Origin of the sequence: Mesorhizobium sp. B2-4-6 (genome assembly GCF_006442775.1) — a bacterium.
GTDB lineage: Bacteria > Pseudomonadota > Alphaproteobacteria > Rhizobiales > Rhizobiaceae > Mesorhizobium.
Window position 1 is genome coordinate 112,007 of record NZ_VFVI01000005.1, and the last position, 57,671, is coordinate 169,677.

Genomic DNA, 57,671 nt, shown 5'->3' on the forward strand with positions numbered 1-57,671 from the left:
GCGAACGGTTCGCCCCGCTCCACCATTTCGTTGGCGAAACGAATGGCCTGAACAAGCAGATCGCCATCGAAAGCCGCATCCACCAATCCGGTGGCCTTGGCTTCGTCGGCCGAAATCGGCGTTCCGGAAACGATCATGCCGAGCGCTTTCACAGCACCCACAAGGCGTGGCAGTCGCACGGTGCCGCCGCCGCCCGGCAAAAGGCCGAGCTTCACTTCGGGCAGGCCAAGTTTGGCGTCGCGATCGGCGACGCGGAAATGACAGCCCAATGCCAGCTCCAGCCCACCGCCGAGCGCGGTGCCGTGGATCGCGGCGACCGTTGGCTTGGCGATGGTTTCAAGCAAGGCGATGATGGCGCGCAGTTCCGGCTGCTGGATCGGCTTGCCGAATTCGGTGATGTCGGCGCCGGCGACAAAGGTACGCCCGGCGCAGGCGATGACGATCGCGCTTGCGGCGGGATCGTCGCGCAAAGCGGCGAGCGCCTCGTGGAGCGGCTTACGGACGTGAAAACTCAGCGCATTGACCGGCGGGTTGTCAATGGTGACCACCGCCACGCCGTTTTCGTTCGCGACGCTGACAAAACTGGACAAGCGGAACCTCCCGAGACCGGCTGCAATCGCGCAAGGGTTTACTCGGCAGCGACCCGAATGGGAACCCGATGCAGCGCTGGCCTAACGCTTGGCCGTTTAGCGTCGACTTGCTGCCTCGGCGGCCAGGTTCTCTGAAAACTCCGCCTCGGCGCCGCGGCCGCCGCGCCAGGAGGCGAAGGCGGCGCCCAGATAGAGGATCGCCGAGAAGGTGAAGGCGAAGACCAGCCCGTGCTTGAACGGCCCCGACATCAGCTCGGGGAAGAACTGATTGCCGGTCAGTGTCGCGGCGTTGGCCGGCGGCAAAGCGTGGAGCACGTCGGCCGGGATCAGTTCGCCCATCGGGTTGTAGCCGAGGAAGGCGGCGAACAGGCTGGCGACCGGCGGCATGTTGGCGACTTGGTGCGCGATCGCCTCCGGCACATGTTGCGCCAGAAGGCCGGCTTCCATCGTCGCCGGCAGGCTGGCGGCGAGGCCGACCAGCATCAGGCTGAAGAACAGGCCGATCGACAGCACCTGCCCGGCATTGGTGGTGGTGGCGCGCATGCCCGACGCCTGGCCGCGCTCGCGCGCCGGCACCGAATTCATGATCTGCGTCGAGTTCGGCGCCACGAACAGGCCGGAGCCGAGGCCGTTGAGGAAGAGCAGCCCGGCGAATGCCGTGTAGGAGAAGTCGGCCGGCAGCAGCATCAGCGCGACGAAGCTGGCCGCGCCCGCGACCATGCCGCCAACGGCGAAAGGCACGCCGCCGATGCGGTCGGAGAAATAGCCCGAGATCGGCCCGGCGATCAGGAAGCCGATTGTGAGCGGCAGCATGAAGATCGCCGACCAGAGCGGGGTCTGCTCGAAGGAATAGCCGTGCAGCGGCAGCCAGATGCCCTGCAGCCAGACGATCAGCATGAATTGCAGGCCGCCACGGGCGATGCCGGAGGCGAGGTTGGCGATGTTGCCATAGGCGAAGCCCGGAATGCGGAACAGCGACAGGTCGAGCATCGGCTTGGCGACACGGTTTTCGATGATCACGAAGGCGATCAGCGAGACGGTGCCGATGGCAAACAAGGTCAGCACTTTCGGGCTGGTCCAGGCCATCACCTGGTCGCCATAGGGCTGCAGGCCATAGGTGATGGCGGTGAGGATCATGACCAGGCCGAGGCCGAAGCTGATATTGCCCAGCCAATCGATGGTGTGGCTGGAGCGGTTCGGCGCGTCGTGCAGCTTGAGATAGGCCCAGATGGTGCCGACAAGCCCGAACGGCACGTTGATCCAGAACACAAGCCGCCAGTCGGTGTCGGCGAGCAGCCCGCCGATCAAAAGGCCGATGAACTGGCCACCGATCGCCGCCACGACATTGATGCCGAGCGCGAAGCCGCGTTCGTTCTCGGGGAAGGCGTCGGTGAGCAGCGCCGTGGAATTAGCCATGATCAGCGCGCCGCCGATGCCCTGGATGATGCGCACGCCGATCAGATACATGGCGGCGAAATCGCCTTGTCCCGGCAGAAGGCTGAGCGCGATGGAGGCGGCGGTGAAGATGGCGAAGCCCAGATTGTACATCTTCGCGCGGCCGAACTGATCGCCCAGCCGGCCGAAGGCAACGACCAGCACGGCGGTGGCGATCATGTAGCCGATGATCGCCCAGAGCAGGTAATTGATGTTGCCGGGGTCGAGCGCCTTGAGGCCGATGCCGCGAAACACCGCCGGCAGGCTTATCAAAAGGATCGAGCCATTGATGGCTGCGGCCAGCATGCCGAGCGTGGTGTTGCTCAGAACCATCCATTTGTGGCTCTTTGGGCGGTCCTGTCTTGCGGTGGTCATGGCGTTCAGATCCGGCGCCGCTGGCGCGTCGAGGGCCGGCAGGCTATATATGAGGATAGTTTCAGGTTTGGAATATGAGGATGGCCTCGGAAAAATCAAGCGCAACTGTGCCGCAGCCGCGTGCCCCACAGCAAAAAAGAGGCCGTGACCGCGTCGCCGCGCTGATGGCGGCGGCCTCGGAGCTGTTCGTCGAGAAGGGTTTCGACGCGACGACCATGACCGAGATCGCCGCCAAGGCGGGCGCCGCCATCGGCACGCTCTATCTCTTCTTCCCGACCAAGCAGGCGGTGGCGCAGGCAATCCTCGCCCAGAACGCGGAAGCGCTTTCGGCCGAGCTCGACGACCTGCGCGACCGGACGCAAGGGATGAGCGCGGCGGCGATCGCCGACCGGCTGTTCGCGCGGCTTGGGACCTTCATGGCCGGACATCCGGCCTACTCGGCGCTGCTCGACCTGCCGGGTGACGACGGCTGGCGGCGCGCCATGCGAGGGCACCGTCGCAGCCAGATCGCGACGCTGTTCGCCGCCGCCGATCCGCCGCTGCCGGTGGGACAGGCCGAAAGGCTGGCGGTGATCGTGCCGCAGCTGATGCGCATTCCGCTGACGCTGACCGGCGAGAAGCGGCTGCGCGACGGCGTGCTGGAGGACTTGCGGCTAATGCTTAGCCGGCATCTGGAGGCCGGCGAAGGCTGAGGAAGCCCGGTCGCGGTTAGTTGTCCACCCGGCCGAAAGCGGGCACGTCGCCGATCACTTCGCGCTTGTCCTTGCCGCAGGCGAAGGTCTTCGCCTTCTCATCGGCAAGCTTGCGCGCCTGGTCGTTGGCCTGCGGGTTGCCGGTAGCCAAAACCAGGCCGACGGTGCAGCCCCGATGCTCTTCCGGCTGCGCCACCTTGGCGACGACCAGCACGTCAGTCGATTTCTTCTCGTCCTGCGGGTCGCTGATCGAGCGGCGGTGGATGGCGGCGAAGGGAATGGCGACATCGCCATTGGTCTCGATGCGCCACTCGACCTTCGGGCCCGAGCCGTTGAAGGCGGTGAAGCTCTCCCAGACCGCGGTCATGTCCTCGGATGGGAAGCCATAATAGACGGATTCGCGCGCGTCGTCATAGCCGATCAGCACCGGGTAGCCGCGATAGCCGGAGCAGACGAGGCTCGCCCAGTCGCCGTCGCCTTCCGCGGCCTGCGCATAGGTGACGCAGTCCTTCTTCCAGTCGAGATCGGTGTAGGCGCTGGAGATCTCGCCGGCTTGGGCCGTCTGGCAGAGAGCGGCGAAAGCAAGCGGGATTGGAAGAACACGCATGGCTGACAACTCCGTTCGAGTTGCCGAAAGCGTAGCGTCAATTGCTATTTCTTCAAGCTGGCTTCGATCAGGAGGTCGGCGTTGCGCGCGACGGCGGCCGCCGGTCCGCCCAGGCCAAACAGCTGGCCGCTGATATAGGCGCCTTCGATGAGGAGCAGCAGGCCGTCGCCCAGCGTATCGGAATCGGCGGCGCCCATCGCGGCGGCCATGCCGCGCAGGCGCCGGCGCAGCTCCACTTTGTTGTTCTCGCTCACCACCCGCGCGGGATGCCCGCGCTCGGGATATTCCACCGCAGCGTTGGTCATGCCGCAACCGCGATAATCCGGTTTCTGCGTGCGTTTGCCGACCCGGGTCAGGAAAGCGATGATCTGCGCGCGCGGATTGCCCGGATGGGCATCGACGGCCTCGTCGAAGCGTTCCCAGAATTCGAGGTCGTATTTGCGCAGATAGGACGCGGCGAGCTCGTCCTTGGACGGGAAGCTGCGATAAAGGCTCGGCTTGGTGACGCCGGCGCGCTTGACGATCTCGTCGACGCCGATCGCCCGGATGCCCTCGCGATAAAAAAGGTCGCGCGCGACGTCCAGGATCTTGTCCGCAGCCTTCGGCGCCGGAGCTCCGCTCAATGACGCATCAATTTTATTGTCCGATGACATGCAAACAACTCGCTTGACAGTGTTACTGACCGGTACGTATGTAGGGCATCACCCCATTGCAACGTACCGGTCAGTAACATGATAGCCCAGTCCCGTCCGTTTGGCCAGCGCTACGCTTTCGTCGTCGTTGCCGTCATCTTCTTCTGCCTGTTGATCGCGGCCGGGCTTCGTTCCGCGCCCTCGGTGATGATGGTTCCGCTGGAAGAGAGCTTCGGCTGGCGTCGCGACGTGACCTCCTGGGCCGCCAGCGTCGGCATCCTGCTCTATGGCCTCACCGGTCCGTTCGCCGCGGCGCTGATGGAGCGCATCGGGCTGCGCCGCACGCTGCTCGGCGCGCTGCTGGTGATGTCGGGATCGACCGCGCTGAGCCTGTTGATGACTGAGCCCTGGCATCTCTTCCTCACCTGGGGCGTGTTTTCCGGCATCGGTTCGGGCGCGGTGGCGAGCGTGCTGGGCGCCACCATCGTCAACCGCTGGTTCAAGACCAATCGCGGCCTGATGATGGGGCTGATGTCGGCCTCCAGCGCCACGGGCATGCTCATCTTCCTGCCGGTGATCGCCTCGCTGGCGCAGAGCGGCGGCTGGAAGCCGGTGGCGATCGCCGTGGCGATCGCGACGGCGGCCCTGATCCCGTTCGTCCTGCTGCTGGTGCCCGAGCGCCCCGCCTCGATCGGCCAGGTGCGCTACGGCGCCGATGCCGACGACGTGCCGCCGGTGTCGCCCGCGTCGCAGGGCAATTTCCTGGCACATACGCTGAACACGCTGCGCCGGGCTGCCGGCACCCGGGTGTTCTGGTATCTGTTCGCCACCTTCTTCGTTTGCGGCTTCACCACCAACGGCCTCGTCGGCACGCATCTCATCGCCTTCTGCGGCGACATGGGCATCGGCGAGGTGCAGGCTGCCGGACTGCTGTCGATGATGGGCATCTTCGACCTGATCGGCACCACGCTGTCCGGCTGGCTCACCGACCGCTTCGATCCGCGCAAGCTCCTCGGCGTCTATTACGCGGTGCGCGGGCTGTCGCTGATCTACCTGCCTTATTCCGGCTTCTCGGCGACCAGCCTGGTCATCTTCGCCGTGCTCTACGGGCTCGACTGGATCGCCACCGTGCCGCCGACGCTGAGGCTTGCCAACGAGGCGTTCGGCGATCGCAGCGGACCGATCGTGTTCGGCTGGATCGTCGCCGGCCACCAGGTGGGCGCCGCGGCGGCCGCCGCCTTCGGCGGCACGATGCGCGAGCTGCAGGGCAATTACGAGCTGGCGTTCCTGATTGCCGGCATGACCGGTATTGCGGCGGCATGCATCTCGTTGCTGATCAACACCGACAGGCCGGCTTTCGAGCCGGAGGCGCAGGCGGCTTGAGGCATGTCAATATTCGGGTGAGGCCGGCCTGCAAACAGCAGTCTCCTGCGCTTCCGGTGCTCACGTACTTTAAGTACGCTCCGCTCCGGTTCTCGGAGACCGCCGTTTTCGGCTCGTCCCGACCCGAATCTCGACATGCCTCCCGGCGCAGTTTTTCCCTTCTCCGCGAGGGCAGAAGAGAAAGTCCAGACTGTTCACTGTTATCAAAACTTCATGGTTCCGAGACACGCCTGAAACATTGAGGCGAGAGCTTGGCGGTCCCGTTCAACGCCATCCGGAGACAGCCATGAACAAGCTTTCGTTGACTCGCCGCGCTTTCGTCACCTCGGCCAGCGCCTTCGGCCTTGTCGGCGCCTCCGGACTCGCGCTGCCATATTATTCCCGCGCCAGCCAGCGTCCGGCCTTCACGCATGGCGTCCAGTCGGGCGACGTGGATGCCACCTCCGGCATGGTGTGGACGCGCACCGACCGTCCGGCGCGCGTGATGTATGAAGTGTCGACCACCGAAAGCTTCGCCAATGCGACGCGGCTGGCGCCGCTCGATACCTCGCCGGCCAGCGACTACACGGTCAAGCGCCTGCTCACCGACCTCGCTTCCGATCAGGACATCTTCTACCGCATGGTGGCGGCCGACCTGTCCGACATCAACGCCGTCTCCGAGCCGATCGTCGGCCGCTTCCGCACCGCGCCATCTTCCAAGCGTGACGTGCGCTTCGCCTGGTCGGGCGACACCGCCGGCCAGGGCTGGGGCATCGACGAGACCGGCATGAAGACCTATTCCACTATCGCCAAGCACACGCCGGACTTCTTCCTGCATTCGGGCGACACCATCTATGCCGACGGCGCCTTGAAGGACGAGGTCGACCTGCCCGGCGGCGGCAAGTGGAAGAACGTCGTCATGCTCGACGGCAAGCGCAAGGTCGCCGAGACGCTGGACGAATATCGCGACCAGTGGAAATACAACATGATGGACAAGCATGTGCTTGGCCTCTCCGCCATCTGCCCGACCTTCTACCAGTGGGACGACCACGAGGTGCTCAACAACTGGTCGGATTCGAAGGATCTGACCGCCGACAATCGCTACACCGAAAAGTCCATCCATGTGCTGGCGGCCCGCGCGGCGCGCGCCTTCCATGAGATGACGACCATCCGTTACGAGCCGTCGGAGCCCGGCCGCGTCTACCGCAAGATTTCCCACGGTCCGCTGCTCGACGTGTTCTTCCTCGACATGCGCTCCTATCGCGGCCCGAACGGCCCCGACATGGAGGAGACGCTGACGCCGAAGTCGCGCATGATCGGCGAGGAGCAGTCCAAGTGGCTTAAGCGCGAGCTGGCCAACTCACGGGCGACCTGGAAGATCATCGCCGCCGACATGCCGCTCAGCCTCGTCGTCTGGGACGACGCGGCCAAGAAGGTCGGTTTCGAGGCCGTCAGCAATAACGACAATGGCGCGCCGAAGGGCCGCGAGCTCGAATTCGCCGATGTGCTGCGCTTCATCAAGAATGCCGGCATCACCAACACGGTGTGGCTGACCGCCGACGTGCACTACACCGCGGCGCATTACTACAACCCCGACAAGGCGCAGTTCCAGGATTTCAATCCGTTCTGGGAATTCGTCTCCGGCCCGATCCACGCCGGCACGTTCGGCCCCAACGACCTCGACATGACTTTCGGGCCGGAGCTGAAATTCATCAAGGCGCCGACCGCCGAGCAGGGCCAGAACCTGCCGCCGTCGGCCGGCCTGCAGTTCTTCGGTCTGGTCGATATTTCCGGCGCGACCGAGCAGCTCACCGTGCGGCTGATGGATCGCGACGACAACGAGCTTTACAAGGTGACGCTCGATCCGGTGCGGTCCGCGTAAGGTCGGCGCGGGGCGCCCCCTCTGTCCTGCCGGACATCTCCTGCGCAAGGGAGGAGATCGGCAGCTCCGCCGCTGCCGCTAGTCCTTCAGCGCTGGAGATTGGCGAAAGCCGACGCGACAGCTAATCTCCTCCCAAGCGGGGGAGATGTCCGGCAGAGGGGCGCGAAGGACCGCTAGGTTTGCCGCGTTATACGCGGCGGCAGATCAATCCGGATAGCAGGCCCGCGGAATTTTCGGCCAAACCGCGGTGTCGCAATTGGCGTCCTTCTGGCGCTGCTTGAAGGCGGCGCTGACCGGGCCGGTGACGATCGGGTCGACGCCGTCGGGCGCGTCGGCGAACATCTGCTGCGCGGTCCTGGCATCGGGCGGCTGTATGGAGCCGCTCTCTCTCAGGGCCGTCGCCGACTGTGCAACACCGGCCGCAAGCAACACGCCGAGCGCTGCCCACGCGAAAACCGGACGCAATCTGGACATCTGATCGGTCATGAACATCAAATCGCCCGGCCCCTCAAAGGTTCCGCCTTGGTTAACGAAATCATTTCACACCAAGACGTTTAAGAATCAGTGACCATGTATTTGGAGCCGGGCCTCCCCTTTCGCAATTGCGAAAAACCTTGTATGAGCCGCGCAACCGAAAAAGGCGGCGCTCTTGGGCCTGCTGCCTGCAACGTTCCCGAGACCAGAAAAATGAACCTCCGCAATATCGCGATCATCGCGCACGTCGACCATGGCAAGACCACGCTGGTCGACCAGCTTCTGAAACAGTCCGGCGCCTTCCGCGACAACCAGCGCGTCGCCGAGCGCGCCATGGATTCCAACGACCTCGAAAAGGAACGCGGCATCACGATCCTGGCCAAGGCGACCTCGGTCGACTGGCACGGCACTCGCATCAACATCGTCGACACGCCCGGACACGCCGATTTCGGCGGCGAGGTCGAGCGCATCCTGTCGATGGTGGACTCGGCGATCGTGCTCGTCGACGCCGCCGAAGGCCCGATGCCGCAGACCAAGTTCGTGGTCGGCAAGGCACTCAAGGTCGGCCTGCGTCCCATCGTCGTCATCAACAAGATCGACCGTCCGGACGCCCGCCATATCGAAGTGGTCAACGAGGTGTTCGACCTGTTCGCGGCCCTCGACGCCACCGACGAGCAGCTCGATTTCCCGATCCTCTACGGCTCGGGCCGTGACGGTTGGGTGTCTGAAAATCCCGAGGGCCCGAAGGACCAGGGTCTCGCCCCGCTGTTCGACCTGGTCGTCAAGCATGTGCCGGCACCGACCGTCCATCCCGGTCCGTTCCGCATGATCGGCACCATCCTCGAAGCCAACCCGTTCCTCGGCCGCATCATCACCGGCCGCATCGAGTCGGGCACGCTGAAGGCCAACCAGGCGGTCAAGGTGCTGCACCATGACGGCACGCAGATCGAGACCGGCCGCGTCTCCAAGATACTCGCCTTCCGCGGTCTCGAGCGCCAGCCGATCGACGAAGCCCAGGCGGGCGACATCGTGGCCATCGCCGGCCTGTCGAAGGGCACGGTCGCCGACACTTTCTGCGACCCGGCGGTGAGCGAGCCGCTGCATGCGCAGCCGATCGACCCGCCGACCGTCACCATGTCCTTCCTGGTCAATGACTCGCCGCTCGCCGGCACCGAGGGCGACAAGGTGACCAGCCGAGTCATCCGCGACCGCCTGCTGCGCGAGGCCGAGGGCAATGTCGCGCTCAAGATCGAGGAATCGGCGGAGAAGGACTCCTTCTTCGTCTCCGGCCGCGGCGAATTGCAGCTCGCCGTGCTGATCGAGACGATGCGCCGCGAAGGTTTCGAGCTTGCCGTGTCGCGTCCGCGCGTCGTCATGCAGAAGGGCGACGACGGCCAGCTGCTGGAGCCGGTCGAGGAAGTCGTCATCGACGTCGACGAGGAGCATGCCGGCGTCGTCGTGCAGAAGATGTCGGAACGCAAGGCCGAAATGGTCGAGCTCCGCCCGTCCGGCGGCAACCGCCAGCGCCTTGTCTTCCACGCCCCGACGCGCGGCCTGATCGGCTACCAGTCCGAATTGTTGACCGACACGCGCGGCACCGCCGTGATGAACCGCCTGTTCTTCGCCTATGAGCCTTACAAGGGCGAGCTGCCCGGCCGCACCAACGGCGTCTTGATCTCCAACGAGCAGGGCGAATCGGTCGCCTATGCGATGTGGAACCTCGAAGACCGCGGCCCGATGATCATCGATCCGGGCGTCAAGGTCTACCAGGGCATGATCATCGGCGTCCATTCGCGCGACAACGACCTCGAAGTGAACGTGCTCAAGGGCAAGAAGCTCACCAACATCCGCGCCGCCGGCAAGGACGAGGCGGTGAAGCTGACCCCACCGATCCGCATGACGCTGGAGCGGGCGCTGGCCTGGATCCAGGACGACGAGCTGGTCGAGGTGACGCCGAAGACCATTCGCCTCCGCAAACTCTATCTCGACCCGAACGAGCGGAAGCGTTTCGAAAAGGCCGCCAAGGTGATGGGCGCGGCGTAAGCTTTGCAGACGAAGTTCAAAGAGGGAGCGGAAGCTCCCTCTTTTCGTTTCAGCGGCACGCGGCCGACAGGATAGCGCTGCAATCCGCCTCCTCGGCCAGATCGACGCGCACCGTCAGGCCGTCGCGAACCGGCTTGCGCAAGGCTTTGGCGCCATCCGGTTCGATGGTCAGTCGCCTTCGGTCGTCCAGGGCCTGAAGCCTTGACCGCGAAAGACCGAATTCGCCGGCAAGCAGGCGGTCAAGCCGCAAAGGTGTCGTGCCATCGAGACGAAGTTCGAGCGCGAGCGCGACTGCGCGCCCCGGCTCGCCGTCCAGAAGCTCTTTTCGGACCGTGACGTCGGGAGATTCCTCGATCCGGCCGGCCCGGTCGCGCAGCGCGGCGGCATCGAAAGCATGGCGGCGGACAAACGCCGGATCGTTGCTTTCAAGCGCCGTGAGCAGCGCCGGCTCGATGTCGCGGCGGTTTCGCCGTTCCAAGATGGCGAAATTCCAGGAGTTGTCACAGTCGACGCAGCGATAGATCAGCCAGACGTCAATGCGCTTGCCGTTGGCATTGACGCGGAATTTTTCGCCGCATCGATACGGTTTGACGCCACCGCAGCGGTTGCAGTTGATCAGAGGTCGAGGCGCGGTTACGGGCGCGATCGTCCAGTGGACACGCAAGGTAGACATGCCGGCAGGCCCTTCCCGTCGGGAAGTCCGTCAGGCCGGCAATGTCCGAGATGCCCCTTTTTGTTGAGCATGATCTTTTCCGAAAACCGGTACCACTTTTCGGCATCATGCTCGTGCGGGCACGGCGTGGCGAAGGCTGCGTGCGTTGGAAGTCAGGCGTCGGCGTGGGTCACACGCGGCGGCTCAGCAATGCCAAACCGGTCTCGAACCGCCGCCTGAAGAACACGTGAGACGAAGCAGACGCGCCAATGGCCGCGCCTGCGGTGCATTCAGAGGAGTTGGCGAGACCGGCGGTTACTGAGGCAAAGTGAAGCTCGAAAATGGATATCGGAGTGGGTCTTCTAACCGCATGGCGTCCAGCCGGCAAGCCGACCGACTTTCGCCATCCTGGTGGTTGCGCTAGTCTCGTGGGGTCGAGTTCTTCGCCACAAGAGGTCCGCCATGCATCTCGCCTCGCTGCTGATCTTCGCCGCCGCTTTGTTCGTCGCCGCCGGCTCGCCCGGCCCGTCGATCGCAGCACTCGTGGCGCGCGTGATCTCGAAGGGGTTCCGCGACGTCTTCCCGTTCCTGCTGGCGATGTGGATCGGTGAAGCCGTCTGGCTGTCGCTGGCGGTGTTCGGGCTCGCCGTCGTGGCGCAGACCTTCCACTACGCTTTCGTCGTCGTGAAATGGGTTGGCGTCGCCTATCTCGCCTATCTGGCGTTCAAGATGTGGACGGCGCCGGTCGAGGCGAAGGAAGGCGAGATGCCGCGCGAGGACTCGCCCTTGAAACTGTTCTTTGCCGGCATGGCGGTGACGCTCGGCAACCCGAAGATCATGATGTTCTATCTGGCGCTGCTGCCGACCATCATCGATCTTGCCTCGGTCAGCGTTGTCGGCTGGGTCGAGCTGACGCTGACCATGGCTATCGTGCTGGTGGTCATCGACCTCGCCTGGGTGCTGGCGGCATCGCAGGCGCGCCGGCTCCTGAAGAGCAAGCGCGCCATGAAGATCGCCAACCGCGTCAGCGCCACGACCATGGCGGGCGCGGCCGCGGCAATCGCGGCGCGTTCCTGATGCATGTCGCCCAAAAGTGCACCGCGGTTTTGGGATAACGACATGCATCAAAACGCTTAAGCGCTACATCATCTCGATGATCGGCGCGATCTCGACGCTGAAGGCCGGGTCCATCAGGATCGGGCAGTCCTTGGCCTTGGCGACGGCGTCGTCGATGTCTTTTGCCTCGACAATGGTGTAGCCGGCGGTCGGATTGCTGCCGCCATTGTTCTCGATCTTGCCGCTCGGCAGCACCGTCTTCGACATGCCGACCGGATTGCCGCCGTCGACCACGGCCGAGCCGAGCTTGTCGTACCAGCCGGTCCAGGCATCCATAGCCGCTTTCCGTTCGGCTTCGTCGGTCGGCATCTTGCCGGAGCCGTGATAGACATAGAGAAATTTCGCCATGTTCTCCTCCCTTGTCGGCGGCGTCGAACCGGCATGCGGCCACGCCGCTTGCAATATGCGGCTACGCCGCAGTCGGATGTGCGGCTATGCCGCAATCCTGATCATCGGACCAAATGGCGGGATGGGCAATGAAAAATTCGATATCGCTAATATAAAGCCGCGGCCGCTACCGCGCCATGGCGTGGTATTCGGGGTTGGGCCGCATGTCGACCGCGGCGGCCACCCGGTTCGACATGTTGAAGAAGGCGGCGGTCGAGGCGATGTCCCAGATATCGCGATCGGTGAAGCCGGCCTGGCGCAAGGCGGCGCGGTCGGCCTCGACGATCCTGGCCGGCTCCTCGGTCAGCTTGACCGCGAATTCGAGCATCGCTGTCTGTTTCGGCGACAGCGCGGCGGCGCGGAAATTCATCACCATCATCTCGCCGAGCGCCGGTTCGCCCGACAGCTGGCGCACCGCCGCGCCATGCGCGGTCAGGCAATAGAAGCAGTGGTTGATCGAGGAGACGACCACGGCGATCATCTCGCGCTCCAGCTTCGAAAGGCCGGAATCGCCCAGCATCAGATCGTTGTACATGTCGGTGAAGGCGCGCAGCTTCTTCTCGTCGAAGGCGTAGGCGGTGAGCACGTTGGGTACGAGGCCGAGCTTCTCCCGGCATTTGTCGAAATAGGCTTTCGTCGCCTCGCTGAGTTCCGCCTGGACAAGATCGAGCGCGGTTATTTTGCCGGTCATGGTCATTCTCTCCTCGCGCGGCGACGGGCGTCGGCTCGAATTTTTTAAAGCGTCGTCAAACCTTTGTCGCCAAACCGCAGTCATCTGGCTACCATAGTCGCAAAAGCATGCCACGGGAGGCAATAAGCGTCATGGCCAGCGTGAAATCCAAGCCGAAGAAGAAAGCCGCCGCCGCGAAAGCGGAGGAGAAACCCGCAAGGCTTGCCGACTATCTGCTGGCACGGGCGCCCGCCGAGGACATCGCGGCCTATGACGTGGCCGATCTCGAACGCGCCGGCGAGCTCGCCGCCCAAGCGGTCGCCGGCCACAGGAAAGGCGAAAGCGTCGTCGCCGTCGAAGCCGATTCGGGCGTCGCTTGCGACGGCCGGCCGGTAACGGTCATCACCGTCGTCAACGACAACATGCCGTTCCTGTTCGATTCCATCCTTGGCGAGATCACCGAGATCAGCGGCGAGCCGACGCTGGTCACCCATCCGATCGTCACCGTCCGCCACGGCAAGGATGGCGTGGTCGAGGTGCTTGGCGATGGCGGCAAGGAGGATGACGACAGGCTGAGTGTCGTCCATGTCCACATTCCAAGGCTGAACGCCGAGCAGGCCAAGAGCCTCACCGAGCGGCTGCGCAAGATGCTTTCGCAGGTCCGGGCGGCCGTCGTCGACTGGAAGCGCATGCTCGCCCGCCTCGACCAGGCGATTTCCGAATTCCGCTATTCGGCCGTGCCGCTCGACAAGAAGAGCGTCGCCGAGGCGATCGCCTTCCTAGAATGGCTGCGCGACGACAATTTCACCTTCCTCGGCATGCGCGAGTTCAAATATACCGGCGGCGAGGAAAGCGGCTCGCTGGAGCGCGCCGAGAAGCCGGGCCTCGGCATCCTTTCGGATCCCGATGTGCTGGTGTTGAGGCGCGGCACGGAGGCGGTGACGACGACGCCGGAGATCCGCGCCTTCCTGCACGGGCCGGAGCCGCTGATCGTCACCAAGGCCAACGCCAAGTCGTCGGTGCATCGCCGCATCTATCTCGATTACATCGGCATCAAGACCTACACGGCGAAAGGCGCGCTTGCGGGCGAGCTGCGCATCGTCGGCCTGTTCACCTCGACCGCCTACACGCGCTCGGTGATGAAGATCCCCTATCTGCGCTCCAAGGCCGAGACCGTGATCTCGAAATCCGGTTTCGATCCGCACGATCATTCCGGCAAGGCGCTGATCAACATCCTGGAAAGCTATCCGCGCGACGAGCTGTTCCAGGTTCCCATTCCCATCCTGCGCAAGCACGCGGTCGCCATACTCGGGCTGATCGAGCGGCCGCGCGTGCGGGCGCTGGTGCGCGTCGACCAGTTCGACCGCTTCGTCTCGATCATCGTTTTCGTGCCGCGCGACCGCTACGACAGCGTCGTGCGCGAGAAGGTCGGCACCTATCTCAAGACCGCGTTCGAAGGCCGGTTGTCGGCCTATTACCCGGCCTTCCCGGAAGGCGGGCTGGCGCGCGTGCATTTCATCATCGGCCGTTCCGGCGGCAAGACGCCGAAGGTCGAGCAGTCGACGATCGAGGCGGCGATCCGCGACATCGTGCGCACCTGGGAGGACGCGCTCTCCGAAGCCGCGGAAGCGGCCGGCAGCGATCCGGCGCTGAAGGCGATCGCGGCGCGGTTCCCCGAAAGCTATCGCGACTCCTTCTCGGCCGCCGTGGCGTTGGCCGATGCCGGGCGCATCGCGAAAATCAACGCCGTCAATCCGATCGCCATCGACTATTACCGCCATGCCGACCAGAAGCCGCAACAGGCGGCTTTGAAAATCTATCATTTCGGCAGTCCAGTGGCGCTGTCGCAGCGCGTGCCGGTGCTGGAAAACATCGGCTTCCGCGTCATCAGCGAGCGCACCTTCGAGGTCGGCGACGATCCGGCCGACCGGGTGTTCATCCACGACATGGAGCTGGAGAACAGCTACGGCGCGCGAATAGACCTCGCCGATGGCGGCGCGCTGTTCGAGGACGCGTTCCTGTCGGTCTGGCGCGGCGATGTCGACAATGACGGCTATAACGGCCTGGCCCAGACCGCCGGCCTGTGGTCGGGCGAGATCACCATATTGCGCGCCTATGGCCGCTATCTGCAGCAGGCCGGTATTCCGCAGAGCCAGGATTTCATCGCCGCCGCGCTCAACCGCTATCCGGAGATCGCGCGCGGCCTGCACGCGCTGTTCGTCGCCCGGCTCGGCCCGACGGCGGAGGGCGATGGCGCGGTCGCCGCCAAGCACCTCAAGGCCAAGATCAAGGACGCGCTGGAGGAGGTGCCCAATATCGATGACGACACCATCATCCGCCGCTATCTGAACCTCATCGAAGCCTCGCTGCGCACCAACCATTTCGTATCCGATACAAAAGCGAAGGGACAATCGCTGGCGATCAAGCTGGACTCGCAAGCGGTCGAGGGCCTGCCGGCGCCGCGGCCATGGCGCGAAATCTTCGTCTATGGCTCGGAGGTGGAAGGCGTGCATCTGCGCTTCGGCCCGGTGGCGCGGGGCGGCCTGCGCTGGTCGGACCGCGCCCAGGACTATCGCACCGAGGTGCTGGGCCTGGTGAAGGCGCAGCAGGTGAAGAACGCGGTCATCGTGCCGGTCGGCGCCAAGGGCGGCTTCTACCCGAAGAAGCTGCCGATGAGCGCCGGGCGCGACGCCATCTTCGAAGCCGGCACCTCGGCCTACAAGAATTTCGTCTCCAGCCTGCTCTCGATCACCGACAATATCGGCGTCGACGGCGTCATCCCGCCGGCCGGCGTGGTGCGGCGCGATCCTGACGATCCCTATTTCGTCGTCGCCGCCGACAAGGGCACCGCGACCTTCTCCGATACCGCCAACGCCATTTCCGAAAAACACCACTTCTGGCTGGACGACGCTTTCGCCAGCGGCGGTTCGGCCGGCTACGACCACAAGAAGATGGGCATCACCGCCAAGGGCGCCTGGGAAGCGGTGAAGCGGCATTTCCGCGAGATCAACCGGGACATCCAGACCTCGCCCTTCACCGTGGTGGGCGTCGGCGACATGTCGGGCGACGTGTTCGGCAACGGCATGCTCTTGTCGCCGCAGACCAGGCTGATCGCAGCCTTCGACCATCGCGACATCTTCATCGACCCCGATCCGGACATGGCCGCATCGATGGCCGAGCGGGTGCGCATGTTCGCGCTGCCGCGCTCGTCCTGGCAGGACTACGACAAGTCGAAGCTGTCGGAAGGCGGCGTCATCGTCTCGCGCAACCAGAAATCGATCACGCTGCCGCCGGCGGCCGCCGCCGCCGTCGGCCTCGCCAAGACGACGGCGACGCCGGTCGAGATCATGAACGCCATCCTCAAGGCGCCGGTCGACCTTTTGTGGTTCGGCGGCATCGGCACTTATGTGCGGGCTTCGGGCGAGAGCAACCAGGATGTCGGCGACCGGGCAAACGACGCCGTCCGCGTCACCGCGCTCGATGTCCGGGCGAAAGTCATCGGCGAGGGCGCCAATCTCGGCGTCACGCAGCGGGCGCGCATCGAGTTCGGCCTGAATGGCGGCCGCTGCAATTCGGACGCCATCGACAATTCGGGCGGCGTCAACTGCTCCGACGTCGAGGTCAACATCAAGATCGCGCTGGCTTCCGCCATGCGCAAGGGCTCGCTGATGCGGCCGGCGCGCAACAAGCTGCTCGCCGAGATGACCGACGAGGTGGGCGCGCTGGTGCTCTCCAACAACTACCAGCAGACGCTGGCGCTCTCGCTGGCGCGCAAGCGCGGCCTTGCCGACATCGCGCACCAGGCCCGTTTCATGACGGCGCTGGAATCGCGCGGCCTGCTCGACCGCGCGGTCGAGACGCTGCCTTCGCAGGCGGCGCTTGCCGAACGCGAGGCGCGCGGTGAGCCGCTGACCAGGGCCGAGCTCGGCGTGCTGCTCGCCTATGCCAAGATCGTGCTGTTCTCCGACATCGTCGCCAGCGACGTGCCGGACGAGGAACATTTCGACCGCGACCTGATGGGCTATTTCCCGGAACGCATGGCGAGGAAATTCGCCGGCGAGATCCGCGACCACCGGCTGCGGCGCGAGATCATCGCGCGCGTCGTCGCCAACGATCTAGTCAATCGCGGCGGTCCGACCTTCGTCAACCGGCTGCAGGAAGCGACCGGCCGCACAGCGGCCGATGTCGTGCGCACCTTCGCCGTGGTCCGCGACGGCTTCGCGCTGCCGGCGCTCTACAAGGAGATCGACGCGCTCGACAACCAGATCGACGGCCAGATCCAGCTCGATCTCTACCAGGCGGTCAGCCGGCTCATCTTCGTGACCAGCGGCTGGTCGCTGAAGAACGAAGCGGGTTCCGCGCCGCTTGGCCAGCGCATCGCCGAATTGCAGGATGCGCGAAAGGCGCTGGAGCCGAAACTGGCGTCGCTGCTGCCGGCCTTCTCGCGCGAGCGCGTCGAGGAGCGGCGGCACGGCCTGTTCAAGGGCGGCGCGCCGGAGAAGCTCGCCGGGCAGCTCGCTCTGGCCGAGGTGGCCGAGCTGATTCCGGATGTCGCGCTCACCGCGCGCACGGCCAATGCGGACATCGTCAATGCGGCCAAGGCGTTCTTCGCCGTCAGCGATGCCTTCCGCATCCCGCGCGTCGAGGAGGCCGCGCGCTCGATCATGCCGCCCGACTATTACGACCAGTTGGCGCTGTCGCGCGCGACCGATACGATCGGCGTGGCGCGGCGCGGCATCGCGGTGGCGGCGCTCACCGCGCACGGCACGGCGGCGGATCCGGTCGGGGCATGGCTCGAGGCCGGCGGCGAACGCGTCGCGCGCATCCGCGAGCGGCTGCAGGCGCTGACCGAAGGCGGCGACATCACCGTGTCGCGGCTCTCGGTGGCGTCGGGGCTGATGAGCGACCTGACGGGGATGTGAAGTTCCTCATCCTGCCAAAGCGGCTGGTCTTTGGCGATAGCGCGCATGGCAGCTTGGCGCTTGCGTTATCCTATGCTGCGCTGGTCGACCCCCCTCCGTCTCGGCTTCGCCGAGCCACCTCTCCCCCGATCGACGGGGTAGAGGAAAGGCGCCAAGCTTTTTGCCGTCAATGCTCGTCCAGCAACGCTCCCTTCCCTCCGGAGGGGGAAGGTGGTGCTGCACAGCAGCGACGGACTGGGGGAACCACGTGGCAATCAAGCCTCGGCCTGATCGGTCACGCCAGAAGATGCGTGCATCGCGTAGCCGCCTTGGTGGGGCGAGGAATGGCGGCGCTTGTTCATTTGCATCGCTGCCTGAAAACATGCAGACATGGCTCCCGACGCGGGCGGGTCGAGGGAATCAGCATGGCGGCAGTAGAGACAGTGCAGCGGGCATCGGGGCGCGGCATCTGGGGCTGGATGTTCTTCGACTGGGCGGCGCAGCCTTTCTTCACCGTCGTCACCACCTTCATCTTCGGGCCCTATTTCGTCTCGCGCATGGCCAGTGATCCCACAGCCGGGCAGGCCGCCTGGGGGTATGGTATCGCCGCCGCGGGCCTGGTCATCGCGGTGCTGTCCCCGGTGCTCGGCTCGATCGCAGACCAGACCGGGCCGCGCAAGCCGTGGATCGCCTTCTTCGCGACGATCAAGATCGTCAGCCTCACGCTTTTGTGGTTCGCGGCGCCGGGCTCGAACCTTTTCCTGGTCGTGCTCTTGTTTTCGCTGGCTTCGGTGGCGGCCGAATTCTCCACCGTGTTCAACGATTCCATGATGCCGCGGCTGGTGCCGAAGCAAGAGATCGGCCGGATATCCAACATGGCCTGGGGGCTCGGCTATCTCGGCGGCATGATCGCGCTGATCTTCGTGGTGCTGTTCCTAGCGGGCAATCTCGAAACCGGCAAGACGCTCATCGGCCTCGATCCATTGTTCGGACTCGATCCGAAACTCGGGGAGGACGCGCGCTTCACCGGGCCGATGTCCGCCGGCTGGTATTTCCTGTTCATCCTGCCGATGTTCTTCTTCACGCCGGACGCCGCCAAGGGAATCCCGATCGGCCCGGCGGTGCGCGAGGGCCTGTCCGAGTTGAAGTCTACTCTGGTGGAAGTGCGCCAGCGCAGCGGCATCCTGCGCTTCCTGCTGGCGCGCATGATCTATCAGGACGGCGTCAATGCGCTGCTGGCGCTCGGCGGCACCTTCGCGGCCGGCATGTTCCGCTGGTCGATCACCGAGATCGGCCTGTTCGGCATCATCCTCAATGTCGTCGCCATCTTCGGCTGCTGGATCGCGGCGCGGCTCGATACCGCGCTCGGCTCGAAGCACGTGGTGATGATCGCGCTGGTGATGCTCTCGGTCGCCACGATCGGCGTCGTCTCGACCGGTCCGGGCTTCACGCTGCTCGGCCTGATCCCGCTGTCGACCGCCGATTCGGGCGGCCTGTTCGGCACCGCGGCCGAAAAGGCCTATAGCCTTTATGGGCTGCTGATCGGGCTCGCTTTCGGCCCGGTGCAGGCATCGTCGCGTTCCTACATGGCGCGCAGCGTGACTGCCGCCGAGTCGGGCCGCTATTTCGGCATCTATGCGCTGGCGGGACGCGCGACCAGCTTCCTGGCGCCGTTCATGGTGGCGACCATCACCACCGTGAGCGATTCACCACGCCTCGGCATGGCGGCGATCATCCTGTTTCTCGGCATCGGCATGGCGATCCTGGCGGACACACCCTATCCGGCGGACAGGCCGAAAGAGATGCTTCGATAATTCTACTCCGCTGGCCGCTTGCCGCGGTTTTCTGCGCTTCCGGTGCTCACGGACCTGAATGTCCGCTCCGCTCCGGTTCTCGAAAACCGCACCAATCGACTCAGCGGAGCGAATTCTTGAAGCATCTCCGCGCCGAGCCTCAATGCCTGAAATGCCTTACGCCCGTGAACACCATGGCGATGCCGTGCTCGTCGGCGGCGGCGATGACGTCCTCGTCGCGCATCGAGCCGCCGGGCTGGATGACGGCCGTGGCGCCGGCCTCGATCGCCGAAAGAAGGCCGTCGGCGAAGGGGAAGAAGGCGTCGGAGGCAACGACGGAGCCCTTGGTCAGCGGTTCGGCGAGGCCGGCGGCTTCCGCCGCGTCCAGCGCCTTGCGGGCGGCGATGCGCGAGGAATCGACGCGGCTCATCTGGCCGGCACCGATGCCGACCGTGGCGCCATCCTTCGCATAAACGATGGCGTTGGACTTGACGTGCTTGGCGACGCGGAAGGCGAATTTGAGGTCCGCCAGTTCGGCCGGCGTCGGGGCGCGCTTCGTCACCACCTTCAGTTCGAGATCGTCGACCACGGCGTTGTCGCGGCTTTGCACCAGCAGCCCGCCGGCGACCGACTTCGCTGTTGTGCCGGCGGCGCGCGGATCGGGCAGGCCGCCGGTGACCAGCAGGCGCAGGTTCTTCTTCGCGGCGACGATCGCGGCTGCCTCATCGGTCGCGTTGGGCGCGATGATGACCTCGGTGAAGGTTTTCACGATCTCCCGCGCCGCCTCGGCGTCGAGGATGCGGTTCATGGCGACGATGCCGCCAAAGGCCGAGACCGGATCGCAGGCCAGCGCCTTGGCGTATGCCGCCTTCAACGTCTCACCCTCGGCGACTCCGCAAGGGTTGGCGTGCTTGATGATGGCGATCGCCGCCGAGCGGGCGGGATCGAACTCGCCGACCAGCTCGAAAGCCGCGTCGGTGTCGTTGATGTTGTTGTAGGAGAGCTGCTTGCCCTGCAACTGCCTGGCGGTGGCGACGCCCGGCCGCTCGTCGCCCGACAGGTAGAAACCGGCGCCCTGGTGCGGGTTCTCGCCATAGCGCATGACCTGGTCGAGACGGCCGCCGAAGGCGCGCCAGGCCGGGTGCTCGATCTGCAGCGCCTCGGCGAACCAGCCGGAGATCGCGGCGTCATAAGTGGCGGTGCGGGCAAAGGCCTTGGCCGCCAGCATCTTGCGGAAGTCGAGCGACAGCGAGCCGAGGTTCATCTCCAGCGCGTTGACGACGGACGCATAGTCGGCCGGATCGGTGACGATGGCGACATAGGCGTGGTTCTTGGCCGCGGCGCGGATCATCGCCGGTCCGCCGATGTCGATGTTCTCGACGGTCGAGGCATAGCCGGCGCCGGAGCGGCGGACCTCTTCAAACGGGTAGAGGTTCGAGACGACAAGGTCGATCGGCTCGATGCGATGGTCGCGCATGGCCTTGGCATGCTCGGCATCGTCGCGGATGCCGAGCAGCGCGCCATGCACCGACGGATGCAAGGTCTTCACCCGGCCGTCCATGATCTCGGGAAAGCCGGTGAGCTCGGAAACGTCGCGCACAGCCAGGCCCGTCTCGGCGATGGCCTTCGCCGTGCCGCCCGTCGAAACCAGCTCGACGCCGGCGGCGGCGAGCGCCCTGGCAAAGTCGATGAGCCCGGTCTTGTCGAAGACGGAAAGCAGCGCCCGGCGCACCGGAACAAGGTCGGGCGCCGGAATGTTTTTTGTGGGCACGGCCATGGACAGGCGGCCTTTCGGAGCTGTTGGAAGGGGACGTTGGCCGGCCCTAGCATATGAGCCCCGGAAATCAAGTGGGTCTGGCATCAGGCGCGCAGCCCGTTCTGCCGGCCAGGCTCAGTTATTTTCCGGATGGCCGGCGACGCCGGTGCGGGTCAGCTGCCAGTGGACCTCGGCAATCTCCGAGGCCTTGAAGGCAAGCACGATCTGCCGGCTGCGGCGCGGGCCGCTCAGTCCGGCGAAGTAGATCGATTCCTCGACCTCCGGCGCCACTTCGGCGCAGGTGAAAACCCAGGTGTCGCCCTGCGCGGCGGCGAGCGTCAGGCGGTCGTGGTCGTCCTGCAGCAGGCTGATGTCGGGGTGGACGTGGAAGCGCACCGTGACGAAGTCGCGGCCGTTGTTGCGGATCGCGGCATTGCCCGGGCGCAGGAAACGGTCGCGGCCGGCAAGCACGTTGCCGTTCGTGGTCAGCTTCAGCTCGCGCTCATGCAGGAAACCGAATTGCTGGGCATAGCCGTCGTGGCGGGCGACGAAGCCGTGCACGCCCTTCTGGTCGAGGCGCTTGCAGGGCACGTGCTGCGGGCCGCCGATCAGCGGCGAGCCCAGCAGGTCGCTGACGCGCAGCGAATGGCTGAAGCGCGCCGACGAGGTGTCGTTGAGCGTGGCGGTCGAATGCGCGGCGGTGGCGCGCGCCAGCGGCCGGAATTCCGGGGCGCCGTAGGTGTCGATGCCGGCATTGACGATGAAGTGCTGGCGCCCGGAGGAGAGTTCGAAGGCAAGGCAGCCGGCGTGCGCGGCGTTGGAGACGTCGACCGGCGGCGGCAGGCCGGTGTCGGCGATCACCGTCACGCCGCCCATCGACAGGCGCTCGTAGCCGGAGTGCGGCGCGTGCAGCAGCGGCGCGCCCACCGTGTCGTCATGGCGCAGGATGGTGGCGATGCGGTCGTGGATGGTGGCGCCCATGCCGTTGAAGCGGGCGAGGCTGCCGTCCTGGTGACGAAAGAAACGCAGCGCCGGCAACATGCGGTCGATGGCGCCGATCAAGGCCGACGGCGGTGCCTCGGCCTGGTTGGCATAGGTCTGGCGCAACGGTAGAAGATCGGCCAGCAGCTCCAGCACCGCCATCGGCTTGCGCGAAATATGGCCGCCATCGGGCAGGATCTGATGTTCCAGCTCCTCGGCCAGGTTGCGTGTCGCGGCGCGCAGCGCCGAGGCCGGCGCCGGCAAGGACAGCGCGGCGAAGGCAAGGGCGATGCGGGCGCGCAGCCTGGCCTCGCCATCCGGCATCTCGCGCGCCATCGAGCGGAGATAGCGGATCTGCACGGCGAGCGATTTCAGGAAGGCGCGATAGAAGGGGAATTCGGCGCCTTGCAGCACCACCGAGGAATGCTGCAGCCAGGCGATCACCCGTTTGGCCGTCGTGCCCGGCTCCCAGGCGATGCCGGAGATCTGATTGCCGTGCATGGCGATCCAGTCGGTGACGAGCGCCCTGGCGTTGGCGGCGGCAAGCTCGGTGCCGGTGGCGCGCATGTGGCGCAGCCAGCGGAAGCCATGCAGCGATTTCTGCCAGCCGCGATTGGGCACGTCGAGCTGGAAGGGCGATGTGCCGCCGGTCTCGACCAGATGGCCGGACAGCGGGTAGCGGCCGTAATAGATCTCCAGCGCGATCTGCGGATCGGCGAGCCGCAGATCCGGCGGCGCGATCAGGACACGTTCGGGCGTGCGGCCGGAATAGCGCCAGCGATAGACCGGGCCGGCGCGGAGGCGCCGGCGCGTTTTGCGCCAGAACTCCCTCGCGACAAGCGTCCATAGACGCGTCGTGCTGCCGGCAACAAGTGCCAATAGCCCTCCTGATGTCCCCATAACCCGAGCACAAGCTTATGCGATTCAAGAACTTATGCGAAGGCGGATTTCGCCGAAGTGAACGAATTCACGCGGCCGCGGCCGGTCTTCCCTAAAAAAGTCAGCAAGTTTTATGAGATAACGTTTCAATCGGTCCGTCTCATCCGCGCGGCAAAGAAGCCATCCAAGCCCGAAATCCCGGGTGATTCCAGCGCGAGGTCGGCCGGCGTGGTGCGCAGCGTGCCCTCCGGCGTCAGGAATGGGTCGATATCGGCAATTTCGCCAGGCCGGATCGGATCGGCGTCCACGCCGGGGTTCCCGGCGTGGAAATCGCGATAGAGTTCCTCGCCCTCGATCGGGTCGAGCGAGCAGTTGGAAAAGACGATGCGGCCGCCGGGCCTGACGAGACCGACGGCATGGGCAAGCAGCCGGCGCTGGAGATCGGCGAGCTTTTCGACATCCGCCATGGTCTTGGTCCAGGGCACGTCGGGATGGCGGCGCACCGTGCCGGTCGACGAGCAGGGTGCGTCGAGCAGCACGGCGTCGAACAATTGCGCCGGCCGGTAATCCAGGAGGTCGGTCTGCACGAGTTCGGCGGTCAGGCCGAGGCGCTCGAGATTCTGACTGAGCCGCGCCAGCCGGCTCTTCGAGGTGTCGACCGCGGTCACCTCGGCGCCGGCCAGGATAAGCTGCGCCGTCTTGCCGCCGGGCGCTGCGCACAGGTCGGCGACGCGCTGTCCGCGGATGTCGCCGAACAGGCGCGCCGGCAGGCTTGCCGCGGTATCCTGAACCCACCAGGCACCGTCGGCGAAACCGGGCAGGTCGATGACATTGGCGGAGAGCTTTTCGACACGCACCGTGCCGGTCGGCAGCACGATGCCGCCCAGGCGCTCGGCCCAGACCGCCGGATCGGCCTTGACCGTGAAATCGACCGGCGCCTCATGACGATGCGCGGCAAGAATGGCGCGCGCCCTGTCGGCTCCGTAGGCGGCGGTCAGCCGCTGCGAAAACCATTGCGGCGCCTCGCTGGTGGCGACAAGCGCCGGGGCAAGTTCGGCCTCCTTGGCGCGCGCCAGCGAACGCAGCACGCCGTTGACGAGGCCGGAGAAGCGCAGTGTTCGCGGATCGGACTTGGCGTGGGTCACGGCAAGGTCGACGGCGGCGCTGTCGGGAACATCGAGGAACAGGATCTGCGCGGCGGCGACGTTGAGGATATGCGAGAGCGCGGTGGCATTGACCGGCAGCGGCTTTTCCAGGCGCCTGGCCAGCAGCCCGGCAATGGTCATGCGATAGCGCAGCGCCGTGACCAGGATGGCGCGCACCAGCGCCCGGTCGCGGCCGTCCAGCGCCCTGTATTGCGGGTGGCCGTGCTCGTTGTCGGTCAGGCCATCGAGCGGCGTATGCGCGTCGATGACGGCGGCAAGCAGGCGCGCGGCCGCCTTGCGCGCCACAAGGCCGGCGACGTTCTCGTCGCCATCCTTGTGTTGCGGATTGCCTGGCTGTCCGCGCCTTGGCGGCGTCACGACCAGGGACCCTTCGGCCGGACATTGCGCGGTCCGGTCGGGTTGCGCCCCCAGGGATTGGGCTTTGGCGGCGCCGGCCCAGCCTCTGAGGCCGCGTCTGCCGGCTTGCCCCATGGCCCCGCTGATGGCTCCTCGGGCTGGATGGGCGGCGCGGAAGCCTCGCGCCGATTGGCCGGCGCGGCCTCGCCCATCGCGCGCGCCATCTCCTGCAAGGCGGCGATGCGGTTCTCCGTGTTCGGATGGGTCGAAAACAGATTGTCCATGCGCTCGCCGTGAAGCGGGTTGATGATGAAAAGATGCGCCATAGCCGGGTTGCGCTCGGCGTCCGGATTGGGAATCTGTTCGGCGCCGCGCGCGATCTTGTTGAGCGCCGAAGCAAGCCATAGCGGGTGACCGCAGATCTCGGCGCCGCGCCGGTCGGCTTCGTATTCGCGCGTGCGGCTCACCGCCATCTGCACGATCATCGCGGCGAAGGGCGCGACGATCATCGCCACAAGCACGCCGACGAAGCCGAACGGATTGTTGTTTTCCCGGCTGCCGCCGAGGAAGAAGGCGAAATTGCCGAGCATCGAAATGGCGCCGGCAAGCGTGGCTACGATCGTCATGGTCAGCGTGTCGCGATGCTGCACATGCGCAAGCTCATGCGCCATCACCGCCGCGACCTCTTCATGGGAGAGGCGCTGGAGCAGGCCCGTGGACGCCGCCACCGCGGCATTCTCCGGGTTACGGCCAGTGGCGAAGGCGTTGGGCTGCGGGTTGTCGATCAGATAGGTCTTCGGCATTGGCAGGCCGGCCTGCTTGGCCAGCGCCTGCACGATCGCGTAATATTCGGGCGCGCTCTTCTCGTCGACCTCGACGGCGCGGTTCATCGACAGCACCATCTTGTCGGCGTTCCAATAGCTGAACAGATTGGTGCCGGCGGCGATCAGAAGCGCGATGACCATGCCGCCCGGGCCGCCGATCAGATAGCCGACGCCCATGAACAGCGCCGTCATCGCGGCAAGAAGCATGGTGGTGCGAAGCGTGTTCATCGTTTCATCCGTCTGACGTGGTGGCGGAGGGAGCCAGAGCATCGGACCGAAAAGTGGAATCCGGTTTTCGGAATATTCCGATGCTCATTAATGGGGGTCGATCCTTCTGTCGTCATGGCTATATGATGGGAGAGGCCGGGCTTCGTTTCAATCGGCGGGAGTATCGCATGACCGAAGAGCCAAGCAAAACCGAAGCGGTTGCAACGACCGAAGAGCTGCAAAAGACGCTGGCGCCCGAAGCGCAGCGGGCGCTAGCAGAGGCCGAAGCGCGTCGTCAAAAGTATCGAGTGGCGGAAGCGCAGTTGCCGAAGGAGATCGGCGGCCGCGGCGGCAAGGAACCTGGCCGCTACGGCGACTGGGAGGTCAAGGGTCTCACCAGCGACTTTTAAGCAACGGCCCGCTCGGGCGCGAGGGCGATCCAGCCCTTATCGTCCGTCGCAATGGCGATTTCGTCATAGGAACGGATTGTCGGGTGCGGCGTGACGAGCGGGTGGACATGGGTGGTGCTGATCACCATCACCGAGGCGCCGGAAGCCTCGCCCGCCGCTATGCCCGCCGGCGCGTCCTCGAAGACCAGGCAGTCGCGCGCCTCGATGCCAAGACGCCTTGCCGCCAGAAGGAAGCAGTCCGGCGCCGGCTTGCCATGGGTGACGTCTTCCGCGGTCACCATCATGGCGGGAACCGGGATGCCGGCCGCCTTGATGCGCAGCAGCGCCAGCTCGCGCGGCGCCGAGGTGACGATCGCCCAGCGCTCTGGCGGCAGCGATTGCAAAAACGCAACGGCGCCGGGGATCGGGACGATGCCTTCGAGGTCATCCGCCTCGGCCTTGAGCAGCAAATCCGCCTCCGCCAGCGGATCGACACCCGGAAGCCTCAGCGCGGCGATCGTCTCGCGCGCGCGCCTGCCATGGATCGTGGGCAGGAAAGCCGCCACGTCGAGGCCATGCCTGTTTGCCCATGCCGTCCACACCCGTTCCGCCGCGGCGATCGAGTTGAGCACCGTGCCGTCCATGTCGAATAGGAAGGCGGCGAATTTTGAGCCTGCAAACATCGGATGTCCTGGAGAATCGTTTTGGGGGAGGGCGAAACGCAAAGCGCAGTTTAGCCCGGGCAGGACCGCCTGAGAAGAGAACAGGTCAGCGTTGATGGAACGCTGACCTGTTCTCACTTCTTGTTTCTACGCAATTGCGGATCGAAACCGCTGCGCACTTTTCCTGAATTGCTCCAGACGCCGCCATTTCGACTCTGCGCCGGAACCGGCTCCGGCTCGCGGCGTTGAACAGGCAGTCTTTCCAAAATCACGAAGGGGGGCATGCGATGCTGATCCGGCTCGGCTATGAAATCGCCATCGAATGCGCGGCGGTGACGCCGATCATCTCGCTTCTCGACATCCATGCCGAACGGCATGCCGACATCAAGCGACAGACGCGGGTTCTGACCTCGCCCTCGGTGCCGACCCGGACCTATCGCGACCGCCACGGCAATATCTGCCGTCGCTTCACGGCACCCGCCGGAAGCTTCCGCATCCTCTACGATGCGGCGATCGAGGACAGCGGCGAGACCGACGAAGTCAATACGTTGGCGCGCGAAACGCCGGTCGCGGAACTGCCCGACGACGTGCTGGTCTATCTGCTCGGCAGCCGCTACTGCGAGACCGACCACCTCAGCGACATCGCCTGGCAGCTTTTCGGCCATTTGCCGCCTGGCTGGGCGCGGGTGCAGGCGATCGTCGATTATGTCAACAGCAGGCTTTCCTTCGGCTACGGCTATGCGCGCGCCACGCGCACGGCGGCCCAGGCGCATGAGGAGCGCGTCGGCGTGTGCCGCGACTTCGCGCATCTGGCGATCGCGCTTTGCCGATGCATCAACATTCCGGCCCGCTACGTGAACGGCTATCTCGGCGACATCGGCGTGCCGGCCGATCCGGCACCGATGGACTTCTCGGCCTGGATGGAAGTTTTCCTCGACGGCAAATGGTACACGTTCGATCCGCGCCACAACTGCCCGCGCATCGGCCGCGTCGTCATTGCGCGCGGCCGCGACGCCACCGACGTGCCGCTGCTGCACAGTTTCGGTCCGCACCAGCTCAGCCTGTTCAAGGTCTGGACCTACGAGCAGGAAGGCAACCGCTTCAATCCTCCGCGTCATGGCATCGATCGGACGGTCAGCGCGCAGATGCTCCTTTGATGCCGGCCTGACCTGGTTTTCAACAGACCCTGCGCTGCGCCTGTTTCATGGCTGCCGCTGACCCGCTTCGGCACAGTTCGATTGTGCCGAAGAGAGAACGACCGCGACAGCCTTCGAGATCATGGTAAGCACTTCATGAAGGTCGCTTGGCCAGCGTATTTTCGTTTACTTCCCGTTCACTCTAGGATTTGCCGAAAGCCAGCAAAAACAATGGATTAACCTGCCGTTAAGCATCTTTCGGCGGGTCGCTGGCCGGGTCTGGCCGAAATCCTGCAACGCCTTTGTCGTGCGGCACGGTGCCGCAAACAGTGGAGGCGGAAGGGATGCGGCAGTTCAGAGGCGTCGTTCGTGGGGTGGACGGCTTGGCCCGCAATCGCGAAGGCAATTTCGCGGTTCTGTTCGGAGCTGCCGCATCGGTCCTCGCGCTGGGGGTGGGATTGGCGGTCAATATCTCGCAGCTCTACAATGCGAGATCGAGCCTGCAGGGCGTCGTCGACGCCGCTGTGACCTCGACGGCCCGCGATCTCACCCTCGGCGTCATCACCGAAGCCGACGCCAACAAGACGGTGCAGGCGTTCCTCGACGCCAACAGCGCGGCCGGCATCCTGCAGGCCAACCGGATCGTGCTGGACAAACTCACCGTCGACAGGACGGCCAGCACCGTGAAGGCGGATGTGCACACCGATCTCAGCCTCTATTTCCCCCTGTTCAGCATTGGCGACATGCAACGGGTGACGTCCTCGACCACGGCGCTCTATTCGGACAAGACGGTCGAGGTGGCGATGATGCTCGACGTCACCGGCTCGATGGCCGGCCAGAAGATCAAGGACCTGAGGACAGCGGCGAGCAACGCGGTCAATTCCTTCCTCGCCGGCCAGAACGCCGCCAATCCGCGGGTGCGAGTGGCGATCGTGCCTTATGCCAATTCGGTCAATGTCGGCTCGCTCGCCGCAAGCACGGTCTTTGTCGAGACCAAGGCCAGCGAGCGCAAGCAGGCGCCCGGCAATGACGATCCGAAATATGTCTCGGCGTCGACGCGACCGGACAACTGCGCCACCGAGCGCAAGGGCGCCTACCAGTATTCGGATGCCGGTCCCGACCTCAGCATGGTCAATCGTGACCTCTATCTGTCGGCCTTCGCCAAGCAGACCAATACGGCAGCCTGTCCGGTCGCGACGCTGCAGCCGCTGACGGCGAATGCCTCTACGCTGAACAATGTCATCAAGGATCTCGTCGCCTCCGGCGGCACCGCCGGTCATATCGGGATTCAGTGGGCCTGGTATATGCTCTCGGAAAACTGGGGCAGTGTGATGAACGCCTCGCAACGGCCGGCCAAGCTGGATCCTAAGAAGGTGGCCAAATATGTGATCCTGATGACCGACGGCGAATTCAACCTGTCCTATTTCGACGCCAGCGACGCGAGTCAGGTCTATAACGACGCCGGCAAGGTACAGACGCGCACGGCCGCGACAACGCTCTGCGCGGCGATGCGCGACCAAGGCATCGAGATATTCACCATCGGCTTTGCCCTTACGGAGAAGAACGCCAAGTCGACGCTGCAATCCTGCGCCAGCCTCGATAGCGGCAACAGCAAGCATTTCTATCAGGCGGCCAACGGCGCCGAGCTTGACCAGGCCTTCCAGGATATCGTGCGCAACATCGACAATTTGACGGTGACCAGGTAGCGGGGTTTATCGCAAAGAAAAGGAAAAGGCCGCCGCTTCTTGACGAAGCCGGCGGCCTTCCGTGTTTCCGTCCATGACGCGGCTTCTGGCGGCAGCCCCATCGGGCCACCCGCCGCGCGTCTCGCGCCTTAACGGGAAGACTGCTTCCCGAAAGTGCAATCCGCAGAGCTCACGTTATGGAAAACGAAATCACTCGACATCGGATCACCTCCTTTCAGTTCGTTGAAGACACTCAGATGATGGGGTGTGTCGCGGCAAAAGACAAGATGACGCGACGGAATGGTCATGCCTCCACCCGGGAAACCTGCTCTTGCGGTGCTTTTGCGCAACAGATCGGGATTGCGGTCCACAGGCCGGTGGACGACAGTGCGCCTCTGGGGGCGACATATCGGGAGGTGGGAATGGACGCCGCCGACAGAGCAGCGCGGATCGTACGCAAGGTCGTCGAAACGCTGAAGCCGGGTTTTGCGGTCCGGCTGTGGACCGGCGAGCGGATCGGACCCGCCAGCGGTCCGGTGCTTGCCATCAACGATCAGGACATCGTCTGGCAACTGGTTCGCCGGCCGACCTTCTCGACGCTGGTGGAGATGTGGATTTCCAAGACCGTCGATATCGAAGAGGGCACGCTGTTCGATTTCTATGCCCTGCCTTCGCAAGGCAAGCTCAAGACGAAGCTCAAATCCCTGCCCAAGCTGGCGATCCTGCGCGACCTGCCGGCTGTGCTGTTTTCGCGCAAGCAGATGACGGCGCGCAGCGACCTTTCCGGCCGCAAGCCTTTCGTCAGCGGATCGAACAAGGAGGCGATCCAGCACCATTACGACATTTCGAATGATTTCTACCGACTCTTCCTCGACGAGCGCATGGTCTACAGTTGCGGCTATTTCCACGATTTCGCCAATGGCATCGACCAGGCGCAAGTCGACAAGCTCGACCACATCTGCCGCAAGCTCAGGCTCGAGCCCGGCGAAAGGCTGCTCGACATCGGCTGCGGCTGGGGCGCGATGCTTATCCATGCGGCGAAGAATTACGGCGTCTTCGGCCATGGCGTCTCGCTGTCGCAAGCCCAGACCGACCTTGCCCGCGAGCGCATTCGCGCCGAGGGGCTGGAGGATCGCATCACCATCGAGATAAAATCCTATGCCGAACTCTCAGGCACGTTCGACAAGATATCGTCGATCGGCATGTTCGAGCATCTGGGGCTCGCCAATCACGAGGCCTACTTCTCGACCGTCCATCGCCTGCTGAAACCCGGCGGGATCTATCTGCATCACGCCATCACCAGGCCCAGCAAGGGCGACATCCGCAAGACGCTGCGCAAGGGGCCGGAATACAAGGCCCTGATCAAATACATCTTTCCTGGCGGCGAGCTCGATACGATCGGCATGACGCTCGGCAATCTCGAGGCGCACGGCTTCCTCGTCTATGACGTGGAGAACCTGCGCGAGCATTATGCGCAAACCTGCCGCCTGTGGGCGGAGCGTCTGAATGCGCGCTTCGACGAGGCGGTCGCCGAGGTCGGCGAGCCCAAGGCGCGGCTGTGGCTGCTCTATCTGACGGGTTGCTCGATCACCTTCCAGCGCGCCTCGGCGCAGATTTTTCAGACTGTCGCCACCAGGCGCGCCCGCGGCCCGAGCGGCCTGCCACCGACACGGGCGGATTTGTACAGGTAGACCCGGCCCGGTTCAGTCCATCAAGCGCATCGGCGCGCCGATCCCGATCCGCGCGGGCCGGTCGACGGTGCAGTAGACGCCGAGATTGTGGGCGTTGTGGCGCACCAGGTTGCGCAGGATGCCGGGATCGGTGTCGAAACCGTCCTGGGCGATGATGGTGAAGCCGCAGCGGCGGCAGGGCTCGGAGACGGTTAGCTCGAGATCGCCGACCGCGAGTTTCCTGCCGATCCATTCCGTCTCCGGAAAGGCGCCTTCGACCGGGTCCATATTGACGACGATGTTGGGCCGGAAGCGGCGCGGATCGGGTGTGCCCTCGGGATGCAGCGCCTTCAGCCGGGACAGCGAGGCGGTGGTGAGCAGATGGATCGGCGCCTTGGCGTAGCGGGCCTCGGTCAGCGGACCGGCATAGGAGGGCGCCGCGTTCTGCGCGCCGAATGGTCGGATCGCTGCCTCGAAGCCGAGGAAGGCGGATACAGCGCGGTCGCTTCGAGGGTCCGGCGCCGGCAGCCAGCCGCCGTCGGGCACGGCCACTTCGAGCCGCCATTCCTTGCTCATCGGGGCCTCGCTCAACCGGGTGCGGATCAGCGGCACCTTGTGCCATCTGGCCTCGCGGTCGGGCCTGGCGATCTCGCCGTCGGAAACATCGACCAGTCCGAACAGCCGGTCGCCGTCGACGGTCTTCAGCCCGACGGAGATGGCATCGAGCCGCTCGCCGGCGAGCGAGCTCGCCGGGTAGCGCCAGAGCTGGCTGACGGTGCCGAGATCGCCGGTCATCAGCCCTTCTTGTTCTGCCGGTTGGCGACGAGGTCGTCGACCACGGCCGGATCGGCCAGCGTCGAGGTGTCGCCGAGCGCGCCGAAATCGTCCTCGGCGATCTTGCGCAGAATGCGGCGCATGATCTTGCCGGAACGGGTTTTCGGCAGGCCGGGCGCGAACTGGATCTTGTCGGGCGAAGCAATGGCGCCGATCTCCTTGCGGACATGCGCGATCAGTTCCTTGCGCAGCTCCTCGCTCGGCTCCATGCCCTTCATCAGGGTGACGTAGCTGTAGATGCCCTGGCCCTTGATGTCGTGCGGGTAGCCGACGACGGCGGCTTCCGACACTTTCTCGTGGCTCACCAGCGCCGATTCGACTTCCGCCGTGCCCATGCGGTGGCCGGAGACGTTGATGACGTCGTCGACGCGGCCGGTGATCCAGTAGTAGCCGTCGGCGTCGCGGCGGCAGCCGTCGCCGGTGAAGTACTTGCCCTTGTAGGTCGAGAAATAGGTCTGGACGAAGCGGTCGTGGTCGCCATAGACGGTGCGCATCTGACCGGGCCAGGAATCGGTGATGCAGAGATTGCCGTCGGCGGTCCCTTCGAGCACCTTGCCCTCGCCGTCGACCAGTTCCGGCTTGACGCCGAAGAAGGGCCGTGTCGCCGAGCCTGCCTTGAGGTCGGTGGCGCCGGGCAGCGGCGTGATCAGGATGCCGCCGGTCTCGGTCTGCCACCATGTGTCGACGATCGGCACCTTGCCGTTGCCGACGACATTGAAATACCACTCCCAGGCTTCCGGATTGATCGGCTCGCCGACCGAGCCCAGAACGCGCAGCGATTTGCGCGATGTCTTCTTCACCGGGTCGTCGCCAGCGCCCATCAGCGCGCGCAACGCCGTCGGCGCGGTGTAGAAGATGTTCACCTGGTGCTTGTCGATGATTTCCCAGAAGCGCGACTGCGAGGGATAGTTCGGCACGCCTTCGAACATCAGCGTCGTGGCGCCGTTGGCCAGGGGCCCGTAGACGATATAGCTGTGGCCCGTCACCCAGCCCACATCGGCCGTGCACCAGTAGATGTCGCCGTCATGGTAGTCGAAGACATATTGGTGCGTCATCGAGGCATAGACGAGATAGCCAGCCGTGGTGTGCAGCACGCCCTTCGGCTTGCCGGTCGAGCCGGAGGTGTAGAGGATGAAAAGCGGGTCTTCCGCCTTCATCTTCTCCGGCTTGCAGTCGGCCTTCACCGTGGCGATCTCGTCGTGGTACCAGACGTCGCGACCGGGCGCCCAGCCGACCTTGCCGCCGGTGCGGCGAACCACGACCACGTTCTTCACTCGCACATGATGCTTGGCGGCGATCTCGATCGCCTTGTCGGTATTGTCCTTGAGCGGAATCGGCTTGCCGCCGCGCAGGCCTTCATCGGCGGTGATGACGAAGGTCGATTCGCAGTCGACGATGCGGCCGGCCAGCGCATCCGGCGAAAAGCCGCCGAAGACGATCGAATGGATGGCGCCGATGCGTGTGCAGGCAAGCATCGCATAGGCCGCCTCGGGGATCATCGGCATGTAGATGGTGACGCGGTCGCCTTTCTTGACGCCGTGCTTCTTCATCACATTGGCGAGCCGGCAGACATGCGCGTGGAGCTCGTTGTAGGTGATCTTCTTGTCGTCGTAAGGGTTGTCGCCCTCCCAGATGATGGCGGTCTGGTCGCCGCGCTTCTTCAGGTGCCGGTCGATGCAGTTGTAGGAGACGTTGGTCTGGCCGTCCTCGAACCACTTGATCGAGACCTTGCCGTCGAAGGAAGTGTTCTTGACCTTGGTGAAAGGCTTGAACCAGTCGATGCGCTTGCCATGCTTGCCCCAGAACTTGTCCGGGTTCTTCACGCTGTCGGCGTACCATTTGAGATAGGTATCGTTGTCGATCAACGCGTTCTTCTTCCACGCCGGCTGGACGCGGTGGACATGCACATCGGACATTTTTCAGCTTTCCTCCGGGACCGTTCCGCCGCCTTGAAACGCCGACGGCATCGCGGCGAAGCGGCCGCGAATTCGAGGCATTATTAACAGTTCCGACGTGACGGCAATATTAGACGTTGGATTCGCGCGGCGGGATGACGCGGGGTTAAGCGCTAAAGCTATTAGCACTCTCGCTTCACGGCTGCTAACCGCCTGTTTTAACGGCAAAAATTTTGAAGAAGCTCGAAGAAATCCATAGACAGTTAAGCAACCGTGCGCACAATTCAGCGTTGGGAGGAAGGAGAATCAACCAAGGAAACGCAATGCGCGACAATTCCGAAATGGACCTGATGCTCAAGGGGTATGGGCTGACCACGGCCAAGATCCTTTACCACTACCCGGACCACCCGCACCTGCTGCAAAGCTTTGTCTGGCAGGATTACGACATAGCTCCGAAATTCCCGGTGCTGATCCGCTTCATCGAATTCTGGAAAACCAAGCTCGACGGACCGCTGCACTCGGTCACCTACACGCATCACAAGCTGATCGCACCGAATGAGTGGCGGAAGGTGGATGGGGAGTTCCTGGTACATTAGGTGCAGGTTTTATCGATCGTCAGTGATTGGCGGAAATGCCCGTCGCTTCGTCATCCACGGGCGAAGCAACGAGCGAAGCGACGCGGCGCAGACCCGAGGATCCATTCCCGTGACTTCGAAGCGTTGCGGCGATCCAGAATTCTGCTCCGCCGCGCTCGGCGATCAAGGTAACGGCATGGATCCTAGGGTCTTCGCGACGCCGCTTCGCGGGTGCTTCGCCCGTGGATGATGAAGCTCGGAGGTGGCAGCCAATCGCGAACGTTCACGCTCGCCCTGATAGGGACGGGTCGACACGTGGTCACACCGCTGGCGGGTTCAGCCGGGCGAAGCCTTCCTGGCGCCGATAGGGGAAGTAGGGATAGGGCGCCGTCACCGCGCTCGCTTCATCGAGCGCCTTGATCTGCTCGGGCGTCAACGTCCAGCCGACGGCGCCGAGGTTCTGCCGCAGCTGCTCCTCGTTGCGCGCGCCGATGATGACCGACGACACGGTCGGCCGCCGCAAGAGCCAGTTGATGGCGACCTGCGGCACGGCCTTGCCGGTCTCGGCGGCGACCGCTTCAAGCGCATCGACCACCTTGAAAAGATGCTCGTCCTCGACCGGCGGACCGAAGCTGGCGGTGTCGTGCAGCCGGCTCTTTTCCGGCAAGGGTTGTCCGCGGCGGATCTTGCCGGTGAGCCGGCCCCAGCCGAGCGGGCTCCACACCAGCGCGCCGACGGCCTGGTCGAGGCCGAGCGGCATCAGCTCCCACTCATAGTCGCGGCCGACCAGCGAATAGTAGACCTGATGCGCGACATAGCGCGGGTAGCCGTGCTTTTCCGCCAGGCCGAGCGACTTCATCACCTGCCAGCCGGAGAAGTTTGAGACGCCGACATAGCGCAGCTTACCTTGGCGCACGAGGTCGTCCAGCGTCGACAGCACCTCCTCGACCGGTGTCGAGGCGTCGAAGGCATGGAGCTGCAAGAGGTCGATATAGTCGGTTCCAAGTCGCTTCAGCGCGGCGTCGACGGAGCGGATCAGGCGCGACCGCGACGAGCCCCAGTCGGCCGGGCCGTCGCCCATCGGCAGGGACGTCTTGGTCGAGATCAGCACCGCGTCGCGGCGGCCCTTGATGGCCTCGCCAAGCACCTCTTCCGAGGCACCGTTCGAATAGACATCGGCCGTGTCGAAGAGATTGACGCCCGCCTCCAGGCAGATGTCGACCAGCCGGCGCGCCTCCTTCGCGTCGCTATTGCCCCAATGGCCGAAGAGCGGGCCGGAGCCGCCAAAAGTTCCGGCGCCGAAGGAAAGGGCAGGCACTTTCAGGCCGGAAGCGCCGAGAGGTTGATAGTCCATGATTTTTCTCCTTGAGATGTCGAAGGCGGAATTCGGCCGCTCAGCCCTGCGCCGTGACCGGCTTGCCGATCGCCCGGCCGCGTTCGAGGCGCAGCGCCAGAAGCACCACGCCGAGCGCGGCGAGCGGCACCAGGCCGGCAACGAGGGGAACAGCGCCGAGGCCGGGGCCGTGGTCGATGACGAAGCCGCCGAGCCAGGCGCCGATGGCGTTGCCGAGATTGAAGGCGGCGATGTTGAAGGAAGACGCAAGGCCCTGGCCGGCGCCCTTGGCCTTCTCCAGCACCCACATCTGCAGCGGCGCGACGGTGGCGAAGGCGGCGGCGCCCAGCAGGCCGACGGCGACGACCGCCGCGACCGGCTGATGGATCGCCGCGGCCATGAGGAACAGCACCGCCGACAGCGCGACCAGCGTGCCGATAACCGTCGGCACCAGATGCCGGTCGGCGAGGCGTCCGCCGAGCAGGTTGCCGGCGACCAGTCCGCCGCCGAAGACGAGCAGGATCGGCGACACGGACGCCTCGGAAAAGCCGGTGACGCGGGTGAGGATCGGCGCCAGATAGGTGAAGGCGGCAAAGACGCCGACCCAGCTCAGCACCGTGGTCAAAAGGCCGAGCAGCACCGGCCGGCGGCCGAGTACGGCGAGCGTGCCTTCGGCGCTTTCCGCCTCGTCCGCGGCGGCCGGCGCGTCGCGCGGCACCAGCAATGCGATCACGGCAAAGGCGACGACGCCCACAAGTGTGACGGCGAGGAAGGTGGAGCGCCAGCCATAGGCCTGGCCGAGCCAGGTGCCAAACGGCACGCCGAGGATGTTGGCGACGGTGAGGCCGGTGAACATCAGCGCGATGGCCGAGGCCTTCCTGTTGGGCGCGACGAGGCTGGTCGCGACGACGGAGCCGACGCCGAAGAAGGAAGCGTGGGCGAAGGCGGTTAGCACGCGCGCCGCCATCAGCGTCCAGTAGTCGGGCGCCAGCGCACAGGCGAGGTTGCCGACGGTGAAGACAACCATCAGGGCAAGCAGCAGGGTCTTGCGCGGCAGACGGCCGGTCAAGGCGCCAAGCAGCGGCGCGCCGACGACGACGCCCAGCGCATAGCCGGAAATAAGCAGGCCCGCGGCCGGGATCGACACGCCGAGATCGGCGCTGACATCGAGCAGCAGGCCCATGATGACGAATTCGGTGACGCCGATGCCGAAGGCGCCGGCGGTGAGGGCATAAAGAGCGAGAGGCATGGCTGCGGTCCGGTTGATCAGGAAGGGGAGGCCCAAAGCCCGCGCCCCGGGCGGAAGATCGTGATCCGCCAAGCTGTGAACCAGCCTTGCATCAGGCATACTTTCTGTGAAATAGATTCACGAATGGCGAGGCCCGAGATCAACCGCTCCGGCGAGATCGAAGTGTTCGTCCGCGTCGTCGAGGCGGGCAGCTTCTCGGCCGCGGCGCGGACGCTGCGGATGACGCCGTCGGCGGTGAGCAAGCTGATCGCGCGGCTTGAGGCGCGGCTTGGCGCACGGCTCATCAGCCGCTCGACACGCAAGCTGCAGCTGACGCCGGAAGGGGCTGCCTTCCATGACAGCGGCCTGCGCATCCTCGCCGATCTCGACTCGGCCGAGCGCGAAGCGGCGGCGGGTGCAGCGCCGCGAGGCCGGCTTAGGGTCAATTCCTATGTGCCGTTCGGCCAGCACCGGCTGATGCCGTTGTTGCCGCGCTTCCTGGAGAATTATCCCGAGATTTTCGTCGAAGCCGTGCTGACCGACAGTGTGATCGATCTTCTGGAAGAGCGCGCCGATGTCGCTATCCGCGCCGGGCCGCTACGCGAGTCACGCCTGGTTGCGCGCAAGCTTGGCCAGAGCCGGATGGTCCTGGTCGCGTCGCCTGCGTATCTTGAAGCACGCGGCACGCCACGCGCATTGTCCGACCTCGCTCGCCACAACATGCTGGCCTTCGGCTTCGCCAGGCATATCGAGGGCTGGCCCTTCGTCGATGCGACAGGCAAATCGATCATCATGCCGATTGTCGGAAACATGTCGCTCACCGACGGCGAAGCGATGCGGCGAACGACGCTGGCAGGAGCCGGCATAGCGCGGCTGGCGCGCTGGCATGTCGAGCCCGACATTGCCGCCGGACTGCTCGTGCCGTTGCTCGAGGAGTTCAATCCTGGCGACGAGGAGCCGACACATGCTGTCTATGTCGGTCATGGCAAGCATCTGCCGGCGCGGGTGCGGGCTTTCCTCGACTTTCTCGCGGAGACCGTTCGTCTCTGAAACGGAAAAGCCGCGCGTCCAAGGACACGCGGCTCCCGAAGGATGTCGGCTTGCGAAGACGGATTACGCCTTCGGCACGAACGGCGCCGGGCGCCGGGCGGCGCCTTGCCGCTCCAGCATCCAGCCGGGATATTCGGTAGGCAGCGCGCTCACCTCATCGAGCTTCGCGAGGTCGTCGGCGTCGAGCTTCAGACCTGTCGCGGCGAGGTTCTGCTCGAGTTGGTCCATGCGGCTGGCGCCGATGATGACGCTCATCACGAAAGGCTTTGCCAGGACATAGCCAAGCGCCACGGTGGCGACGCCGACATCGTGTTTTTTGGCAACCTCGCGCATGCCGGCGACCGCCGCCCAGGCGCGGTCCTCGTTGACCGGCGGGAAGTTGAACGAAGCGCGGCGGCCCTCGCCATTGCCCGGCGCGTCGGGACCGTATTTGCCGGAGAGCAGTCCGCCGGCCATCGGCGACCAGACCATCAGGCCGAGCTTCTCTTCGTTGATGAGCGGCACGATCTCGCGTTCGAGATCGCGGCCGGCAATCGAGTAATAGGATTGGATCGTCTCGAAGCGGGCAAAACCCTTGTGCTCCGCGATGCCCAGCGCCTTGGAGATACGCCAGGCCTGCCAGTTGGAGACGCCGACATAGCGGACCTTGCCGCTGGCGACGAGATCGTCGAGCGCGCGCAGCGTCTCGTCGATCGGCGTCACCGTGTCGGTGCCATGCAGCTGGTAGAGGTCGATATGATCGGTCTGCAGCCGCTCCAGGCTGCGGTCGACCGAATCCATGATGTGGCCGCGCGATGAGCCGCGCTCGTTGGGCCCGTTGCCCATGGCGCCATGCACCTTGGTGGCGATGATGACGTCCGAACGCTTGACGCCGAGGTCCTTGAGCGACTGTCCAAGCAGCTGCTCGGACTGGCCGAATGAATAGACGTCGGCCGTATCGAAGAAATTGACGCCAGCGGCGATCGAGCGGCCGACGATTTCGTTGACGCCCTTCTGGTCGAGGCTGGCGATCAGGCCCCATTGGGCATTCTGGCCGGCGGCGCCGAAGGTCATGGTGCCGAGGCAGAGTTCGGAAACGAACAGGCCGGTGTTGCCAAGCTGGTTATAGCGCATGGTGAGCTTTCCCCGAGAAAAGGATTGAATGACATCGGGGAAATAGGAACGGACCGTTTCGTTTCAAGCGCGGGCGCAAAGAATATCGTCCGGTTGGCGGGCCGGTAACGAGATCGTGACGATTGCCAGGGCGCTCAGCTTTCAACCAAAGCGAGGATCGCGAAGGCAGTCATGCCGAATGCGACGGCGGCAAGGGGCAGCAGGATTTCGATCGTCGCCGTGCTGGCCTTCATCGGGCTCTCGCCGGTGTCGAAATCGCCTGCCAACCAGTCGGCGAGCGTCGTGGGTCTGCCGGCAGCGCTGATCCGGTGATGGCGCCAGACACGGCCGGCGATGGCCGGCAGCACGACCGACATGACGATGAATCCAGTTACGACGAACAGCAAATAGTCGTCGTCGCCGCTGCCCGCGAAGCCGATCCAGGCCGACAATGCATAGCAGGCCGCAAGTCCAATCATGGCGAAATAGACCCAGCGGTGCAGTCCGCGGGAGACTTGTCGGTTTTGCATGGTGTGCTGACTGTGGCGTTTGGCGGTCATAGGGACCTCCTTTGCTATGAAAGGAGCCACTTGCTTCCTGTGCACGGAGCTAGCGCCAGGATTCTAGGCGACAATGCGGTGGTGTGACGCGGCCGGCCCAAGGAAAGGCCTACGCTTCCCAGAGGCGCTCCTTGCTACCGGCTGCCGAAGATCGCCGAGCCGACCCTGACGCTGGTCGCGCCGAAGGCGACGGCGGTTTCGTAGTCGCCGGACATGCCCATCGAAAGCTTCGCGACACCCGCTTCGCGAGCGAGCTTCTCCAGCAGCGCGAAATGCGGGCCAGGATTCTCATCGGCGGGTGGGATGCACATCAGGCCTTCGATGGCGAGGCCGTGCACGTCGCGGCAGCGCTTGACGAAGGCGACCGCGTCGCGCGGCTCGATGCCGGCCTTTTGTGGCTCGGAGCCGGTATTGACCTGGACGTACAGCTTCGGCGCGCGGCCTTGCCTGGCGATCTCCTTGGCAAGCTCCGCGGCGATCTTCTCGCGATCGACGGTCTCGATGACGTCGAAGAGAGCGACGGCTTCCTTGGCCTTGTTGGACTGCAGCGGGCCGATCAGATGCAGCTCCAGATCGGCGGATGCCTCTCTCAGCGCCGGCCATTTTCCCTGCGCTTCCTGCACGCGGTTCTCGCCGAAGACCCGCTGGCCGGCCTCGATGACGGGGCGGATGTCGTCGGCCGCGAAGGTCTTCGACACTGCCACAAGCGTGACGGCGCCGGGCTCGCGCTTGGCCTCGCGTTCGGCGCCGGCGATCCTCGCCTTGACCGCGTGGAGCTGCTCTACGGCGCTCGTCATGCCACTATCCTGCCTATAGTTTTTAACGCCGACGCCGGCTCACCGCAGTTGACGGGTCCGGCAATCCATGGTGAACACCGCGACGACATTGTCTCGGCTGCCGGCCTAGGCGTGTCGATATTCAGGTGATGCCGGCCTGCAAATGCCGGTTTCCTGCGCTTCCGGTGCTCACGTACTTTAAGTACGCTCCGCTCCGGTTCTCGGAACCCGCCATTTTCGGCTCGGCCTGATCTGAATATCAACACGCCTTAATCCAGCACCGCGCACCTGCTTTTAAGTGAAAAACATCCGATGGCAACCGAACGTTACAATCCGCGCACGTCAGAGCCCAAATGGCAGAAGGCCTGGGCCGAAAAGAAGCTGTTCGAGGCCCGCAACGACGACCCGAAGCCGAAATATTACGTGCTCGAGATGTTCCCTTATCCGTCGGGCAAGATCCATATCGGCCACACCCGCAACTACACGATGGGCGACGTGGTGGCGCGCTACAAGCGCGCCAAGGGTTTCAACGTGCTGCACCCAATGGGCTGGGATGCGTTCGGCATGCCGGCCGAAAACGCCGCCATGCAAAACAAGGTCCACCCCAAGGACTGGACCTATGAAAACATCGCCGTCATGCGCGAGCAGCTCAAGATGATGGGCCTGTCGCTCGACTGGGCGCGCGAGTTCGCGACCTGCGACGTCGATTACTACCACCGCCAGCAGATGCTGTTCCTCGACTTCGTCGAGAAGGGGCTGGTGACGCGCAAATCCTCCAAGGTCAACTGGGATCCGGAGGACATGACGGTGCTCGCCAACGAGCAGGTCATCGACGGCCGCGGCTGGCGCTCGGGCGCGCTGGTCGAGCAGCGCGAGTTGACGCAGTGGTTCTTCAAGATCACCGACTTCGCGCAGGACCTCTTGGACTCGCTCAACGGGCTCGAAGAGTGGCCGGAGAAGGTCAAGCTGATGCAGCACAACTGGATCGGCCGCTCGGAAGGGCTGCTGATCCGCTGGCCGCTGGCCGCGCCGGTTGGCGACACGCATGAGCTGGAAGTCTACACGACCCGGCCCGACACCATCTTCGGCGCCTCCTTCATGGCGGTCGCCGCGGATCATCCGCTGGCCAGGAAAGCCGCCGAGAACAATGTCGAGCTGGCCAAGTTCATCGACGAGGTCCGCCACATGGGCACCTCGGTGGCGGCGCTCGAGACGGCCGAGAAGAAGGGTTTCGACACCGGCATCCGCGTCGTCCATCCGTTCGACGAGAGCTGGACGCTGCCGGTCTATGTCGCCAATTTCGTGCTGATGGAATACGGCACCGGCGCCATTTTCGGCTGCCCGTCGGGCGACCAGCGCGATCTCGATTTCGCCAACAAATACGGCCTGCCGGTGATCCCGGTGGTGATGCCGGAAGACGCCGACGCAAAGACCTTCCAGATCATCGAGGAGGCCTATGTCGACGACGGCGTGATGATCAATTCGCGCTTCCTCGACGGCATGAAGCCGCAGAAGGCTTTCAACGAAGTCGCGAAACTGTTGGAAGAAAAGACGATCGGCGGCCGGCCGATGGCGGAGCGCAAGGTGAATTTCCGCCTGCGCGACTGGGGCATCTCGCGCCAGCGCTACTGGGGCTGCCCGATCCCGATGATCCATTGCGAGCAATGCGGCGTCGTGCCGGTGCCGAAGGCCGACCTGCCGGTGAAGCTGCCCGACGACATCGAGTTCGACCGTCCGGGCAATCCGCTCGACCGGCACCCGACCTGGCGGCACGTGAAGTGTCCGCAATGCGGCCGCGGTGCGCGGCGCGAGACCGACACGATGGACACCTTCGTCGATTCGTCCTGGTATTTCGCGCGCTTCACCGCGCCCTGGGCGAACGAGCCGACCGAGCCGAAAGCGGCCGACGAATGGCTGGCGGTCGACCAATATATCGGCGGCATCGAGCACGCGATCCTGCATCTGCTCTATTCGCGCTTCTTCACCCGCGCCATGCGCGAGACCGGTCACCTCGATCTGGCCGAGCCGTTCAAGGGCCTGTTCACGCAAGGCATGGTCGTGCACGAGACCTACCGCGTCGGCGGCCCGTCCAACAACGGACGCTGGCTGTCGCCGAGCGAGGTCAGGCTCGAGGACGTGGGCGGCAAGCGCCGCGCTGTCGAGATCGCCACCGGCGAGGAGGCGACGGTCGGCGCGCTTGAGAAGATGTCGAAGTCGAAGAAGAACACGGTGAGCCCGGAAGAGATCACCGACGGCTACGGCGCCGACACCGCGCGCTGGTTCATGCTGTCGGACTCGCCGCCGGAGCGCGACGTCGAATGGACCGACGACGGTGCGGCGGGCGCGCACCGCTTCGTGCAGCGCGTCTGGCGCCTGGTGCAGATCGCGGCCGAGCAGCTTGCCGGTGTGAAACCGGCGGCGGCGAAGGATGGCGAGGCGGGCGCCGTGTCCAAGGCCGCGCACAAGATCCTGAAGGCGGTCGGCGAGGATATCGAGAAGCTCGGCTTCAATCGGGCGATCGCGCGTATCTACGAGCTGGCCAACGCGCTGGCGACGCCGCTCGCCGACGTTGCCGAGGGCAAGGCCGATGCCGCGCTGAAAGGCGCCTGCCGCGAGGCGGTGGAGATCCTGGTGCATATTATCGCGCCCGTCATGCCGCATCTGGCGGAAGAGTGCTGGCAGGAGCTCGGCGGCGCCGAGATGGTCGCCGAACGGCCCTGGCCGGTCTACGATCCTGCTCTGGTCGTCGACAACGAGATCGTGCTGCCGGTACAGGTCAACGGCAAGAAGCGGGGGGATTTGACAATTGCGCGCGACGCGGATCAAGGTGCCGTCGAAAAAGCGGTGCTGGCTCTCGACTTCGTGCAAAAAGCACTGGAAGGTAAGGCCCCGCGCAAGGTGATCATCGTGCCGCAGAGGATCGTCAATGTCGTTGCCTGATCCGGTGAAGTCAGAAGCGGCCCGCCTGCGCGGCCGCTTGGCGGTCTGCGGCATGGTCGGCGCGCTGGCGCTGGTCTCGGCCTGCACCGTGCGGCCGCTCTATTCCAACCAGCCGCTGTCGCCCGGATCGCAGCTCAGCGCATCCGCCGAGCTCGGGTCGATCTCGATCAAGCCGGTCAACACCCGCTACGCGCAGCAGGTGCGCAACAACCTGATCTTCGCCTTCGGGCAAGGCTCGGGCGAGCCGGCCTCGCCGGCCTACACGCTCGATCTCGGCGTCACCGAGCTCGTCGAATCGGCGGCCATCGTGCAGGTGCAGACCCAGGAAGACGAGCCGACGGCGGGCACGGTCACGCTGACCGCCAATTACGTGCTGCGGGATACCGCGACCAACACGGTGATTGCCGTCGGCAAGCGCTCCATCCCTTCGTCCTTCGACCGGCCGCGCCAGGAATTTGCGGCCTACCGCGCGCAGATCGACGCCGAGAACCGGGCCGCGCGCGAATTGGCCGACCTTCTGCGGCTGTCGATCGCGCAGGACCTAGCCAAGCACGGCAAAAGGGCCTAGTTCCTCGCCGGGGATGGCTGAAGCCTTCCGAACTTCGTCATCCTAGGGCGGAGCAGCCGCGAAGCGGCGTCGCGTAGACCCTAGGATCCATTCCGTTACCTCAGCCTGATGGTGCAGCGGAGCAGAATTCTGCACCGTTACGACGCTCGTATGTCACGGAATGGATCCTCGGGTCTGCGCGCGTCGCTTCGCTCCTTGCTCCGCCCGTGGATGACGATCGCGATAGGCGTCCCGGCCGATCGCAAAGGCATGTGACTTGCCGAGGCATAGACACTTCGCCACGAAAAGGCCGGTTGCCCGACCTTCTTCGCTACTTTTTGCCTTGTGCAATTCCGGACGGAAAATCGTTACGCACTTTTCCTGGAACTGCTCCCGCCTCAGCCGATCTTCTGGCCGGTCTTGGCCCAATCGGCGAGGAACTGCGCGAGGCCCTTGTCGGTCAGCGGGTGATTGACCAGCGCCTTCAGCGTCGCCGGCGGCGCCGTGACGACATCGGCGCCGATCAGGGCGGCCTGCTTGACGTGGTTCACCGTGCGCACCGAGGCGGTCAGGATCTCGGTCTTGAAATCGTAATTGTCGTAGATGGTGCGGATTTCCGAGATCAGCTCCATGCCGTCCGAGCCGGTGTCGTCGATGCGGCCGACGAAGGGCGAGATGAAGGAGGCGCCGGCCTTGGCGGCCAGCAGCGCCTGGTTGGCCGAGAAGCAGAGCGTCACGTTGACCATGCGGTTCATCTCGGTGCGGATGGTCTTGCAGGCCTTCAGGCCGTCGAGCGTCAGCGGTACCTTGATGGCGATATTCGGCGCGATCTTGGCCAGCACCTTGGCTTCCGCCATCATGTCCTTGTACTCGGTCGCCACGACCTCGGCCGAGACCGGGCCTTCGACGATGTCGCAGATCTGCTTGGTGACGTCGATGATCTTGCCACCCGATTTCAGGATCAGAGACGGGTTGGTGGTGACGCCGTCGAGCAGCCCGAGATCGTTGAGCTCCTTGATTTCCTTGATGTCAGCGGTGTCGACAAAAAATTTCATGGCGGTCTCCTTGGGGATTGCCGGGCGCCAGCCAGGCAGATGCGAGGGTCCCCTTTGATCTAGACCAAAGTCAGGGCAAGGTCACGCCTGATGATGGAAGATTCGCCCTTTGTCGCAGCCGCGCCAGTGCTGGTGCCGATGCCGGCCGAACGGCCCTACACCTATGCCGTGCCGCCGGGCATGCGTGTGGTGCAGGGCTCGATCGTGCGCGTGCCGCTCGGACCGCGCCAGGTCGCGGGCATCGTCTGGGACGGCGCCGTCGAAACCGTCGATGCGAGGAAACTGCGGCCGATCGAGGAGGTGTTCGACTGCCCGCCGATCGATAGGGCAATGCGCCGCTTCGTCGACTGGATCGCGCAATATACGCTCTCTGCCCCCGGCATGGTGGCGCGCATGCTGCTCAGAGCCCCCGAGGCCTTCGACCCGGAGCCGTGGATCGAAGGGCTGCAGCGCACGCTGGCCGAACCGGACCGGTTGACCGACGCGCGCCGGCGCGTGCTGGAGACGGCCGAGGGCGGACTTGCCTGGACGCGCTCGGGGCTGGCGCATGCGGCGGGCGTGTCCTCGACCGTCATCGACGGGTTGCGGGCACAGGGCGTGTTCGAGACGGTGATGATCCCGCCGCGTCCGGTGGTGGCGGCGCCTGATACCAGCCATGCCGTGCCGGAGCTGATGCCGGACCAGAATATTGCGGCGGAGAAGCTGCGCGCGGCAATCGCGGCCGATACTTTCAATGTCACCCTTCTTGACGGCGTCACCGGGTCTGGCAAGACGGAAGTTTATTTCGAGGCGGTGGCGGCTGCGCTCGACAAGGGCAGGCAGGTGTTGATCCTTTTGCCGGAAATCGCGCTGACGCATGCCTTCCTCGAACGTTTCCAGGACAGATTCGGCGCCAAGCCAGCGGAGTGGCACTCCGACCTGCCGCCCCGGATGCGCGAACGCGTCTGGCGGCAGGTTGCGGAAGGCGGCGTGCGCGTCGTCGCCGGCGCGCGCTCGGCGCTATTCCTGCCGTTCAAGGAACTCGGCCTGATCATCGTCGACGAGGAGCACGATCCCGCCTACAAGCAGGAAGACCGCGTCTTCTACAACGCGCGCGACATGGCGGTGGTGCGCGGCCATATCGGTACTTTCCCGGTCGTGCTCGCCTCGGCGACGCCGTCGGTGGAAAGCCGGGTCAACGCCGGCCAGGGCCGCTACGGCCGGGCTGTGCTGGCGTCGCGCTTCGCCGAGGCGGCGCTCCCCGACCTGAAGTCGATCGACATGCGGCGTTCGCCGCCGGCGCGCGGCGGCTTCCTGTCGCCGGTCTTGCTGGAGCAGATGCAGCGCACGCTGGAGAGGAAGGAGCAGTCGCTTCTCTTCCTCAACCGGCGCGGCTATGCGCCGCTGACGCTCTGCCGGGTCTGCGGCCATCGCTTCGGCTGCCCGGTCTGCTCGGCGTGGCTGGTCGAGCACCGGTTTCGCGGCCAGCTCGTCTGCCATCATTGCGGCCATAATGAGCGGCGGCCGGAGGCATGCCCCGAATGCGGCACCCTCGACCATCTGGTGGCCTGCGGCCCCGGCGTCGAGCGCATCGCCGAGGAGGTGGTGGCGCATTTCCCCGAAGCCCGCACCATCGTGCTTTCGTCCGACCTTCTGGGCGGCGTGCGCCGTCTGCGGCTCGAACTCGAGGCCGTCGCCAATGGCGAGGCTGACATCGTCATCGGCACGCAGCTCGTCGCCAAGGGTCACAATTTCCCCGGCATGACGCTGGTCGGGGTGGTCGATGCGGATCTCGGGCTCGCCAATGGCGATCCCCGCGCCGCCGAGCGCACATTCCAGCTGCTCAGCCAGGTGACGGGGCGCGCCGGCCGCACCGGCAAGAAGAGCCTCGGCCTCCTGCAGACCTACCAGCCTGACCACCCGGTGATGCGGGCGATCGTCTCGGGCGATTCGGAAGCTTTTTACGAGCGCGAGATCGCCGAGCGCGAACGGGCGGCGCTGCCGCCCTTCGGCCGGCTGGCCGGCATCATCGTCAGCGCCGGGACACGGGGCGAGGCCGAAAGCCATGCGCGGGGGTTAAGGCGCGCGGCGCCGCAGGCTTCCGACCTCTTCGTGCTCGGGCCGGCCGAAGCGCCGCTGTCGCTGATCGGCGGGCGCCACCGTTTCCGCCTGCTGATCCAGGGCGAGCGGCGCGCCGACATGCAAGGCTTCATTCGCGCCATGCTGGCCGAGGGGCCGAAGCCGCGCGGCTCGGTCAGGGTGCAGATCGACATCGACCCGCAGAGCTTCCTATAAGCGAGAGAGACAGTCCCAACGGAGTGCTGGCTTATGAAAACCCTTGGCCTCATCGGCGGCATGAGCTGGGAATCGACCGCCATTTACTATCGCCTGCTCAACGAGATCGTGCGCGAGCGGCTGGGCGGCCTGCACTCGGCGAAGCTGCTCCTGTGGTCGTTCGATTTCGCCGAGATCGCCGAACGGCAGCATGCGGGCGATTGGGAAGGCGCAGGCGCTCTTCTGGTGGAAGCCGCGCGCAGGCTGGAGGCGGGCGGCGCCGAGGGCATGCTGATCTGCACCAACACCATGCACAAGCTCGCCGACGCGGTGCAGGCGGCCATATCGATCCCGCTTATCCATATCGCCGACGCCACGGCGCATGCCGTCGTCGATGCCGGCGTGAAGCGGCCGGCGCTACTCGCGACGCGCTTCACCATGGAGCAGGATTTCTACAAGGGTCGGCTTGCCGACAAATACGGCCTCCAGCCGGTGGTGCCGGACCAGGCCGGCCGCGACATGGTGCACCGGGTGATCTATGACGAGCTTTGCCAGGGCATCGTCAAAGGCGAATCGAAATCCGCCTATCTCGACGAAGTCGGCCGGATGCGGCGCACCAACGACGTGGACGGCGTCATCATGGGCTGCACCGAGATCACCATGCTGATCGGCCAGGGCGATTTCGACGTTCCGGTGTTCGACACGACGCGGATCCATGCCGAGGCCGCGGTCGATTTCGCGCTCGCTTGATGCGCTGTACCTAATGTGCCCGCCATCCTCTGGCGCGGTTTCATTCCCTCGCTAGAATGTCTGTGTTTCAGAACAAGAAATACGAGGGGGATTTTATGGACTTCGCGTTTCCGTGGCCCGCGAGCCAGGGTGAATGGCTGGCCTGGTCGAGCGCTGTCGCGACCCTGGCCCTCGGCCTGTTCCTGTTCCTGGCGCCGGGGCTTGCGTTTCGCGCGCTGCGCCTGCAGCCAAGGCCGGAGAAAGCGGCGGCGATCGCCGAAGGACGCGGCCGCATGTCGGGCTTCTATCTCGGCGTCAGCCTGTGCTGCATCCTCCTGGCGCAGCCGCTGCTTTACATGGCGCTGGGCTTCTCCTGGCTGTTCACCGCCTTCGGCAGGCTCTTGTCGATGATGTCGGACAGCGCCAACACCCCTTTCAACTGGGTTTCGATCGTGGTTGAATTGGCATTGGCGGCGCTGCCGCTGGCCTTTGCCTTCGGCTTCGTGCCATGAATTCGGCGCTTGAGCTTGGCCTTCGCCGCCTGATGCGACAAAAGTGCCTGAAAACCATGCCGGACGATGCATTGCGGTCTTAAAAGGCCTGTGCTAGACGGCAATCGACTTTCGGCAGGGGATAGCGGAAGCCGCATCTCCGTGCTTGAAAATTTGTAATAAGGTCAAAGATTTAGCCAGAGTTTTTGCTCGCGCCAACAATCTGCGGCCTGTCAGACAAGAGAAAAGACGGTCCGTGGCCCAATCGTCATCGCCAATCTCAGCTGTCGCCGAACGCTATGCAGGCTCGCTATTCGAGCTCGCGCTGCAGGACAATTCAGTCGCCAAGGTCGAGGCCGACCTCGGCAGCTTCGAGGCAATGCTCAACGACAGCGACGATCTCTCGCGGCTGATCAACAGCCCGGTGTTCTCCAGCGAGGACCAGGCAAAGGCTATTGCCGCCATCGCCGACAAGGCCAAGATCGCCGGCCTGGTCGGCAATTTCCTGCGCGTCGTGGCCAAGAACCGCCGCCTGTTCGCGGTGCCCGGCATGATCAAGGCGTTCCGCCGGATCGCCGCCGACCATCGCGGCGAGACGTCCGCCGAGGTCACCTCGGCGCATGCGCTGACGGCCGCGCAACAGACTGAACTCAAGGCGGCGCTCAAGGGCATCGCCGGCAAGGACGTGGCCATCGCCATGACCGTCGATCCGTCGCTGCTCGGCGGGCTGATCGTCAAGATGGGCTCGCGCCAGATCGATACGTCGCTCAAAACCAAACTCAATTCGCTCAAGCTTGCACTGAAAGAGGTCGGCTGATGGACATCCGCGCCGCGGAAATTTCCGCAATTCTGAAAGACCAGATCAAGAATTTCGGCAAGGAGGCCGAGGTCTCCGAAGTCGGTCAGGTTCTGTCCGTCGGTGACGGCATCGCCCGCGTCTACGGCCTCGACAACGTCCAGGCCGGCGAGATGGTCGAGTTCCCGGGCGGCATCCGCGGCATGGCGCTGAACCTCGAAGCCGACAATGTTGGCGTCGTCATCTTCGGTGCCGACCGCGACATCAAGGAAGGCGACACCGTCAAGCGCACCGGCGCCATCGTCGACGCGCCTGTCGGCATGGGCCTGCTCGGCCGCGTCGTCGACGCGCTGGGCAATCCGATCGACGGCAAGGGCCCGATCAAGGCAACCGAACGCAAGCGTGTCGACGTCAAGGCGCCCGGCATCATCCCGCGCAAGTCGGTGCATGAGCCGATGTCGACCGGCCTCAAGGCCATCGACGCGCTGATCCCGGTCGGCCGCGGCCAGCGCGAGCTGGTCATCGGCGACCGCCAGACCGGCAAGACCGCCATCATCCTCGACACGATGCTGAACCAGAAGTCGGTGCACGACAACGGCCCCGAGAAGGAAAAGCTCTACTGCGTCTACGTCGCCGTCGGCCAGAAGCGCTCGACCGTCGCGCAGTTCGTCAAGGTGCTGGAAGAGCGCGGCGCACTCGAATATTCGATCATCGTCGCCGCCACCGCGTCCGATCCGGCGCCGATGCAGTTCCTGGCACCGTTCACCGCCTGCACCATGGGCGAATATTTCCGCGACAACGGCATGCATGCGCTGATCAGCTACGACGATCTGTCGAAGCAGGCCGTCGCCTACCGCCAGATGTCGCTCCTGCTGCGCCGCCCGCCGGGCCGCGAAGCCTATCCGGGCGACGTCTTCTACCTGCATTCGCGCCTGCTCGAGCGCGCCGCCAAGCTCAATGACGACAACGGCAACGGGTCGCTGACGGCGCTGCCGATCATCGAGACGCAGGCCAACGACGTGTCGGCCTACATCCCGACCAACGTGATCTCGATCACCGACGGCCAGATCTTCCTCGAAACCAACCTGTTCTTCCAGGGCATCCGCCCGGCGGTGAACGTCGGCCTGTCGGTGTCGCGTGTCGGCTCCTCGGCGCAGATCAAGGCGATGAAGCAGGTCGCCGGCTCCATCAAGGGCGAGCTCGCGCAGTATCGCGAAATGGCGGCCTTCGCGCAGTTCGGCTCCGACCTCGACGCGGCAACGCAGCGTCTGCTCAATCGCGGTTCGCGCCTGACCGAACTGCTCAAGCAGCCGCAGTTCTCGCCGCTCAAGGTCGAGGAACAGGTCGCGGTGATCTTCGCCGGCGTCAACGGCTATCTCGACAAGCTGCCGCTGAACCAGGTCGGCAAGTTCGAACATGGCCTGCTCAGCCACATGCGCTCGGCCGGCAAGGACGTGCTCGACGCCATCCGCAAGGAGAAGGCGCTGTCGGACGATTTGCGCGCCAAGCTCAAGGCCGAGATCGACGCCTTCGCCAAGACCTTCGCCTAACAACAAGCCGGACGCACGGGATCAGGTTTGAAGCATGCCTTCATTAAAAGACCTTCGTAACCGTATCGCCTCGGTCAAGGCGACGCAGAAGATCACCAAGGCGATGCAGATGGTCGCCGCGGCGAAGTTGCGTCGCGCCCAGGAAGCGGCGGAAGCGGCGCGTCCCTATTCCGAGCGCATGGGCGCGGTTCTGGCCAACATCACCCAGGCGATCGGCGGCGGCGGCGATGCCCCGGCGCTGATGACGGGCACCGGCAGGGACGATGTGCATCTGCTCATCGTCTGCACGGCCGAGCGCGGCCTGTGCGGCGGCTTCAACTCGCAGATCGCGCGGCTCGCCCGCGATCACATCCGCAGGCTGCTGGCAGACGGCAAGCAGGTGAAGATCATCTGCGTCGGCAAAAAGGGCTATGACATCCTGCGCCGCGACTACGCTTCGATGATCCTCGAACGCGTCGACCTGCGCGAAGTCAAGACTCTCGGCTTCGTCAATGCCGATGCGATCGCGCGCAAGGTCATCCACCTCTTCAACGAGGGCGGCTTCGATATCTGCACGCTGTTCTATTCGCAGTTCAAGTCGGTGATCAGCCAGATCCCGACGGCGCAGCAGATCATCCCGGCGGCGCAGGCTTCGGCAGCCGCCGAGACGGGCAACGGCGCCACCGCTGTCTACGAATACGAGCCGGAGCCGGGCGAGATCCTCTCCGACCTCATCCCGCGCAACATCGCCGTGCAGATCTTCCGCGCGCTTTTGGAAAACGCGGCCGGCGAGATGGGCGCCAAGATGAGCGCGATGGACAATGCGACGCGCAACGCCGGCGACATGATCAACAGGCTGTCGATCACCTACAACCGCCAGCGGCAGGCGCAGATCACCAAGGAACTGATCGAGATCATTTCGGGCGCCGAGGCGCTCTAATCACGCGCCGCGCGGGACACCCGGCGGACGGCGTGAACAACGGATAGACGAAAAGGGCAAAGACGATGGCGAAAGCAGCTACCCCGAAGACCGCCGCGAAGGCGGCAGAGGCCCCCAAAGCGGCGGCGAAGGCCGCTCCGGCCAAGAAGGCGGCCGCTCCGGCCAAGGCAGCAGCCCCCGCCAAGGCGGCAGCGACCGCCAATGCGCCGGCCTTTGCGGCCAAGCGGGTCGGCGCCGCCGGCAAGGTCCGCCAGGTCATCGGCGCCGTCGTCGACGTGCAGTTCGAAGATCACCTGCCGGCCATTCTGAACGCGCTTGAAACCGACAATGTCGGCAACCGCCTGGTGCTCGAGGTCGCCCAGCATCTCGGCGAGAACACAGTGCGCTGCATCGCCATGGACTCGACTGAAGGCCTGGTCCGCGGCCAGGACGTCTTCGACACCGGCGCGCCGATCTCGGTCCCGGTCGGCCCGGGCATGCTCGGCCGCATCATCAACGTCATCGGCGAGCCGGTCGACGAGGAAGGCCCGGTCGACGGCGTCGAACTGCGCTCCATCCATCAGCCGGCTCCGGCCTATGTCGACCAGTCGACGGAAGCGCAGATCCTGGTCACCGGCATCAAGGTCCTCGACCTCTTGGCGCCTTACGCCCGCGGCGGCAAGATCGGCCTGTTCGGCGGCGCCGGCGTCGGCAAGACCGTGCTGATCCAGGAACTGATCAACAACGTCGCCAAGGCCCACGGCGGCTTCTCGGTGTTCGCCGGCGTCGGCGAGCGCACCCGCGAAGGCAACGATCTCTATCACGAGTTCATCGAATCGGGCGTCAACAAGAAGGGCGGCGGCCAGGGCTCGAAGGCAGCACTTGTCTACGGCCAGATGAACGAACCGCCGGGCGCGCGCGCCCGCGTCGGCCTGACCGGCCTCACCGTTGCCGAATATTTCCGCGACCAGGGCCAGGATGTGCTGTTCTTCGTCGACAACATCTTCCGCTTCACCCAGGCTGGCTCGGAAGTGTCGGCGCTGCTCGGCCGTATTCCTTCCGCCGTGGGTTATCAGCCGACGCTGGCCACCGACATGGGCGCGCTGCAGGAACGCATCACGACGACGACCAAGGGCTCGATCACCTCGGTGCAGGCCATCTACGTTCCGGCCGACGACTTGACCGACCCGGCGCCGGCGACGTCGTTCGCCCACCTCGACGCCACCACCGTGCTGAACCGCGCGATCTCGGAAAAGGGCATCTATCCGGCCGTCGATCCGCTGGATTCCACCTCGCGCATGCTCGACCCGATGGTCGTCGGCGAGGAGCACTACCAGGTCGCCCGCCAGGTGCAGTCTATCCTGCAGCGCTACAAGTCGCTGCAGGACATCATCGCCATCCTGGGCATGGACGAGCTTTCGGAAGAGGACAAGCAGACGGTTGCACGCGCCCGCAAGATCGAGCGCTTCCTGTCGCAGCCCTTCTTCGTCGCCGAAGTGTTCACCGGTTCGCCGGGCAAGCTGGTCGACCTCGCCGACACCATCAAGGGCTTCAAGGGCCTCTGCGCCGGCGACTACGATCACCTGCCCGAAGCCGCCTTCTACATGGTCGGCGGCATCGATGAGGCGGTCGAGAAGGCACAGCGCCTCGCGGCTGAAGCGGCATAAGAAAGCGAATAGGGAGTAGTGAGTAGCGAGTAGAGAATAGCGGTGTGATCCGGGCGGTTGCCTCCCTTCACTACTGACTACTCACTATTCCCTACCTGCTAAGTTTTACATGGCTGAAGCTTTCAAGTTCGAACTGGTCTCGCCGGAGCGGCTGCTCGTTTCCGAGCAGGTGGAGTCCGTGGTCATTCCGGGCGCCGAAGGCGAGATGACCGTGATGGCGCAGCATGCGCCGGTCATGACCACGATCAAGCCTGGCGTCGTCACGATAAAGACCGCGGGCGGCAAGGAAGAGCGCTTCGTCGTGTTCGGCGGTTTCGCCGACATCCTGCCTTCCGGCTGCACGCTGCTTGCCGAATCGGCGACGCATGTGAACGACATCGATCGCGCCGATCTGGCTCGCCGCATCCAGGAGGCCAAGGAAGACGCCGCCGACGCCAAGGACGACGAGAGCCGCAGCAAGGCCGAGCAGTTCCTCAGCCAGCTCACCACGCTGGAAGGCGCGCTGCTGCCGGCCTGAATTCGGCTGCCGATAGGCGTTTGAGAAAGCGGGGCTTGCCCCGCTTTTTGTTTGCCCGTTTTTTCGTTTGCGAAACAGTCCCGAATGCGACCGGAGTCGACAATGCCCGCGCTGCCGGTGATGAACGGTTAAGCCGGCAAACAAGTGAAACCGTCCCGGTTCACCGTCCAGCCAATACCGGGCACAAACGCTATCCGGCCGTTCCATTCGAGTTGCCGATGCCGAGCGCGGCGAGAGCCAGCTTCGGGCCGCCCTGCTTGAAATGGACCAGATGCGTGGCGACAAATTCGATCAATTTCCGCCGTTCCGCATGGCCCTTGGCAAAGCCGGCGAGATCGAACACGGCCGCCGTCATTTCCGCGGTCGGCAGATCGCGGCCGAACAGGTCGCCGAGGGCGGCATCGAGCGGATCGGTGAAATGGCTTTCCGGCAATGTCTTGCCGCGCGCGGCGCAGGCGGCGATCCAGGCGGCGACAACCAGCGACAAATGTTCAGGCAGCAGACCCGCTTCCAGCCGGGCGAGGGCGGAGGCGACGATGCGTTGCGGCAGCTTCTGGCTGCCGTCATTGGCGATCTGCGCGGTGCGGTGAGCAAGCGCGGTGTTGGAAAAGCGCGCGGCGAGCTCGGCCGTGTAGGCGCTTGTGTCGAGCCCGGCATCCTGCGGCAGCGTCGGGATGGCCTCGGCCCACAGCCAGTCCACGAATTGCCGGATCGACGGATCGGCAAAGGCGCGATCGACGGTGGCGTGGCCGCTGAGCAGGCCGAGATAGGCGATGCCCGAATGCGCGCCGTTGAGCAGCCGCAGCTTCATGTCCTCAAACGGGCCGACATCCTCGACCATGGTGACGCCGAACTTCTCCCAGGCCGGCCGCCCGGCGGGAAAGCGGTCCTCGATCACCCATTGGCGGAACGGCTCGGTCATCACCGGCCACGCGTCATCGAGGCCGAGTTCGCCGGCGATGCGGGCGCGATCGGTATCCGTCGTCGCCGGCACGATGCGATCGACCATGGAGGACGGGAAGGCCACTTCATCGGCGATGTGGCCTGCCAACGGCTGGTCGCCAGAGCCTGTTTGGGCGTCGCGCAATTTGGCGAACTCGATCAACAGCCGGTGCAGCGTGGCGCCGTTGGCCGGCAGGTTGTCGCAGCAGAGCACGGTGAAGGGGGGTATGCCGGCGGCGCGCCTGCGCGCGAGCGACTCGGCGAGAAAACCATGCGCCGTCTTCGGCGATCCGGGGTTGGCGAGGTCGTGGACAATATCGGGATGCGCGCTGTCGAGCGTGCCGTCGGCCGCCCTGAGATAGGCCTTCTCGGTGATGGTCAGCGTGACGATGCGGGTGCGCGGATCGGTCAGCGCGGCGAGCACCGCGCCTGGGTCTTCCGGGGCGACGAGCAAGGACTGGATCGAGCCGACGACCTGCAGCCGTTCGCCGGCGCTGTCCCTGATTGCCAGCGTGTAGAGCCCGTCCTGCGGCTTGAGCGCATCGCGCGTGTCGGGACTGCGCAGCGAGACGCCGACGATGCCCCAATCGCTCTCGCCGTCCGCCAGGCAGGCATCGACATAGGCGGCCTGGTGGGCACGATGAAAGGCGCCGACGCCAAGATGGACGATGCCGGGCGCGACGGACTTGCGGTCGTAGCGAGGCACCAGAACTTCGGCCGGCAGCTCCGCAAGGGTGGCGTTGGACAGGCGGCCGCTCATGGAAGCCAGTCTCCGATCGGAAAACGACGGCAGCGACGTAACACCCGCTGTCACCATACACAATGGCCGCGTTCCTATCGAAAGTCATCATACAACTGTATAATATTTGTATGTTGACATTATCTCTCGCTGATCTACCAATAGCGAAGCCCTGGGAGGAGCCGCGTGGCCGCATTGACCGATCCGGACCTGCTGTTCGCGCCGGAAACGCGATCATTGGCGCGCGACCTTTACGCGGGGGTGAAAGACCTTCCCATCGTCAGCCCGCATGGTCACACCGACCCGCGCTGGTATGCGCTCAACGAGCATTTCTCCGATCCGGCGCAATTGCTGATCGTGCCGGACCATTACATTTTCCGCATGCTGTTCAGCCAAGGCGTGCGGTTGGAGGAACTCGGCGTGCCGACGCTCGACGGTTCGCCGGTCGAGACCGACGGCCGGGCGATCTGGCGGCGCTTCGCCGAGCATTATTATCTCTTCCGCGGCACGCCGACACGGCTCTGGCTCGACCATGTGTTCGAACATCTGTTCGGCATCGAGGAGCCGCTCACCGCGACCAGCGCCGACCGCATCTACGATACGATAGCCACGCTGCTGCAGCGCGACGACTATCGGCCGCGCGCGCTGTTCGAACGCTTCAATATCGAGGTGATCGCGACGACCGAAGGGGCGCTCGACGATCTCAAATGGCACCGGACGATCCGCGACAGCGGCTGGAACGGCTGTGTCGTCACCGCCTACCGGCCGGACGCCGTGGTCGATCCGGATTTCGAAGGGTTTGCTTCCAATCTCGATCGCCTCGGCGAGATCACCGGATGCAACACCGGAAGGTGGTCCGGCTATCTCGATGCGCATCGAAAGCGCCGCGCCTATTTCAAGGAATTCGGCGCGACCTCGTCCGACCACGGCCATCCGACGACCGAGACCGCCAATCTTTCCGACGCGGCGGCCGAAGAGCTGTTCAACCGCATCCGGAGCGGCTCCGAGGACGAGCGCGAGCGAAAACTGTTCCGCGCCCAGATGCTGACCGAGATGGCCAAGATGAGCCGCGACGACGGGCTGGTGCTGCAGATCCATCCGGGTTCGTGGCGTAATCATTCGTCGGCTATTTTCCAAAGATTCGGCCGTGACAAGGGTTTCGACATCCCGACCAGGACCGACTATGTGGCGGCGCTGAAGCCGCTGCTCGACTGCGTCGGGCTGGAGCGCGACCTCACAATCATCCTGTTCACGCTCGACGAGACGAGCTATGCGCGCGAGCTTGCGCCGCTCGCCGGCGTCTATCCGGCGCTCAAGCTCGGGCCGGCCTGGTGGTTCCACGACAGCCCGGAAGGCATGCGCCGCTTCCGCGAGATGACCACCGAGACGGCCGGCTTCTACAACACCGTCGGCTTCAACGACGACACGCGCGCCTTCCCGTCGATCCCGGCGCGCCACGACGTCGCGCGGCGTGTCGACTGCGCCTTTCTGGCGCGGCTGGTCGCAGAGCATCGCCTCCGGGAGGAGGAGGCGCATGAGCTGGCGCGGGAGCTTGCCTACTCGCTTGCCAAGAAGGCGTACCGGCTCTGAGCCAGGACATCCGTGATTTTTGAAGGGAGGAAGAACATGTTGCGTATTTCGAGATTGCTGGCGGCGACGTTCGCCATCGGGTCCTTGATGATCGGCGCCGCGCGGGCCGAAACCGTTCTGCGCTCTTCGGACACCCATCCGGACGGCTATCCGACAGTCGAGGCGGTCAAATATATGGGCGAGCTGATCAAGCAGCGCACCAACGGGCGCTATTCGATCGAGGTCTATCATTCGGCGCAGCTCGGCGAGGAAAAGGATACGATTGAGCAGACCCAGGCCGGCGTCATCGACCTCGATCGCGTCTCCATGGGGC

47 protein-coding genes (2 of these 47 running past the window's edge) are annotated in these 57,671 nt (G+C 64.9%); 25 read left to right on the plus strand and 22 right to left on the minus strand.

Translation table 11 applies throughout. The features are described from left to right. Both FJ957_RS15370 and FJ957_RS15375 read right to left on the minus strand, forming a co-directional pair. Positions 1–590 carry the beginning of a 3-hydroxyacyl-CoA dehydrogenase NAD-binding domain-containing protein gene (locus FJ957_RS15370; RefSeq protein ID WP_140832713.1) on the minus strand. 1,486 nt of this gene lie to the left of the window's left edge, so only the first 590 of its 2,076 coding nucleotides appear in the window; its start codon is at positions 588–590; its stop codon lies beyond the left edge, outside the window. 96 nt (positions 591–686) lie between these two features. Continuing rightward, a complete protein-coding gene (locus tag FJ957_RS15375) occupies positions 687–2,399 on the minus strand; it encodes an MFS transporter (RefSeq protein WP_140832715.1) in 1,713 nt (570 codons plus the stop codon). A 164-nt stretch (positions 2,400–2,563) separates the two neighbouring features. Between FJ957_RS15375 and FJ957_RS15380 the strand changes: the two genes are divergently transcribed. Continuing rightward, positions 2,564–3,091, plus strand: a complete 528-nt coding sequence (locus FJ957_RS15380) for a TetR/AcrR family transcriptional regulator (RefSeq protein WP_181177632.1) — start codon at positions 2,564–2,566, stop codon at positions 3,089–3,091. A gap of 16 nt (positions 3,092–3,107) precedes the next feature. On the opposite strand, the gene FJ957_RS15385 is transcribed toward FJ957_RS15380, so the two are convergent. Next, positions 3,108–3,698, minus strand: a complete 591-nt coding sequence (locus FJ957_RS15385; RefSeq protein ID WP_140832719.1) for a hypothetical protein — start codon at positions 3,696–3,698, stop codon at positions 3,108–3,110. 44 nt (positions 3,699–3,742) lie between these two features. Then, the gene (locus FJ957_RS15390) at positions 3,743–4,351 is read right to left on the minus strand and encodes a TetR/AcrR family transcriptional regulator (protein ID WP_140832721.1); all 609 of its coding nucleotides are present in this window, start codon (positions 4,349–4,351) and stop codon (positions 3,743–3,745) included. A 78-nt stretch (positions 4,352–4,429) separates the two neighbouring features. Here FJ957_RS15390 and FJ957_RS15395 point away from each other — a divergent pair, with 78 nt between their 5' ends. Together FJ957_RS15395 and FJ957_RS15400 are read left to right on the plus strand one after the other, a co-directional pair. Continuing rightward, a complete protein-coding gene (locus tag FJ957_RS15395) occupies positions 4,430–5,713 on the plus strand; it encodes an MFS transporter (protein ID WP_140832723.1) in 1,284 nt (427 codons plus the stop codon). 286 nt (positions 5,714–5,999) lie between these two features. After that, entirely contained in the window at positions 6,000–7,574 is a 1,575-nt protein-coding gene (locus tag FJ957_RS15400) for an alkaline phosphatase (protein ID WP_140832725.1), read from the plus strand. 204 nt (positions 7,575–7,778) lie between these two features. Here FJ957_RS15400 and FJ957_RS15405 read toward each other — a convergent pair whose 3' ends face one another. Continuing rightward, positions 7,779–8,060, minus strand: a complete 282-nt coding sequence (locus tag FJ957_RS15405) for a hypothetical protein (protein WP_140832727.1) — start codon at positions 8,058–8,060, stop codon at positions 7,779–7,781. Positions 8,061–8,261: 201 nt separating this feature from the next. Between FJ957_RS15405 and typA the strand changes: the two genes are divergently transcribed. Further along, positions 8,262–10,091: a translational GTPase TypA gene (typA, locus tag FJ957_RS15410; RefSeq protein WP_140647004.1), complete on the plus strand. Its 1,830-nt coding sequence runs from the start codon at positions 8,262–8,264 to the stop codon at positions 10,089–10,091. Positions 10,092–10,140: 49 nt separating this feature from the next. On the opposite strand, the gene FJ957_RS15415 is transcribed toward typA, so the two are convergent. Further along, complete coding sequence (locus tag FJ957_RS15415) at positions 10,141–10,764, minus strand: DUF1062 domain-containing protein (RefSeq protein WP_140832729.1); 624 nt, start codon at positions 10,762–10,764, stop codon at positions 10,141–10,143. Positions 10,765–11,205: 441 nt separating this feature from the next. Between FJ957_RS15415 and FJ957_RS15420 the strand changes: the two genes are divergently transcribed. Then, positions 11,206–11,820, plus strand: coding sequence for a LysE family translocator (locus tag FJ957_RS15420; RefSeq protein ID WP_140647002.1), 615 nt, complete (start codon positions 11,206–11,208; stop codon positions 11,818–11,820). A gap of 63 nt (positions 11,821–11,883) precedes the next feature. On the opposite strand, the gene FJ957_RS15425 is transcribed toward FJ957_RS15420, so the two are convergent. Continuing rightward, complete coding sequence (locus FJ957_RS15425) at positions 11,884–12,207, minus strand: YciI family protein (RefSeq protein WP_140832731.1); 324 nt, start codon at positions 12,205–12,207, stop codon at positions 11,884–11,886. Positions 12,208–12,373: 166 nt separating this feature from the next. Next, positions 12,374–12,937, minus strand: coding sequence for a peroxidase-related enzyme (locus FJ957_RS15430; RefSeq protein ID WP_140832733.1), 564 nt, complete (start codon positions 12,935–12,937; stop codon positions 12,374–12,376). Positions 12,938–13,068: 131 nt separating this feature from the next. Here FJ957_RS15430 and FJ957_RS15435 point away from each other — a divergent pair, with 131 nt between their 5' ends. Both FJ957_RS15435 and FJ957_RS15440 read left to right on the plus strand, forming a co-directional pair. Continuing rightward, the gene (locus FJ957_RS15435; RefSeq protein WP_140832734.1) at positions 13,069–17,838 is read left to right on the plus strand and encodes an NAD-glutamate dehydrogenase; all 4,770 of its coding nucleotides are present in this window, start codon (positions 13,069–13,071) and stop codon (positions 17,836–17,838) included. Between the two features lie 404 nt (positions 17,839–18,242). Further along, positions 18,243–19,631 (plus strand): MFS transporter, encoded by a 1,389-nt coding sequence (locus tag FJ957_RS15440; protein WP_140832737.1) that lies wholly within the window; start codon positions 18,243–18,245, stop codon positions 19,629–19,631. A 139-nt stretch (positions 19,632–19,770) separates the two neighbouring features. On the opposite strand, the gene purH is transcribed toward FJ957_RS15440, so the two are convergent. From purH to htpX, 4 genes are all read right to left on the minus strand, one after another. Next, positions 19,771–21,387, minus strand: a complete 1,617-nt coding sequence (purH, locus tag FJ957_RS15445) for a bifunctional phosphoribosylaminoimidazolecarboxamide formyltransferase/IMP cyclohydrolase (RefSeq protein ID WP_140832739.1) — start codon at positions 21,385–21,387, stop codon at positions 19,771–19,773. Positions 21,388–21,501: 114 nt separating this feature from the next. Continuing rightward, positions 21,502–23,226 (minus strand): heparinase II/III family protein, encoded by a 1,725-nt coding sequence (locus tag FJ957_RS15450; RefSeq protein WP_140832741.1) that lies wholly within the window; start codon positions 23,224–23,226, stop codon positions 21,502–21,504. 146 nt (positions 23,227–23,372) lie between these two features. Further along, positions 23,373–24,755 carry an RsmB/NOP family class I SAM-dependent RNA methyltransferase gene (locus tag FJ957_RS15455; protein ID WP_246685859.1) on the minus strand — a complete coding sequence of 461 codons (1,383 nt, stop codon included), beginning with the start codon at positions 24,753–24,755 and terminating at the stop codon, positions 23,373–23,375. Next, positions 24,746–25,780, minus strand: coding sequence for a zinc metalloprotease HtpX (htpX, locus tag FJ957_RS15460; RefSeq protein ID WP_140704362.1), 1,035 nt, complete (start codon positions 25,778–25,780; stop codon positions 24,746–24,748). The genes FJ957_RS15455 and htpX overlap by 10 nt, the downstream gene beginning before the upstream one ends. Positions 25,781–25,947: 167 nt before the next feature. Here htpX and FJ957_RS15465 point away from each other — a divergent pair, with 167 nt between their 5' ends. Then, positions 25,948–26,169: a DUF1674 domain-containing protein gene (locus FJ957_RS15465; protein ID WP_140832744.1), complete on the plus strand. Its 222-nt coding sequence runs from the start codon at positions 25,948–25,950 to the stop codon at positions 26,167–26,169. Here FJ957_RS15465 and FJ957_RS15470 read toward each other — a convergent pair. Further along, positions 26,166–26,831, minus strand: coding sequence for an HAD-IA family hydrolase (locus tag FJ957_RS15470; protein WP_140832746.1), 666 nt, complete (start codon positions 26,829–26,831; stop codon positions 26,166–26,168). The two genes, FJ957_RS15465 and FJ957_RS15470, sit on opposite strands and share 4 nt — an antisense overlap. Before the next feature lie 266 nt (positions 26,832–27,097). Here FJ957_RS15470 and FJ957_RS15475 point away from each other — a divergent pair, with 266 nt between their 5' ends. The 3 genes from FJ957_RS15475 (at position 27,098) to FJ957_RS15485 (ending at position 31,322) form a co-directional block, all read left to right on the plus strand. Next, positions 27,098–27,967, plus strand: coding sequence for a transglutaminase family protein (locus FJ957_RS15475; RefSeq protein ID WP_140832748.1), 870 nt, complete (start codon positions 27,098–27,100; stop codon positions 27,965–27,967). Positions 27,968–28,290: 323 nt separating this feature from the next. Beyond that, positions 28,291–29,652: a pilus assembly protein gene (locus tag FJ957_RS15480; RefSeq protein WP_140832750.1), complete on the plus strand. Its 1,362-nt coding sequence runs from the start codon at positions 28,291–28,293 to the stop codon at positions 29,650–29,652. Between the two features lie 401 nt (positions 29,653–30,053). Further along, positions 30,054–31,322 carry a cyclopropane-fatty-acyl-phospholipid synthase family protein gene (locus FJ957_RS15485; RefSeq protein ID WP_140832752.1) on the plus strand — a complete coding sequence of 423 codons (1,269 nt, stop codon included), beginning with the start codon at positions 30,054–30,056 and terminating at the stop codon, positions 31,320–31,322. Positions 31,323–31,334: 12 nt separating this feature from the next. Here FJ957_RS15485 and FJ957_RS15490 read toward each other — a convergent pair whose 3' ends face one another. Both FJ957_RS15490 and acs read right to left on the minus strand, forming a co-directional pair. Then, the gene (locus FJ957_RS15490) at positions 31,335–32,096 is read right to left on the minus strand and encodes an MOSC domain-containing protein (protein ID WP_140832753.1); all 762 of its coding nucleotides are present in this window, start codon (positions 32,094–32,096) and stop codon (positions 31,335–31,337) included. Continuing rightward, positions 32,096–34,051, minus strand: a complete 1,956-nt coding sequence (gene acs / locus FJ957_RS15495) for an acetate--CoA ligase (protein ID WP_140832755.1) — start codon at positions 34,049–34,051, stop codon at positions 32,096–32,098. The genes FJ957_RS15490 and acs overlap by 1 nt, the downstream gene beginning before the upstream one ends. A gap of 302 nt (positions 34,052–34,353) precedes the next feature. Between acs and FJ957_RS15500 the strand changes: the two genes are divergently transcribed. After that, on the plus strand, positions 34,354–34,626 hold the full coding sequence (locus FJ957_RS15500) for an usg protein (RefSeq protein WP_140646989.1): 273 nt from the start codon (positions 34,354–34,356) through the stop codon (positions 34,624–34,626). Between the two features lie 298 nt (positions 34,627–34,924). On the opposite strand, the gene FJ957_RS15505 is transcribed toward FJ957_RS15500, so the two are convergent. Together FJ957_RS15505 and FJ957_RS15510 are read right to left on the minus strand one after the other, a co-directional pair. Beyond that, positions 34,925–35,959 (minus strand): aldo/keto reductase, encoded by a 1,035-nt coding sequence (locus FJ957_RS15505; protein WP_140832757.1) that lies wholly within the window; start codon positions 35,957–35,959, stop codon positions 34,925–34,927. A gap of 40 nt (positions 35,960–35,999) precedes the next feature. Further along, positions 36,000–37,187 carry an MFS transporter gene (locus tag FJ957_RS15510; RefSeq protein WP_140832759.1) on the minus strand — a complete coding sequence of 396 codons (1,188 nt, stop codon included), beginning with the start codon at positions 37,185–37,187 and terminating at the stop codon, positions 36,000–36,002. Positions 37,188–37,310: 123 nt separating this feature from the next. On the opposite strand from FJ957_RS15510, the gene FJ957_RS15515 reads away from it, so the two are divergent. Then, positions 37,311–38,216 (plus strand): LysR family transcriptional regulator, encoded by a 906-nt coding sequence (locus tag FJ957_RS15515; protein ID WP_140832761.1) that lies wholly within the window; start codon positions 37,311–37,313, stop codon positions 38,214–38,216. A gap of 63 nt (positions 38,217–38,279) precedes the next feature. Here the strand turns inward: FJ957_RS15515 and FJ957_RS15520 are convergent, their stop codons facing one another. The 3 genes from FJ957_RS15520 to FJ957_RS15530 form a co-directional block, all read right to left on the minus strand. Then, a complete protein-coding gene (locus FJ957_RS15520; RefSeq protein WP_140832763.1) occupies positions 38,280–39,329 on the minus strand; it encodes an aldo/keto reductase in 1,050 nt (349 codons plus the stop codon). Between the two features lie 134 nt (positions 39,330–39,463). Further along, positions 39,464–39,868, minus strand: a complete 405-nt coding sequence (locus FJ957_RS15525) for a hypothetical protein (protein WP_140704388.1) — start codon at positions 39,866–39,868, stop codon at positions 39,464–39,466. A 134-nt stretch (positions 39,869–40,002) separates the two neighbouring features. Further along, entirely contained in the window at positions 40,003–40,665 is a 663-nt protein-coding gene (locus FJ957_RS15530) for a YggS family pyridoxal phosphate-dependent enzyme (protein WP_140832765.1), read from the minus strand. Between the two features lie 291 nt (positions 40,666–40,956). Here FJ957_RS15530 and leuS point away from each other — a divergent pair, with 291 nt between their 5' ends. Then, positions 40,957–43,584 (plus strand): leucine--tRNA ligase, encoded by a 2,628-nt coding sequence (leuS, locus tag FJ957_RS15535; protein ID WP_140832767.1) that lies wholly within the window; start codon positions 40,957–40,959, stop codon positions 43,582–43,584. After that, a complete protein-coding gene (lptE, locus tag FJ957_RS15540; RefSeq protein WP_140832769.1) occupies positions 43,571–44,152 on the plus strand; it encodes an LPS assembly lipoprotein LptE in 582 nt (193 codons plus the stop codon). The genes leuS and lptE overlap by 14 nt, the downstream gene beginning before the upstream one ends. Positions 44,153–44,529: 377 nt before the next feature. On the opposite strand, the gene fsa is transcribed toward lptE, so the two are convergent. Further along, the gene (fsa, locus tag FJ957_RS15545; RefSeq protein ID WP_140832770.1) at positions 44,530–45,186 is read right to left on the minus strand and encodes a fructose-6-phosphate aldolase; all 657 of its coding nucleotides are present in this window, start codon (positions 45,184–45,186) and stop codon (positions 44,530–44,532) included. Positions 45,187–45,276: 90 nt separating this feature from the next. Here fsa and FJ957_RS15550 point away from each other — a divergent pair, with 90 nt between their 5' ends. The 8 genes from FJ957_RS15550 to FJ957_RS15585 all read left to right on the plus strand — a co-directional run bounded on the left by FJ957_RS15550 (position 45,277) and on the right by FJ957_RS15585 (position 54,087). Beyond that, entirely contained in the window at positions 45,277–47,460 is a 2,184-nt protein-coding gene (locus tag FJ957_RS15550; protein WP_140832772.1) for a primosomal protein N', read from the plus strand. A 33-nt stretch (positions 47,461–47,493) separates the two neighbouring features. Further along, a complete protein-coding gene (locus tag FJ957_RS15555; RefSeq protein ID WP_140832774.1) occupies positions 47,494–48,189 on the plus strand; it encodes an aspartate/glutamate racemase family protein in 696 nt (231 codons plus the stop codon). A 95-nt stretch (positions 48,190–48,284) separates the two neighbouring features. After that, complete coding sequence (locus FJ957_RS15560; protein ID WP_140832775.1) at positions 48,285–48,680, plus strand: DUF4345 family protein; 396 nt, start codon at positions 48,285–48,287, stop codon at positions 48,678–48,680. A gap of 235 nt (positions 48,681–48,915) precedes the next feature. Beyond that, positions 48,916–49,476, plus strand: a complete 561-nt coding sequence (locus FJ957_RS15565; protein WP_140832777.1) for a F0F1 ATP synthase subunit delta — start codon at positions 48,916–48,918, stop codon at positions 49,474–49,476. Further along, positions 49,476–51,005 carry a F0F1 ATP synthase subunit alpha gene (gene atpA / locus FJ957_RS15570; RefSeq protein ID WP_140646477.1) on the plus strand — a complete coding sequence of 510 codons (1,530 nt, stop codon included), beginning with the start codon at positions 49,476–49,478 and terminating at the stop codon, positions 51,003–51,005. The genes FJ957_RS15565 and atpA overlap by 1 nt, the downstream gene beginning before the upstream one ends. A gap of 34 nt (positions 51,006–51,039) precedes the next feature. Continuing rightward, positions 51,040–51,924: a F0F1 ATP synthase subunit gamma gene (locus tag FJ957_RS15575; protein ID WP_140832779.1), complete on the plus strand. Its 885-nt coding sequence runs from the start codon at positions 51,040–51,042 to the stop codon at positions 51,922–51,924. Between the two features lie 65 nt (positions 51,925–51,989). Further along, complete coding sequence (atpD, locus tag FJ957_RS15580) at positions 51,990–53,570, plus strand: F0F1 ATP synthase subunit beta (protein ID WP_140704407.1); 1,581 nt, start codon at positions 51,990–51,992, stop codon at positions 53,568–53,570. Positions 53,571–53,679: 109 nt separating this feature from the next. Next, positions 53,680–54,087, plus strand: coding sequence for a F0F1 ATP synthase subunit epsilon (locus FJ957_RS15585; RefSeq protein WP_095769727.1), 408 nt, complete (start codon positions 53,680–53,682; stop codon positions 54,085–54,087). 190 nt (positions 54,088–54,277) lie between these two features. Here FJ957_RS15585 and FJ957_RS15590 read toward each other — a convergent pair whose 3' ends face one another. Further along, positions 54,278–55,789, minus strand: coding sequence for a mannitol dehydrogenase family protein (locus FJ957_RS15590; protein WP_181180578.1), 1,512 nt, complete (start codon positions 55,787–55,789; stop codon positions 54,278–54,280). A 165-nt stretch (positions 55,790–55,954) separates the two neighbouring features. On the opposite strand from FJ957_RS15590, the gene uxaC reads away from it, so the two are divergent. Continuing rightward, complete coding sequence (uxaC, locus tag FJ957_RS15595; RefSeq protein ID WP_140832781.1) at positions 55,955–57,358, plus strand: glucuronate isomerase; 1,404 nt, start codon at positions 55,955–55,957, stop codon at positions 57,356–57,358. 36 nt (positions 57,359–57,394) lie between these two features. Next, a protein-coding gene (locus FJ957_RS15600; protein WP_140832784.1) for a TRAP transporter substrate-binding protein crosses the window boundary here: on the plus strand, positions 57,395–57,671 show its start. The gene runs 701 nt beyond the window's last position; 277 of the gene's 978 nt are visible here — the first part of the coding sequence; its start codon is at positions 57,395–57,397; the stop codon falls past the right edge of the window.

Bases quoted from the DNA above. Each gene is read 5' to 3' on its own strand.
- leuS (WP_140832767.1), top strand. From the start codon at position 40,957: ATGGCAACCGAACGTTACAATCCGCGCACGTCAGAGCCCAAATGGCAG.
- FJ957_RS15515 (WP_140832761.1), top strand. From the start codon at position 37,311: ATGGCGAGGCCCGAGATCAACCGCTCCGGCGAGATCGAAGTGTTCGTC.
- atpA (WP_140646477.1), top strand. From the start codon at position 49,476: ATGGACATCCGCGCCGCGGAAATTTCCGCAATTCTGAAAGACCAGATC.
- FJ957_RS15575 (WP_140832779.1), top strand. From the start codon at position 51,040: ATGCCTTCATTAAAAGACCTTCGTAACCGTATCGCCTCGGTCAAGGCG.
- FJ957_RS15500 (WP_140646989.1), top strand. From the start codon at position 34,354: ATGCGCGACAATTCCGAAATGGACCTGATGCTCAAGGGGTATGGGCTG.
- FJ957_RS15505 (WP_140832757.1), bottom strand. From the start codon at position 35,959: ATGGACTATCAACCTCTCGGCGCTTCCGGCCTGAAAGTGCCTGCCCTT.
- FJ957_RS15590 (WP_181180578.1), bottom strand. From the start codon at position 55,789: ATGAGCGGCCGCCTGTCCAACGCCACCCTTGCGGAGCTGCCGGCCGAA.
- FJ957_RS15480 (WP_140832750.1), top strand. From the start codon at position 28,291: ATGCGGCAGTTCAGAGGCGTCGTTCGTGGGGTGGACGGCTTGGCCCGC.
- FJ957_RS15485 (WP_140832752.1), top strand. From the start codon at position 30,054: ATGGACGCCGCCGACAGAGCAGCGCGGATCGTACGCAAGGTCGTCGAA.
- FJ957_RS15465 (WP_140832744.1), top strand. From the start codon at position 25,948: ATGACCGAAGAGCCAAGCAAAACCGAAGCGGTTGCAACGACCGAAGAG.
- FJ957_RS15510 (WP_140832759.1), bottom strand. From the start codon at position 37,187: ATGCCTCTCGCTCTTTATGCCCTCACCGCCGGCGCCTTCGGCATCGGC.
- purH (WP_140832739.1), bottom strand. From the start codon at position 21,387: ATGGCCGTGCCCACAAAAAACATTCCGGCGCCCGACCTTGTTCCGGTG.
- FJ957_RS15475 (WP_140832748.1), top strand. From the start codon at position 27,098: ATGCTGATCCGGCTCGGCTATGAAATCGCCATCGAATGCGCGGCGGTG.
- typA (WP_140647004.1), top strand. From the start codon at position 8,262: ATGAACCTCCGCAATATCGCGATCATCGCGCACGTCGACCATGGCAAG.
- FJ957_RS15440 (WP_140832737.1), top strand. From the start codon at position 18,243: ATGGCGGCAGTAGAGACAGTGCAGCGGGCATCGGGGCGCGGCATCTGG.
- FJ957_RS15395 (WP_140832723.1), top strand. From the start codon at position 4,430: ATGATAGCCCAGTCCCGTCCGTTTGGCCAGCGCTACGCTTTCGTCGTC.
- FJ957_RS15585 (WP_095769727.1), top strand. From the start codon at position 53,680: ATGGCTGAAGCTTTCAAGTTCGAACTGGTCTCGCCGGAGCGGCTGCTC.
- FJ957_RS15430 (WP_140832733.1), bottom strand. From the start codon at position 12,937: ATGACCGGCAAAATAACCGCGCTCGATCTTGTCCAGGCGGAACTCAGC.
- FJ957_RS15420 (WP_140647002.1), top strand. From the start codon at position 11,206: ATGCATCTCGCCTCGCTGCTGATCTTCGCCGCCGCTTTGTTCGTCGCC.
- FJ957_RS15405 (WP_140832727.1), bottom strand. From the start codon at position 8,060: ATGACCGATCAGATGTCCAGATTGCGTCCGGTTTTCGCGTGGGCAGCG.
- FJ957_RS15385 (WP_140832719.1), bottom strand. From the start codon at position 3,698: ATGCGTGTTCTTCCAATCCCGCTTGCTTTCGCCGCTCTCTGCCAGACG.
- fsa (WP_140832770.1), bottom strand. From the start codon at position 45,186: ATGAAATTTTTTGTCGACACCGCTGACATCAAGGAAATCAAGGAGCTC.
- FJ957_RS15380 (WP_181177632.1), top strand. From the start codon at position 2,564: ATGGCGGCGGCCTCGGAGCTGTTCGTCGAGAAGGGTTTCGACGCGACG.
- FJ957_RS15425 (WP_140832731.1), bottom strand. From the start codon at position 12,207: ATGGCGAAATTTCTCTATGTCTATCACGGCTCCGGCAAGATGCCGACC.
- acs (WP_140832755.1), bottom strand. From the start codon at position 34,051: ATGTCCGATGTGCATGTCCACCGCGTCCAGCCGGCGTGGAAGAAGAAC.
- FJ957_RS15470 (WP_140832746.1), bottom strand. From the start codon at position 26,831: ATGTTTGCAGGCTCAAAATTCGCCGCCTTCCTATTCGACATGGACGGC.
- FJ957_RS15550 (WP_140832772.1), top strand. From the start codon at position 45,277: ATGATGGAAGATTCGCCCTTTGTCGCAGCCGCGCCAGTGCTGGTGCCG.
- FJ957_RS15415 (WP_140832729.1), bottom strand. From the start codon at position 10,764: ATGTCTACCTTGCGTGTCCACTGGACGATCGCGCCCGTAACCGCGCCT.
- htpX (WP_140704362.1), bottom strand. From the start codon at position 25,780: ATGAACACGCTTCGCACCACCATGCTTCTTGCCGCGATGACGGCGCTG.
- FJ957_RS15390 (WP_140832721.1), bottom strand. From the start codon at position 4,351: ATGTCATCGGACAATAAAATTGATGCGTCATTGAGCGGAGCTCCGGCG.
- FJ957_RS15560 (WP_140832775.1), top strand. From the start codon at position 48,285: ATGGACTTCGCGTTTCCGTGGCCCGCGAGCCAGGGTGAATGGCTGGCC.
- atpD (WP_140704407.1), top strand. From the start codon at position 51,990: ATGGCGAAAGCAGCTACCCCGAAGACCGCCGCGAAGGCGGCAGAGGCC.
- FJ957_RS15400 (WP_140832725.1), top strand. From the start codon at position 6,000: ATGAACAAGCTTTCGTTGACTCGCCGCGCTTTCGTCACCTCGGCCAGC.
- FJ957_RS15435 (WP_140832734.1), top strand. From the start codon at position 13,069: ATGGCCAGCGTGAAATCCAAGCCGAAGAAGAAAGCCGCCGCCGCGAAA.
- FJ957_RS15525 (WP_140704388.1), bottom strand. From the start codon at position 39,868: ATGACCGCCAAACGCCACAGTCAGCACACCATGCAAAACCGACAAGTC.
- FJ957_RS15520 (WP_140832763.1), bottom strand. From the start codon at position 39,329: ATGCGCTATAACCAGCTTGGCAACACCGGCCTGTTCGTTTCCGAACTC.
- FJ957_RS15375 (WP_140832715.1), bottom strand. From the start codon at position 2,399: ATGACCACCGCAAGACAGGACCGCCCAAAGAGCCACAAATGGATGGTT.
- FJ957_RS15530 (WP_140832765.1), bottom strand. From the start codon at position 40,665: ATGACGAGCGCCGTAGAGCAGCTCCACGCGGTCAAGGCGAGGATCGCC.
- FJ957_RS15490 (WP_140832753.1), bottom strand. From the start codon at position 32,096: ATGACCGGCGATCTCGGCACCGTCAGCCAGCTCTGGCGCTACCCGGCG.
- FJ957_RS15555 (WP_140832774.1), top strand. From the start codon at position 47,494: ATGAAAACCCTTGGCCTCATCGGCGGCATGAGCTGGGAATCGACCGCC.
- lptE (WP_140832769.1), top strand. From the start codon at position 43,571: ATGTCGTTGCCTGATCCGGTGAAGTCAGAAGCGGCCCGCCTGCGCGGC.